Raw genomic sequence first — 57,225 nt, forward strand, 5'->3', positions numbered from 1 at the left:
TGAGCTCAAGTGACGCTAATGCTGGCCCGACTGCAATACCACCAAAAAATCCCGATAAGAAAGCTTTAAACTGCTCTTTTCTACTTTTACCGTAGGGAGAAGGTTTCTGCTTTATTAACTCTTTATGCGCCGTTGGGCGTGCACATTTGTCGCAAAACTGGATTGTCATTGATTTCATTATCCCCTAAATAGAGGCCCTCTTGAGGGCCAGAATGGTTAAATCAGAGTCGCCGCCGTTTGTTCACCCATTGCGATTAAAGTGTCGAGGATTTTCTCGCCATCCGCGCGTAAACCATTGTGCTCATATTCGTTCGTGATCCACGCTTTGGCGTTTGGCATGATAGCCAGAGTTTCGCGGCTAATATCCATCTCAACAAACATGTCATCGGCGTACACAGCGCAGCTTACCGGAACTTTGTTATTGGCGAGAACGTGTTGATCGTAAAGTGCTGGCCAGTCGGATTTTTCGGCCAAGATTTGTGCCGCTGACTGGAGTGGCTGCAAGTTTTTGTATTGGTCGAACATCCAAGGGAATACCATCTCACCCGTAAAGTAGAAAGGTTGGCCTTTTTGATAGTTAAACTCGTTGTGGCTTTGACGTACACGCTGAGCACTCCAGTTGGAGGCAAATCTCTGGCAGTATATCGATTCGTGCAAAATGGCATAAATAGGGTTGGTCTGAAATCCTTGCTCCATCAGCATGTGATTAAGAAATTCGTAACGCAGTTGAGGTTGACCTGCCACTTCTATTAACGCGTTCTCAAGGGCGTAGTAGGTTGGCAAGAAGGAGTCAGCGACACCAAAGTTAATGCCGATTTGTTGGAATTGCTCAACCGTAAAACGCTGACCATTTGGTAGAAACTCTTGATGGTCGATAAGGTGATCGGCAATTTGCTGACACAGTTGTTGCGCTTTAGGAAACTGCTGAAAGAAAGCTTTGTTCTTGTCGATGGTGCGTTTAAACGTGGCTTGATACACATCGTCTGGGCGGCGAGAAATAGAAGGTACGCCACCTGTGATGTAGCTGCGTGACAGGCTTTCGGGAAACAGGGATAAATAAGTCAGTGAGCAAAACCCGCCAAAGCTTTGACCGAGAATAGCCCATTGCTCAATAGCAAATTGCTGGCGAATAAACTCGGCGTCACGCACGATACTATCGGCGCGAAAGTGAGTTAAGTAGTCCGCTTGCTGCTGCGCTGATAAGTGTGCCAAGGTTTGGTGGTTGATCACTGAACTGTTGCCTGTGCCACGTTGATCAAGCAATAGTACGCGATACTGCTGCAGAGCGCGTTTGATCCAGCCGTTATGGCCGTTTTGTCGTGGCGAAGGGAAACCTGGTCCGCCTTGAAAATAGACCAACCAAGGTTTAGTGCTTTCCCCATCGCTGGTTAAACTCAGTGCACGAGCAAAAATGGAAAGGGTCCCTTTACTTGAGTCGGCATAATCGAGAGGAACATCAAAGTAGTGCGGTGTATAAGTGACACCCGCGTCGGTAAATGGTTGAGCGTGCATAGTGATTGTCTGTTGATATGGTATAAGTGGCACTATCTTAGCTTGTTGCCGAATCGAGACCAATCGCTGAGTCGCGTTCTACGTGATAGAAGGGGCGGAGACATAACAAACGGTGATCTTGATCGTCTTTGAGTGGTGAACCGTTGATGAATATGAATGAGATGAACATCTGCGGTTTGGTTCAACCACAACTCATTCGAAGAATTTGAACGAGAGGCTCTAATCTGCCCGCTCTTCTTTTTAGCCTGTTGACATAGAATCAATCCTATCGAGTATAGGAGGACAGGCTATGAGCGTGTTACGAAGTGTCAATCAAATCATCCAAGCCCATGCGACATCCGATGGTGATGGCGTAAAGATTAAACGGGTAGCCGGTTTTAATAATCACCAGTTCTCTCCCTTTTTGATGGTGGATGAGCTCAAGTCTGATCAGCGAGCGGATTATGTTGGCGGCTTTCCTCCGCACCCTCATCGTGGTATCGAAACGCTGACTTATATGCTGAAAGGGCATTTTGAACATCGTGATCATATGGGCAATGTTGGCGAACTCAGAGCCGGTGGTGCTCAGTGGATGGCGGCAGGACGCGGCGTGATCCATAGTGAAATGCCAATTATGCAAGACGGTGATTTGCATGGCTTTCAGATTTGGATCAATCAGCCAGCGCGCGACAAAATGAAGCCAGCTCAATATCACGATTTTCAGCCAGAAACGATTACTGTCGAGCAAAATGATCAATTGGGTGTGTTGCGCGTATTAGCTGGTAGCGTTATTGCTAATGGTGAGCCGGTTAGTGGCCCCTTAACCGAGACAGGTGTTGAGTTGAGTGTCTCAGATTGGCGCGCTGAGCAAGGCAATCAGTTAACACTGACCGTTCCGAATGACTTTAACATGATGGTTTTTAGCTATCATGGTGATGTAAAGATCGGCGAACAATGGGTAAGGCAAGGCGAACTAGCGCTGCTTAGCAAAGGCAACGCCGTGACCCTAAGTAATTTGGCACAAAGCGGCGCACTTATTTTTTCAGGTCAACCGATTGATGAACCCGTCGTGCATTACGGACCATTCGTGATGAACAGTATGAAAGAGATAGAAGAGACGATTCGAGATTACAACATGGGTGTGTTTGAAACCTATTAACCCGTTTTATTTGAGGTTGGCTTTTCAACCTCTCGTACACAAAAGCTAACTATTATCCACTGCCAGTTGTTTTTGTTTTGCCGCACCCTAGGGTGCGGCTTTTTTATTTGTGCAATATCGTTCAATACCTAAAGGAGAGGTTTGATTAAGGTTGAATAACAAACCAGGAGACACAGATGAGCAGTATAATTTGGGGCATGTTAGCCTTCGCGCTAGTTGGCGCTGCAACGCCAGGGCCGGTTAATTTAATCGCGACCACCACAGCGGTGCAAAGAGGCAGTGGAGAAGCGTTCAAGTTGGTGCTGGGGGCGTCATTGGCTTATGCGATGGTGGTGTTTCTATCCGGCAGTGTGATGCAATACTTGGTTAATTTGGTGCCTGTGCTGCATCAGGTCCTTCGTTGGCTCGGCAGTCTGTTTTTACTTTATTTGGCGTATCAAATTTTTACCGCACCAGTTAACGCTCTGTCATCACCGTCAGCGTTGACGTCTGGCTGGTGGGTCGGATCGCTGACTCAGTTACTCAACCCGAAAGCTTGGTTGGTCGCGATGTCTGGTGTTAGCCTCTATGTGCTTGGTCAAGCAGATCCGCAATGGTGGTTGTGGATTTTTACTTTGGTGTCCTTGGTCTGCTGTCTGATTGGTGTTGGTCTTTGGGCATTAACTGGCCGAGCGTTTGCCAGCTTCCTTTCTCAGCCGAACCGTTTACAACTTTTTAATCGTACCATGGCGATTGTCTTGGCTGCATCTGTTAGCATTATCTGGATTCAGTAGCACAAAGGGAGTTGTGCATGAAAAAAGACGCCAGCGCACATTTTAAACAAAGCACGGTGTTACCTTGGGTAGAGCTCAGAGTCGCCAATCAGAGTAATGCCTGTTACCAAGCTCACTCACATGACGAGTTTTCTTTTGGCATCATTGATAGTGGGCGCGCTGAATATCGTAACCGTCACACCAATCATCATATAGGTCAAGGCGATATCGTCACCATTAATCCGGCCGATGTCCATTCATGCAATCCAGAGAGAGGTACTTGGTCATACAGCATGTTATTTGTTGATAGTGGCCAGATGGGACAAATGCAACAAGAAGTGATGGAATGCAGTGACGGTGGGCATCGCCAAGACTATCTGCCATTTCGTGCTGCGTTGGATCGCAGTCCACTCGTTGGTCAGCGATACCGCGCGCTTTTTTATGATCTGCAAGCAGAAGTCGGTGCGCTAGAGGTTCAAACTCGGCTGTTTGATTTTATTGAGGCGGCGTTTGGCCAGCGAAGTGATGAAACCATAAAGGCACCTAGCCCACGGCTTAAACGTGTTCATGAGACGTTACTTGATGATGTGACGCGTGTTCATCAACTCGAACAGTTAGCGGCAGAAGCGCAAATGAGTCGATACCAGTTATTGCGTGCGTTTAAACACTATTATGGTTTGCCTCCTCACGCCTACCTGATGGATGAAAAAATTAAGCGCGCTAAAGTGATGCTAAAGTCTGGACATCAGATTGCCGATATCGCTCACACGTTGGGTTTTTCTGATCAAGCCCACTTCCAACGCCAGTTTAAAAAGAAAATTGCCGTGACGCCGAAGTATTATCAATCCCATTTTATCAAGCTTGGCGACGTGTAGCGACGTAGCTTTCAGCCACAAACTAAACCCTTCAGAGGTAAAAAAGCCAGTCGAAGGTCGACCGGCCTTGACTAATTTTAAAGCTTAGGCGCTCTGTTTGGCGTCTTGTTGATCACCAATAAAACCACCCGTTTGGTGCTGCCAAAGTTGGGCGTAGATACCACCTTGTTGCACTAGCTCTTGGTGAGTGCCTTGCTCAACGATGTCTCCTTTATCGAGCACGATGAGCCTATCCATCGCTGCGATAGTCGATAGGCGGTGTGCAATCGCAATCACGGTTTTTCCTTGCATCAATTCATTGAGGCTTTCTTGAATCGCGGCTTCTACTTCAGAATCGAGCGCTGAGGTTGCTTCATCGAGAATCAACAACGGCGCATCTTTGAGCAGGACTCGCGAGATCGCAATACGCTGACGTTGCCCGCCTGAGAGTTTTACACCGCGCTCACCGACCTGCGCATCGTAGCCAATGCCACCAAACGGATCGCTTAAGGTTTCAATAAACTCATGCGCGTGCGCTTGTTTGGTTGCGCGCAGCAGATCTTCCTCTGAGGCGTCAGGGTTGCCGTAAAGAATGTTGTCACGAATCGAGCGGTGGAGCAGTGAGGTATCTTGAGTCACCATGCCGATGTTACTGCGCAGTGAGTCTTGAGTGACGTCAGAGATAACTTGACCATCAATCTTGATTTTGCCGCTTTCAACATCGTGAAAACGCAGCAACAGATTGACCAAGGTAGACTTACCCGCGCCAGAGCGCCCGACTAAGCCGACCTTTTCTCCCGGTTTGATATTAAGATTTAACTTGTTGATGACCCCTTTACTCGCATCGCCATAATGGAAGCTAACATCTTCAAATTCGATGCTACCTTGGTTAACAACTAATGGTTTCGCATTGGGTTTATCTTCAATATCAACCGGTTTAGACAGTGTTTTCATGCCATCAACCACGGTACCCATATTTTCAAACAGCGCACCGACTTCCCACATGATCCACATCGACATGCCGTTGATACGTAGTGCAAGGGCAATCGCAATCGCAATCGAACCGATGCTGATGGAATTGTCCATCCACAAGTAGATAGAGAGGGCACCAATAGAGAACACTAAAATGTAGTTAGTGATTTCAACGGCAACATCAAACCCAGTCACTAAGCGCATTTGACGATAAACGGTGTCTAGAAAACCACTCATGCCTTCTTCGGCGTACTCGGTTTCGCGCTTGCTGTGAGAAAACAGCTTAACGGTGGCGATATTGGTGTAGCTGTCAACAATACGCCCGGTCATGGTTGAACGCGCGTCGGCTTGCTCTGAGGCAACGCTTTTCAACTTAGGCACAAAGTAAACTTGAATACAGACGTAACAAATTAGCCATACCATCATAGGGATCATCAAGCGCCAATCGGCCTGGGCTAACAGGACTACCATAGAGGTGAAATAGACGCTAACGTAAACAAATACGTCCATGGTTTTCATCACGGTCTCACGCACGGCCAGTGAGGTTTGCATCACTTTTGTCGCAACACGGCCAGCAAAGTCATCTTGGTAGAAATTCAAGCTCTGTTTGAGCAAGTAGCGGTGTGCTAACCAACGAATCGACATTGGGTAGTTACCGAGCAAGGTTTGATGAACCAGCAATGAGTAACAGATGGCCAAAATTGGCATCACGACCAGTAATAGCACCCCATAGAAAATCAAGTCACGATGATTTTCTTGCCAAAAGGTCTCTGGGTTACTGTTAGACAACCAGTCGACTAAGTTACCCATCGCCCCAAATAAAGAGACTTCGACCACGGCGACAATAGTCGCCATAATCGACATGATTAACAGTGGGATTTCGAAACCACGGGTATAGTAACGACAAAATGCAAAAATACCCGATGGCGGTTGGCCAGGGTCTTGCTCGGGGAAAGGCTGAGTAAAACCTTCAAACTTCTTAAACATATGTTTTTCCTAAACACGCAATGAGAATAGAGCGCCAGACAGGCGCATGCGTTCGTCCTTAATAGGAAGGGCTTTGATATGGTAACCCTTCGGCTTGGCAAATGTAACCGGTTTATTATTCCCTTCTATGCATAATATCCATTTCATTTGATTGTTAAATTTATCACTCAGTTAAATTAACTTAACTTACTTTATTTAACAGTTATATTTGCTGAAAGTGAGTGGCTTTAGGCGTCAACTTCAGTAAATGTTTATTTAACATTATGTCTACAATTGGCCTTATTGAGTGAGATTAATTGAGTTTGTCACAATGTTGAAACAGCAAACCATACTAGAAATTAAACGGTCTTCAGTGCAAAACGCTAACTGTGTGGTGATGGTGCCTCCTAAAGAGTTTGCCTTTAATGCTGAAACGGCCAAAGACAATGAATTTCAACACCAAATTAATGACACCACTGGCCACATCCGCCAACTAGCGATGCAAGAATTCAACACGATGGTGGGTGAATTACGCCAGGCGGGCGTGCAAGTGGTGGTGTTTGATTACCCTCAAGGTGAGATTGAAACGCCAGACGCTGTTTTCCCTAATAACTGGTTTAGTACTACGGCAGATGGTCGTCTATACACTTTTCCGATGGCATGTGAAAACCGCCAACAAGAAGTCAAAACCAGTGCATTAGTTGAGGCGCTAGAATTGGCTGGACGCCCTGTTTTAACGCAAGATAATTTGTTGTCTTACTTAGAGCAAGATGCGCATCTCGAAAGCACGGGGGTGATGGTCAAAGACCACCTCAACAAGACGGTTTACGCGGCGCTTTCTCAGCGTTGTGATAGAGAAGTGCTTGAAGATTACGCCGAGCGTATCGGCTATCAACGGGTGGTTTCTTTTCAAACCGCACTGCCTTCAGGCAAGCCGATTTACCATACCAATGTCATGATGGCGATTGGTGAAAATTTCTGCGTTATTTGTGATGAAGTGATCCCAGAGTTTGAACGTCGTTTTGTACTCAAATCATTAGCCAAAGATAAGCAGGTCATCTCAATTTCACTTGAGCAGATGAATCGGTTCTGTGGCAATATCTTGCAACTGGAGGCCGCTAATGGTGAGAAGGTAATTGCCATGTCTCAGTCAGCATTTGAAGCGTTTTCTCCTGCGCAGTTGGCTCAGTTAGCCAGTCACGGTAAATTGCTGCCATTTAACGTGCAGACTATCGAGAATATCGGTGGTGGCAGTGTGCGCTGTATGTTGGGCGAAGTGTTTCTGCCTAGCCACGCACAAAGCTTGTAAATCCATAGCTCAGCTTTAAATATCGTCAAAAATAAACCGCCCAAGCAAGAGGGCGGTTTTGTTGTTTAAGTTAGAATTTAACTTGGTAGTTCAATGTATAGGTGCGGCCACGGCCTTTGTAATCGTAAGCCGCTGCATCATAGTGAGCCGAGTAAACTATCTGAGCTCTTTGTCCCCAAATGGTGGTGTAATCCTTGTCGAAGAGGTTTTGAATACCAAAGCCTAAACTGCCGACAGGAAGTTGGTAGCTACCCACTAGGTCAAAGATGGTGTAACCATCAAGCTTGCTTTGCGCATCATCTTGGTAATCAAACATGGTTTGACTTTGTACTTTGACAGCCAGCTCGTTGTCATACCAACCTGCCCATGCATTTGCTTTTGAAGTACTCGCTTCGCCAGCCGTCATATCTTGCCAACCATTATCGCCCTTGATCTCTGAGACGACATAATGGCCTGAAGCGCCAAGTTGAATATTGTCATGCACCCAGTAAGATGCCATGGCTTCTAGTCCATAAACACGTTTCTTATCTTCTAGCTCTTCGATAAGTAGCGTCTTCTTGTTGTACTTAACTGATTTGTCAGAGAGCGAATAGTAAGCGGCAGTTTGCAAGTTAAAGCCCGCTTTATCTAATCGGTAACCTAGCTCTATGCTGTTGGTTTTAATACCAGACATCTTTGATTCGTTGACATTGATACTATCGTTCAGCTGCCAGTGATCACCCACTTGGGTGTAGTCACCTTGGCCATAGTATTTGGCGGGATCGGCGAGGTCGAAACCTTGTGAAAAGTTTGCCCAAATCTGCGAGTTGTTATCCAGGTGATAGATAGTACCCACATTGAATAGACCTACATTGTAGTCGGTCTCACCGCCCGGTACTGCATCGGCCGTGGTGCCATTACCTGCGGCAATTTTCTTTTGTTGCTGGTAACCGACAAAATCATCGATCTTGTTGATCATGTGTTGATAGCGGAATCCCCCTTCAATCGACCAATCCTCAGTAATGGCGTAATCGGCCTGCACAAAGCCTGCAATTGAACCGACGTCGACCCCTGGGTAGCGGCCAACTTGTGCGTAGGTGCGATTGATTAAATTCCCCGAGTTATTCGCGATGGTCGGATCATAAAGAGCTTGGTTACTGTCGAGTTTGTCTTGGTAGGCATCAATACCGTAAACCAAGTTAAGTTGCTCAAACTTTTTGGCTAACGCAACTTTCAGTGACAGGACATCGGTTTTTTGCTGACCAGAAGATTGATAGTAAGGGGTATAGGTTTGGTCTTCTTGGCGGTATGACGCTTCAGCGATAAGTTGGTGACCTACGAAGGCTTCATCCACATAAGAGGCGCTCAACATCATGCGTTCTGTGCCATGCTCGCGATCTGAGTCAAAGCCTTTTCTTACATCAACAAAATCACCGTTTTCGATATACAGGCCGTAAGGCGAATCTTGTTGACTATCATAGTACTGAGCCAGCAAGTTGAGCTGTTTGGTGTCAGAAATGTTCACGTTGGCGGTAGTCATGAAATCAAGGGTTTGGTTAAATTGCAGCGAACCTTGTGATATATCCGGTGTGACGATATCACCATTGGCATCAAAATAGCCTTGGGTTTCTGTGTAGATTACCGATGCGCGTGCGGTGACTTTGTCATTGCCGCCAGAGATCGATTGTCCCAGCTTGTAGTCAAAATCTTCACTTGAATTTAAACCAGAAGAGCCGCCGACATAAGACTCAAATTCAAGCTCTTGGCCGGTGGCTTTTTTAGTAATGATGTTGATGACACCACCGGAAGCGCCAGCACCATAGATAGAGGTGGCACCAGACAATACTTCGATTCGCTCAATATTAAATGGGTCGATAGAGTCCATGTAACGGCTGATCTGACGCGATGATTGCAGAGACACTCCATCAATCATCACCAACATTTTGCGTCCACGTAGGTTTTGACCGTAGTTGGTGCGTGCACCACTGCTGATGTCTAAAGAGGGAATCGAGGTCGCTAGGATTTCGCCTAATGTTTTGCCACCGCGATACTCTTGCTCGATTTGCTCCGAGTCGATGTACCAAACGGTGCCGGGAATGTCGCTGATCGCTTTCGGTGTGCGGCTAGAGACCACCACCATCTCTTCAAATGAGGTCGCTTCTTGGGCGGCAACGGGCGGGGTGAGTATTGCACTGGCGACAGCAATCGCCGTCGTAGACAGTAGCAAGTTTCCTTTCTTAACGTTCATTTTCTTCTCTATGTTTATAGTAGTAATGAGCCCACGACTGGCTGTTTACGAACCAGCTCGCTCGTTGGGCGGGTGGAAACGTCACCCACTCAATCACAGTGAGTGACAAAAAGGTATTTGGCTAAGCGACCAGTTGCTGTGCCTGCGTACTAGGCGAGAGCCAATCAATCATGCCCTGACCTGAATCCGTATCGAACAGGTTTTGGCCAGTTAAGCGATTGATGATGCGTGCGCTGCGCCAAGCCATTAAGCTCAGTTGAGGCTCAGCGATGCCGTGGCTGTGCATACCAGCATTAACCGCAAAGATTTTATTGCGCTGTTGGCCTTCCCATTTGATCTCAAAGTCAGGTGTCATTTGATATCGGTGTTGTTGATCAAGATCGAGCAGAGGCAAAATGGCGCTTAAGCATGCAGGGCTGGGCGCTTCAAACCCGGTCGCAAGAATGACGATGTCGGCCTGATGCGTCTCTAAACATTGGTCTAGTGCGTTGCTGGCGGTAAGTTTGAATGCGCCGCCGACAGCATTCATCTGAGTTAAGGTGCGATGTGGTAATAATTTGACCCACTTCTCTTCTTTGAGGACATCAAAGCGGTGATACAACTCTTGATAAATCGTGAGTAGTGCTTTTTGAGTAATACCGTCAGAAGTGAGTTTTTGCTGAGTAATCTCATTGCGCTTTACTTGCGAATCTAAATTAACGAAGGCATTGACATAATCAGGGGTGAAGAACTCGTTGGTAAACGCGGCTTCATCAAGTGGCTGATAGTTGGCACGACGTGAGAGCCAATCGAGGGATTTTGGCTTGCCCCATTTGTGTTGCAGCGCGTTGATGAAGATGTCTGCGCCGCTTTGACCACCGCCAACGATCATGATGCGTTTACCGCTAAAATCATGCTCACCAAGGCCAATTTGTGCAGCGTGGAAAACGCGTTGGCCTAAATGCGCTTTGGCACATTCAGGGATTGCGGGTACTTTGCCTGTGCCAATACAAAGGTTGTCGGCGAGGTAGCTACCTTGGTTGGTATGCAGTTTAAATGCATCGCCAGTGTACTCTATCTGTTCAACACGGGTTGAGAGCTGAACGTTTTCTAGTTGGTTAGCCGTCCAAGCAAGGTAATCCGAGAATTCGTGGCGGCTGATACATTGCAGCTCAGCAGACAAGAAACGATAAAATTTCTTGTTTTTAACCAAGTAAGAAAGAAACGAGTAGCGACTTTCCGGATCGACAGCGCTGACCAAATCTTTCAAGAACATGGTTTGCATATGGGTGTTATCCAGAAGCAAACCTGGATGCCAAGCAAAGTAGTCACGGCTTTCAAAAAAACGTGATGAAATCTGTGGCTTATCTGCAAGTAGTGCCGCGATACTGAGGTTAAATGGGCCGACGCCGACACCGGCGAGATCAAGTTTGACGTTGTTAGTGTGTTCCATAAGAACAATCCTTTTCTTGGTTTAATGACGGCTTAACTAAGCACTAAATTTATAGTTATGTTGTTAATTAGCGTTGATGGTTGTCGTCCATTGCTTTGAACAGCGGGTTATCGAGCATGTCATCCATATCGGGTAACATTCTCGATGCACTGGCGTCCGTGCTATGGCGCAACTTGGCTAAGTTAAGGCCGATGCGTAAAATTTTCGGTTTGAATAGGTCGAATTGCTCGAACCGGTGTTGATACTCACGATGAGAGGCCATGTAGGCTTTAAGCCGGTCGCCAAGCAAGCGATAAAATTGCTGCTCAGAGAAGCCTAGTTTGGCCACCCATGGTGAAATAAAGCGTAATGTGGTGACAAAGTGGCCAGTCTGTAAATCATGAATAATTAATGATTCATCGAGACGGACTGTGACCTTTTTGACACTATCATCCAAAGACGCTTGTTCAGGGTAATCTTTGCTGACCAAGCGCATATCGCCTTGAAAATCTTTGAGTAAAATGCGTTTAGGGGCGTTATTTTCTAGTATTAAGGTCACGTTTTGGCCATGGGCGATCAGTGAGACACCGTATTTACACAGCAGGTGGTAATAAGGGATCACCACGGCATCAAACAGTTTGCTCAGCCATGCTTCGATACTTAAACCGGAAGCGTCAATGTACTGCTCAATCAGCGAGTGGCCTTGGTTGTCACTCTCCATCAAGGCTGCCATTAAGATCGCGCATTCACCCGATTGTAATTTTGAGGCGGCAGATTCACGCCAAATGACACCGAGCAACTCGTGGTAACGATAAGGTGCGTTTTGTAACAGGGCATAGTCAGCTTGCGCAGCAAAGGCGGCGGCAGGCTCTTGCAAGACTTGCGCTTGTTTTTGTGCCAAGAGTGGATCTGACTTGAATACGTCATCAATCCAGTCAGAGGCGGTTGGACCGGCGAGAATATAACGACCTGGAATACCGCGATAGCACGAGGTATTCATGATGGTTAGCGGCAATTTGATGTCGTAGCTTTCAGGGCGCGTAACGTTGCTTAAGGTGCGTAATGACAGCTGAGGCAAGAAGCGATCGCCAAATTCACCTAAGTAAACCAGCTGTTTAACGGCCAGTTCACGCACAAACAGGATTGACAGCTTTTGGTTCCACTGCCAAGGATGAACGGGGATATAGCCATACTCGCTGATATCGACATTCAGTGCGGCTAATTGGCTGTCCATCTGCTTTCGTTCATCATCAGCAATGCAAGAGTTCAGCAGATCTTGCCAGCCAACGTGGTCATTAGTTGCACGTTGCAAAATAGACAAGTGCACCGCAACCCAGCCTAATTGAAAGGCATGTTGTGCTTCTGGGGCATACTTTGCCAAGTCATCGCTACCCCATCCTCGACGCCCTTTATTGAAGGCAAACTTAGGGTGACCGTCAAAGTAGCTTTGTTGCTGCTCGCAGGGTAAAAATGCCAGATCTCGCGCAGTCATCGCTTGTTTACGATGGATTAATTGACAGTCGCCAAGCAACGTGGCGTTAAGATCTTCAAGGTGTTCAGCCAAGGCTTCATCAGACATCGACAGCTGTGATTGAAGATCGCGCATCAATAATGCCGCTGAAACTGGTTGGTTAGGCTCACTGTCTGAGTTGCGTGTGATTGAGGTAGGCTCAATCATCACTTGCCCCCAGATGTTCTCACTGCCGGTAAAACAATACTGAGTGCCATTATCGAGTTTGAGTTGATAGCCTGAGCCGATGACATCAAAGCGAAACGCTTGTTCGTAAGCGAATTCACTGAGGATTTTGCCGACCATTTTTTGGTTGGCTAACGTCCAATAGTTGTGTAAGGCGAACGATTCCATTACCACTGCTCCGTAAAGAATGTTGCGCGATTTAGCATCAATAGCGCCGAGCGTTTATGAGGGAAATTAAACTCAAAACATTTTTGATAACCCAGTGGCAAGATGCGATTAAATAGACGGTCATTATCCGCCCGCGGCTCGAGCACAATGCGGTTAGTGCGCACATCATCGATAAACAGGTAGTGGCTAATCGCACGCATCCAAGCGTTAAAGAACTTAGGCCCTCTGAATGCTTGCTCGCCGACCAGTAGGTGGATACCACGATCGAAGTCTTGCACATCGTAATATGGGCTAAGTCGGTCTTCGGCAACCCAATAGGCTTCAACGTAACCAAAGGGTTGGCCGTCAAACTCACCAATTAATGGAATAATGTGCGGGTCTGCAAGGCGCTGTTCAATAAACTCGGCCAGTTTTTCTTCACTCCAAGCCTGCTCCCAAAAGTGGGCGACTCTCGGGTCGTTCATCCAGCGGGTAAAACGGGCCAGATCTTGCTCTAATTCAATCACGCGAAAGCTGACGTTAAGTTCGGCATCAAAATCATCCCTTTGATACACCTGGCCTTGTGGCATAGGCGGACGTAAAGGGTGATGGCGGTATTGGTTGTTGGATTGAACGAGCTGCTGTGGGAAGCCGCTTGACGTTGGGTGTTGATGCCAAACGAGCGGCAATTGGTAAAAAGCTTGGCGTGATACCTGTTGTTCGACCAAAGGGAGTAGCGTGCTTACCCACTGCAGAATTTCGCGATCGTGGCTGATCACTTTGAGCGCTTCAATTTGCTTAAATTGGCTCAGAAGTTGATCTATATCTCGCACCAATTGTGCGCCGATTTCAGAGCAGACTAAGTCACTAGCGTGTAGTGTCAGCTCAATCGTAGCTTGAGGTTGTTCGTGGTAGCTAAAGGTATTGAACTCAAGCATGAGTCACCTCCTTAACGCGAGCCAAAGGGTTGGCCAAATCAAAATAGATAACGGCAGGATCTGGGATAGAATTCTCGTTAAAGTTTTGTAGGTAGCAAAAGAAATTACCTTTGCAGCACAGCGCGTCACTCGAGAGCACATAGCGCAGGCAGAGATCATCTTTTACTCCGCTTTTCAGTAGTGCATCAAGGTGATCGTAGAGAATTTCAATTAATTCACTTTCCTCAACATCCAAGTGAGCGCAGATGGCGGAGATAACATTAAAAGTTGAGTTAATGATCAGGTAGTAGGCAAAGTAGCGGCGTACTTTGTCTTGGTTCCAGTAGTTCTCAAGCGCCTCTTTTTCATCACCGAGTTTATCGCCAAAGCGCTTAAAGGCGAGGTCGGTATAGCCGGTGCCCTGACAATCGCGGTAGTACATTCCGACCGGGAAGCCATGCTCTAACTGCATCACGATATTTTGCTGGTGGGCAAGAAAGACGATGCCCCAGTTGGCTTGTAAGTCAAACAGAGGCGCAACAGCATGACGGCAGTATGCATCAAACCAGCGTGTGGCGGCGTGGTGGGTAGGCAGCCCCTGTTGCTCGGCATAGTGTTTAATGCGTTCGGCCACTAAACTTGCGCCGCCATACGGATTTTGCTGGGTGAGCGTTGCTAGAACCACGGCTTCTTGAGCTGGTTTGTCCATCAGAGGATTGTCTCTAAATGCCACAAGACTCTCGTCGATAATCTCGCCGTGGCAATCTTTGAGACCGATAAACGCCGGCTCTTGCATTAGTTGAAAATCTTGACCATTACCCAGTTGTTGCGCCAGTTCAGGGTGTTGGAATAAATCGTTGAGTCTTGTGCCACGCAGCACTTCTTTAAACGATAGATTACGAATGGAGTTGGTCAGTTTAACGCTGAGCGAAAACTTAAGCATGTAAGGTAAGCTCGGCGCATATAACGAGCGAGTTGACGAGGTAGGGTACCAAGTGGCGCCCAGTTGGCCGAGGTTCTCAATTTGCTTAGTGGCGATATAACCTTTAATCGAGGCGTTATCTGCCATGACATGCCACTGCCATGGGTGAACGGGAAGCAATAACCTGTCTTGTTGCTGTGCGTTTTTTAGAGCATCAGCCAGAACGGCATCGTGTGCGACAAGGTCATGTAGGCGTTGAGTAAAACTGACTTCCGCCGAGCTACCTGTTGTCAGGATCTCTTGATTGACGCTAAGCCAGAACAGTTTGAATTGGCCGCCGAGTTCGGGTGAGTAACGCTTAGCGTCACTCAGGCTAAACTGTTCGCGGCTCTTTGGTGCTGGGTGGAACGAGTGACCAATCAACAAACCTTGCTCTGCGGTTTTGAAGTCAAGCGGTTGGCTAAATAGCTGTTGTTGATAAGGTGAATGCGCAATCGCTTGTGCGGTGTTGTCCAGACTCTCCAAAACTCGATTGGTAAAAATGGCTTTTTGCTCTTCGCTGATAATGCCAACCAGTGCTGGTTCGTTAACGATAGTGTCGACAAGTTGTTCTATCGTCAGCGCCGTCACTTCATCGCCGCTGAGTAGCAGGGCTGGGAGCTGATATTCATGGCTGCCCAAGGCTGAAAAATAGCGCAGAGGGATATGAAGTGTTTGTGAGTTTGACAGCGACAATTGATACGTATGCTGACCATCGTCACTGCGCAGTAATTGTACTGACTGACTTTCTCTGGCTAATGAGTTGAGAAAACAAGCGATGGACGCTTGGTTGGTGTCGATTTTATTGGTTGAGCTCTCGAGGTTAAGCCGATCGTTGTTACGATTCATTTTCTTTCTCGTTATGTTATTAATTAAACTGACAAGAGAATGCTAATTATTATCATTCGTATGATCAACTTGTTTTTGATGATTTAATAAAATTATTTTTACAAAGGGGAGAAATAATGTGGGTTAAGTATTGCCGTGTGGTTAACAGAAGGTGCTGCGAGGTCACCTTCTGTGGTATCAAATATCTATCGTCAACGTCTCATCAGATAAAGGAAATAGCCACCGCCGATGAGCGAAGCAAGCAGTCCGGCGGGGAATTGCCAAGGAAACCAGAGGTTGCGTCCGAGCCAGTCAGCTAACACCATGACTAGCGCGCCGAGTAGAGCCGCGCTAAGCATTTGCGTTCGCGGTTGATACTGATGCAGCGAGCGCGCCATATGGGGTGCCAGTAAGCCGATAAAACTCAATGGACCAATCACGATAGTGCAAAGGGTTGTCAGCGCCGCGACAAGCACGAGCAAGACAAGTCGCACACGAGTTGAGTTAAGGCCAAGGCTGTTCGCGGTTACTTCTCCCATTTCTATTATGCCAATCCAGCGCTGGAGTAAAAGTGCCACCAGTGCCACAACGCTGACACCAGTCGCAAGGAGATAGATGTCAGACTCGGCCACTAAATAGGTTGAACCCGACAACCAAGTCAGCAGAGCTGTGGCATTATCATCGCCCGAGCTCATGGCAATGCGTAACAATGCATCTAGTCCAGCACTGATGGCGATGCCAGTCAGCAGCAGTTGGCTTGGTGCAAAGTGGTGTTTACGACCCATAAACCACAATAAAGCGGTGACCGAAAGTGCGCCTAGTGTGCCAAAGAGCATCTGTTGCTCTCGCTCTACGGCAACACCTAATAAACTGCCAAGCACCAAGGCTAGTGCGGCGCCTGAGCTTAGCCCGAGGACTTCTGGGCTCGCCATCGGGTTGTTTGAGACTCGTTGAATGATGGTGCCAGCAAAGGCCAACCCAATTCCGGCGAATAAAGCGGTCATTACTCGTGGTGCGCGCAGTTCAAGTAGGCTTGGGTTGAAGCTTAAATTCCAGCCTGTTTGGCCCTGGCCTAAGAGTAACGCCAACACTGTCACTGCAATAAGTACCGTCATCATTAGTGGCAATACGACTTTTGCCTCTATGTTGATGTAGCGTTGGGGCGGTTCCTCGCGGGCGCGAAGCTGCGATTGTAATTGGCTGCGTTGCAGGAGCCATAACAGAAATGGGGCGCCGATTAATGCGGTCATTGCACCAGTTGGCAGTAGCGCGCCACCAACGCCAGAAAATGGCTGAATGGCTAAATCGACCATTAACAACATCATGGCACCAATAAGACCACTGACCATCAATTGAGCCGTTAGTTGCCTGATACCCAATAGCCTTGCGATTGCCGGGGCGACAATACCAATGAAACTAATCAAACCGACCTCGCTGACCACTGCCGCGGTGATGAATATCGCCAAGCCAAGACAAAGCAGCTTAATCTGTTTGATGTTGATGCCCAAAGAAGAGGCAACATTATCACCAAACTGCAGAGCAGACAGTGGACGCTGCAGCACCATCAGCAACAGTGTCGGCGCCGCAATTAGTGGCGCAAGAAGCTTAGCGCTGCTCCAGTCATTTTGATTAAGGGCGCCTGCTCCCCAAACAAAAATGCTGGTTAGCTTTTGTTCGTGCAGCATCAGTAACATGGTGTTCAACGAGCCGAAAAAAAGGCTCACCACCATACCGGCCAGAATCATATGTAAAGGCGCAAATCCGCGTTTTGCACTAAGCAGAAAAACCAGTGCCGTCGCCAAGCAGCCGCCCAAAAACGCAGGCACAAAACTCGGCATTGATAATCCGGCAGGCAGCATCAATAAGCCAAGCACCATGCCCAATTCAGCGCCAGCGGCAACACCGAGAGTGGTGGGTGACGCGATGGGATTTCGCAGCACAAACTGCATCACGCAACCGGCTATGGCTAATGCAAAACCACTTAGCAGAGCAACAGTGAGTCTAGGTAAATAGGTCAGGTAGGTAATCAAATGTTGGTAATTACCTTGGTCGAAGTGCCATAAGGTGTCCCAAATTAGCGTGATACCTTGTGAGTATGGGGCGGTGATGTGCAAAAGGGTGCCAACAAGACACGCCATGGCTACCAACAACAAAGCGGTAGTGGGAAACTTGATTGGGTGTGAGCGAAGGAGGTTAGTGCTACTCATGGTTGTGCGGTTAATGGCTGGGCTGTCGTTAGTAGCTGAGTAATATGATCGCTAAATCGCTGCGCGGCAATCAAACCGCCGAATGTCCAGATAGGCGGAAGTTCATAGACGGACTCACTGCGCGTAAATTGCATCGCTTGCCATAGCGCCGAGCTTTGCATAGATTGGCGCAACTGCGGTTGAACTGGGCCAAAAATAATCACACTGCTTTGCTGGTGTTCCGCGAGTTTTTCCACTGCCGTGGTGGTAAAGCCCCATAAATTGGTTGTTTCTTGCCAGTCATTACTCAAGCCCATTGCTGAGGCAGTGGCGTCAGCTAATGAACCTTGACTGTGAATGCGCAGTGTTTTGTCATTGATAAAGCGTGCAAAGAGCAAGTTTTTCTGTGCCTTATCATGAGCGCGAATTTTTTCACCGTTGGCGGCGAGCAAGGCATAGGTTTGCTTGATCACTTGCTCAGCTTGTGGGGTTTTATCGAGTAATACTGCCAAAGAGCGTGTCACTGACTCGGCAGCATTAAGTGGCTGCTTTTGTTCACTGTACAGGGTAAAAACCACCACTGGGGCAATGTTGCTGAGTTGTTGATACGCCGCCGCCATGTGTTTACTGATCAAAATAACATCGGGCTTTAGCTCGCTCAGCAGCTCTATATTAGGTTCACGTCGCGAACCCACGTTGATCACACTCGAATTGATCTTGGGTTCGACGACCCACTGATTATAGCCTTGTACGTCGGCTACGCCTTGAAGTTCGACACCTAAACTGAGTACCGTTTCGGTTAATGCCCAGTCGAGAGCAACGACTTTTTTCGGTGGACTATCAAATGAAGCAATGCCCATTTCATGTTCAATATCAAAAGCGTACGCCTTAAATGCCATGACTGAGACCAGTATGATAACAATGGTTTTCACAACAGATTCCTTCTACTTGTTGTTAAGGGATATAACTAATAGGTTGACCAGTATGTGGATGGGGAAAGAGCGCCAGTTCCATGCCGTAGATTTGCATTAAGGTATCGCGATTCATTAATTGGGCGGGTGAACCATTGGCAATGACGCGGCCTGAATGCAAGGCAACTAAGTGGTCGCTGAACTTTGCCGCCATATTGACGTCATGCAGTACCATAATCACGGTCAGATTTAAGCTCAAATTCAGCTCGCGTATGAGACTCAGTAGTTCATGTTGGTGGGCCACATCAAGCGCGGAGGTTGGCTCATCGAGTAACAACGTTTTGCTTTGCTGAGCGAGCAACATCGCAACCCAAGCACGCTGTCTTTCCCCTCCTGAAAGGGTCGCAACAAAGCGCTCGGCAAACGCACTTAAACCGACTTTAGCAATCGCGTCGTCAACAATGGCGTAGTCTTGCTTATCATAGCGGCCAAATGCCCCTTTCCACGGGTAACGGCCAAAACAGACTAATTCTCGCACGGTAACGCCATCAGTCAGCGGTGGATGCTGTGGTAAATAGGCGACTTGGTGAGCAAACTCAATATTGCTTAACACGGCAACTGGTTGATGGTTATACAGAACGTGACCATTTGTCGGTGAGTTTTGCCGGCTCAGTAGCTTGATTAAGGTTGATTTACCACAACCATTGTGACCGAGCAGTGTCGTGACTTTACCCGGTTCAAAAGTCAGATTGGTGGCAGAGAGAATCGTTTTATTTTCAATGCTAAATGAGGCGTCGACCAGTCGAAACATAATGCAATAGACAGTTGAGTTATTGGTTACAAGTCGTTAATGTTACCACAATAGAATGGCAATGATAATTGTTTTCATTATCAATAATTGTGTTAATAAAACCATCAGCAATGATGGCCTTTTCAGCTAAATGCGGCGACTCTCATTATGTCTCTTATAAAAAACCACTCCTTTCAACTTGGCATTATTGGCTCGGCGGCAGCGTTAATGGGTATTGGACAAAACGGTCTGTTAGTCTCGTTACCTTTTTTGGTCGAGCAATCAGCGTTTGATCTTCCGACTTGGTCTATCCTCATCGCGTTAGGTAGTTTTGTCTTCTTACCTTCGGCGCCATTTTGGGGCAGAGTGAGTGACCGACATGGTCCGAAACGTGTTGTCGTGCAGGCGCTGTGTGGTATGGCATTCAGTTTCGCATTGTTGGCGCTATTTGCGATGATGAGCCAAGGTGCTTCGGCATGGCTAGTCTGGTGTTTAGTTGGTCTAGTGGTCGCGCGTATCATTTATGGCGCAACGGTTTCGGGCATGGTGCCAGCCAGTCAACACTGGGCGATTTTACTCTGTGGTGAGCAACATCGCCTGCAAGCCATCACTTGCGTTAGCATTGGATTAAGCACTGGGCGTTTGGTTGGTCCGGTCCTCGCCATTGTCGCGCTTAAAGTCTCGCCGTTCGCCCCTTTGGTGGTCATGATTTTGCTACCCGTGATCGTTTTGTGCGCTGCGCTTTTCTTACCTTCCCCAACGCTGTTAAATCAACACTCTGGTGCGCCATCATCACTGCCCTGGTTACCAAGCAGAAAAATATGGCGTTTTTTATCGAGTGGGTTGTTGTTGTGTTGCGCAATCGCCTTGCTGCAATACAGCTTCTCACCTTTGATTGGGTCGTTGACCGCTTGGTCGACGAGTCAAATTAGTGATGCGATTGGTTTGTTACTCACTCTTAGCGCGGCTTGTACGTTCGCCACTCAAGTGGCCGTGATTAAGAAAAAGAAAATGAGTCCAGAGCAGATGTATCGTTTGGGATCTGCGCTATTTGTAAGCGGTTTAGCCCTGTTTCTTGTCCCTTATATTTGGCTATTTGCTGCGGCGATGATATTGACCGCGTGTGGTGCGGCTTTGTTGGTCCCGGCGTATACGTCTGCCGCGACCGCCCAACATGCCAATGCGCCCGGAGCCGTTGCGGGCTATATCTCGATGTCGCATACGCTAGGTTACGGATTTGCCTCACTGTTGGCTTTTACGGCGACACTTTCACCGAATTATCCAATTTATTTGTGTGTGTTATTTGCTGCGATGATCAGTTGGAGTGCCTTTTCATCACCCGGTAAAACCACAACCAATATTCAAGTGACGCGTTAAACTTTATTTTCCGGATGCCTTGGGCAGTTGCGACACAGCGCCCGACCTTGACATTTGTATACTAAACAACAGCTGGTTCTCACTAAGGTTAGGCTGTGGTTGTCTGCATTGTAGCTCAACGAGTTAATCAGTTTGGCTGGCAGACCGCATGCGTCAAGCCACCGCTGGCCTTGTTCAACAAGATATTGTTCAGAAAGGTGAGGGTAGTAGTGGCTTAGTTTAACTAAGCAGCCAAGAATACCGTCGGCAAACAGGTGGTTGGTAAAGCCGGGACGAATTCGAGTCCACTGACTCATTTCATCACGGAAATAGTCAAATAGCTCAACCAATTGCTTGCCAGCTTGTGTGATCAGCGTTTGCTCAGGGCCTTGTAGACGCGCTAGTGAAGTAAAATGAAACCCGCTCACAAAGTCCGTTTTTATGTTTTGCGTCATGCTTGATAGCGGCGGTAATCCTCGACAGGAGTATATGGCGACAAACGCCACATAGATCGGCTGCCAACACAATAAGGTCCAAGTGCGGGTTAACCAATAGGCTGAGCCCGCTTCAGGATGGGCCGATTGCAAATTGTTATATAAGGTTTGAATACACGCTGAGCTCGGCTGGCCGAGGCCAATCAACGACGCTGTTTGCAACTCGTTTGGCTCGATTTGACCCTCTAGATAAGGAGTCACCCGTCGTGAATGTTCAAATAGCGTTTCAAAAAATGCGTGCTCTGTCATGGCGAGAAGCTCTTAACATCTATTCGTGCCAGCAGCTTAATAAAATATCAGTCTTGTTGCAATTGGTTATCATTACCATCTTGGCGGGGTAATAAAAAAGCGACCTCAAATAGGTCGCTTGATCAAACTAGCCAGTGATTAGACGTCGTGACGCTCAGCATACTTTTCGAGCCCAAGAACTAAGCCTATCGCACACAACATACACACAATCGCTAAACCTAATTGTGAAGGCTGAGAGGTGATAGTTTCGAAATCAAATGGGGTTAAATTGTGTTCCACTAGAGGCACTTGTTCCCCTTTCGAGTTGATACGCCAACTGATGGTTTCTTTCCAAGGCCAAATTTTCGGTAATGTGCCTAACATCAAGCCAGTTAGAAATACTAATGTCAGATCGCGAAAGCGTTTCAGTAACCAAGATAGTACATGAGAAAAGCTCAGCAGGCCGATCACACAACCGCAGAGAAACAGTGCCAAAATGCTTATATCAAGCGACTTCACTGCGCCGAGCACAGGCGTATACATGCCGATTAGCAGTAAGATAAAACTGCCCGAGATACCAGGTAAAATCATGGCGCAAATAGCAATGCCTCCGGCTAATAGAACATTGAGACTGGTTGGTTCAAGTTGGAGCGGATTGAGAATCGTAATGCTATAAGCGAACGCGATACCCAGCAGCAGCATCACCGCGCGGTTAAAGCTTCTTTGTTCAATCTGCTTGAGCATGTGAAACACAGAGACAAGGATCAAACCAAAAAAGAATGACCACAACGGGATAGGGTGGGTCACGAGTAACCAAGAAATCAGCTTGGCCAGTGTCGCAATGCTGGTAAACACCCCACCAAAGAGCGCCAGTAAGAATCTACCGTTGATGTGATTGAATGCGGCTTTAAATCCTTCGCGCTTCCAGATGCCAATGACATTGGGGTTAATGCGACGAATACTTTCCAGCAAAGTATCATAAATACCGGTAATAAAGGCGATAGTACCGCCAGAAACACCAGGGACGACATCCGCCGCTCCCATGGCCATACCTTTAAGAAACGTAGAAAAATAGTTCATGATGACTGAGTCGTTAAAATAAGTGGGTTGAGTATATCGACTCTGAGTTTGAAAATGTATGAAAAATCAACGTTGATAAAACTGTTTATAAGAGTCTGGTTTAATATAATTTTGCGAAAATTTGCAAAATGCAATTTTCATATTGCATTTTGATACGGTTTTTTGACCTAATAATGCGGCACAAGACTAAGAAACCCTACTTTTTATAGTTGGCACGCAACCTGCATTAATTAGTTCGACCCTTCTTAAGCCGAGGGTCACCTAGCCAACTGACGTTGTTAGTGAATGTTATTTGTTCACACTATATATAAGCCAATCGCAATTTTGCGGCTGGCTATTTTTTTGTCTCTACAATGTAACGTCGTTGTAGCCTGAGTGTGTGAAAAACGCTAACGACACCTCTATTTCTCGACAATTTCGCGACTTTTTAATTCTATACTCGACATTTTGTCGTATTTTTATTAATAATGTCCGCTTTATTCTTCGCTGCCTGCCTGCCTGATTGAGGGCGCGGAGCACCTGTTGAAACGAACATCTCAAGGTTGTTTGTATAAGGACACATTTCAATAGAAAAACCAGTTTATGAGCAATGCTCAGTGGAGCTGTTGAGCTCTCAACTCATTAAGGACGATGAGTGCGTAACTAATAAGAGGTTATATGAATCAGATAATTTCAGTGGGACCGCTAGAATCGTTCTTAATTGCTATCAGCGTGTTGTTCTTAGGTCACTTCGTTAACTCAAAACTCCCGATTCTTAAAAAGTTCAATATTCCTGAACCGATCGTCGGCGGCCTTATTGTCGCGTTTATTATCACTCTTGTGCACTTCAATGGCATCGATCTCGAGTTTTCATTACCACTGCAAAAAATCTTTATGTTGATGTTTTTTGCTACGGTCGGTTTGGCAGCCAACTATACCCAGTTGGTGAAGGGTGGCGCCAAGGTTTTTATCTTCTTAGCGATTGCTTCCTTCTATATCATTATTCAAAACGGAGTCGGGGTGACGCTTGCCACTGCTCTCGGGCTCGATCCTCTGATGGGATTGATTGCGGGATCGATTACGTTGTCAGGTGGCCATGGTACAGGCGCGGCTTGGGCACAAACGTTTAATGAGAGTTTTGGCTTATCAAATACGCTCGAAATTGCGATGGCATCGGCCACCTTTGGCTTGATCATTGGTGGTATCATCGGTAGTCCTGTCGCGCAAAAATTGATCAACAATAATGGTTTCGAGTCTGAATACGGCACCGGGGTTAATACTCACCAACGTTTTCCTGAGCTTGTCACATATAACGAGTATGAGGAAGATAAGGTCACCGCGAAAAAGGTGATCGAAATACTGTTCATTCTTCTACTCTGTGTTACCGGCGCTAAGTATCTTGAAATGTGGGTGAATGGCTTCGAGATTAGCTGGTTAATGATCCCAGATTTTGTTTATGCGCTGTTTATCGGTGTGTTTATCACCAATATTCTTGAAGTGACCAAGGTGCACAAAGTGGACGCTGAGACGGTTGATATTCTTGGTACTGTATCTCTTGCGTTATTTCTTGCGATGGCGCTGATGAGTTTGAAACTCTGGAATATCTTCGATTTGGCGATTCCGTTCTTGGTCATTCTAGCCGTGCAATCAGTGGTGTTAGGCATATTTGCTTATTTCGTGACTTTTAAAGTGATGGGAGCAAATTATGATGCAGCGGTTATTGCCGGGGGCCATTGTGGTTTCGGTTTAGGAGCCACACCCACAGCGGTGATGAATATGGGCTCATTGGTCAATAAATTTGGCCCTTCTCCACAAGCCTTTATGGTGGTGCCGATTGTGGGGGCGTTCTTCATTGATATCGTTAACCTGATTATTCTTCAGGGGTATATCTCGTTTATCGGTTAACTCAAGCAAAACGCCCTACATTAGAGGGCGTTTGTTTTATCGATTCGATTATTTGCCAGTGAGGCTACCTGAGGGTAAGTTTGGTGCCGTTAAATTTAAGATGTCCTAACAAGACTTTGGCGTTGTTTTTGCCTAGATCGGTAAATGCGACGCCGTAGCGGGCATAATGCATCGAACGTTGTAAGTTACACACTTTGCCAAATAAAGGTTCGAACTGTGTGCCTTTTAATGTATTTAGCTGAACTTGCAACGCTATCTCCTCACCCACTTGGAACGGTCGGCTAAGTGGCGCTGTGATGAAACGACAGCCTCCTTTTGAGAGATCACGAATCTCACATTCAAGTCGATGACTCTCTGCCGTTACTTTTGCCGATAAGTTAATATCAAACCGAGGCTCTTTTCGCAGTTGGGTGACTTGCATCGTCTGGGGAACCGACAGTGCGACCATCGCAATCGGAGCTCTTAGAACGTGTTGTAATTGGCTGCGAAAGTGGATCACAGCGCCTTCACCGCGAGGAGAAATGGCTCGTATCGTTGCCCAAAAACCTTCTTGGAAAAAGAACTCAAGATCGTCTTCGGAAATTTTTGGTAACTCGGCTAAAACAACATTTTGCGAGTGAGTGCCAATAAATGAGGTTTTGCAGCGGAATGTCGTGCCAACAGGCGTCGAAATACCAATCGTGAGCTCTCCACCATGCTCAACCATTGCCAGTGCATCTGTGCTGTTGAGAACCGAGACACTGCGTTCACTTTGCTGTTGATCGTTTTTTGCTACCGCTCGGGTATTCATCTAGCCTCCGTTGCTCCCATCATGTTATTGTTTTGTCGATGGGTAAATAAGTGTGTCCGCATGGGATTATAAAAAACACCTCGGAGCTCTCCAATTTTATGTTTGGATTCGTTATTGTTCAAACATCAATTTACCTAATAAGTTTGACCTATCTATCATTTCTGGGAGTCAATATGTCTCATATGGTAATTCTTGACCAAGAAAATCATCAATTTCGTGTTCACTTACAAGATGAGCATTATGCGACTGTGACTTTTGTCGAGAAAGACAACGTCTATATAATTACCGCCACTAAGGTCCCAGAAGCACTCCAAGGCCGTGGATTTGGCAAGGTGATGATGGAAGCAATTTTGCCTGAAATCGAGCAACTTGGTATGAAAGTACAGCCTATTTGCAGTTATGTGGAGCACTATATGTCTCGTAACCCGCAGTGGTCACATCTACAAGTGTAAATGACATTGAATCGATATCAGCCCATTATTGAAGCACTCGGATTTACCACGCTTCACTCTAGTCAGCGGTTACAGGTATTGTGGGGCGGCTACGGTGAGCTAGTTCGGCTTTATGTCGACAGCACCAGTATTGTAGTAAAACATGTCCAGCTGCCCCAGCAACATACTCACCCTCGAGGTTGGAATACTCAACTTTCTCACCAACGTAAACTGAAATCCTATCAAGTAGAGCTGAGCTGGTATAACCATCAGGCCGAGCACACAAACGCGCGAGTGCCGAAAAAACTGCTCGTTCAGACGGATGGGCAAGATTATCTACTCGTGATGGAAGACCTTAAGTCGGTGGGTTATAGCGAGGTGGTGAGCACTGCCAAACGACAACACATTACCGCTTGTTTGCGTTGGCTCGCTCAATTTCATGCACAATACATTGGTGATCAAGGTAAAGATTTATGGCCTGTAGGATGTTATTGGCACCTTGCGACCCGGCCAGATGAATTTGATGCCCTGCAAGATATGCAGTTAAAGCAGCACGCACACACGATCGATCGTGTATTAACGCAAGCGCCATACCCAACCTTAGTTCATGGTGATGCTAAGCTGGCTAATTTCTGTTTTACACCAGATGGAAACCAAGCGGCGGCGGTCGATTTTCAATATGTCGGGCGCGGATGTGCGATGAAAGATGTTGCGCTGTTTATCAGTAGTGCCGTTGATCCTGAACTGTGCGCACAGATGGAAAGTGAGTTGCTCGACGAATATTTTGCGCATTTGCAACTTGCGCTCAGTGACACTCAGCCTCAACTCTGTGCACAAAGGGTAGAGCAGGCTTGGCGGCCATTATTTGCTATCGCTTGGGCCGATTTTCAACGCTTCGTTAAAGGGTGGAGTCCGGACCATTGGAAGATCAATACTTACACCGAAGCACTCACTGCTCAAGCGCTAGAAACACTTAAGGCGTACCGCTAAGTACGCCTTATCGTAACGAGATAGGTTGACTAAGCACTAGGCCTGAATCCTCGCCATGTAATAGGTGTTAATCAATTGACCATCACGAAATGATCCCCATTTGGCTTCGCCTTCGATTTCAAAACCAAACTTTTTGTAGCAGGCTATCGCTTTTTCGTTGTCGCTGTTCACTTCGATTTGGACTCGTTTAATTTGCAGCCAGTTATCGGCCAAATCGAGCACGGTCTCAATCAGTTTACTGGCCACTCCTCGACCATGAAAGTCATCATGGACACCCAAACCAAAGCTACCACAATGGGCGGTGCGAGGTCGTTGAGAATGTTCAAAGCCAATATTTCCCACTACTCGTCCATCTATCTCTGCAACATAGCTGTAAACGCCTTGAGGCATGCTTTCCAGTCGTTTCGTCCACATGGCTACTGAAGGCTTCGGCAGTTGCAGAGTTTCTCGTTGTGCTTGCGGTTGTGAGTAGATATCACACAATGCTGCAGCATCACTAACTTGAGTCGGACGTATTATTATTTCCATATTATTGCCTTAACTTAACGACTGATTGAACATTGATACACCATAACGACATTCGATTTTTTGTTAAAGCACTGTTTTAGATAATTATTATGTGATGAATATTAGGCAGGCGATCATTGCCTATCCATAATAGCTCATGAGTAAATAGCGCATCGGTAAAATGATTTGTGTGTTACGTCGCGGCGATTTACTCTAGTTATCTCACCAGATAAGGACATCGGTATGAATCATGCTGCGAGCTGGAAAACTCCGCAAAACTTTCTGTTAATTATTTCGATTGTGGTTCCGATAGCTTTTTCAAGTTGGATGGCCTTGTTGAATAACTTTGTGATCGAAAAAGCCAACTTTGATGGTTCTGATATTGGTTTGCTCCAGAGCGTACGCGAGATCCCTGGTTTTCTGGCTTTTAGCGCGGTGTTTTTGTTGTTGTTTATCCGTGAACAGCGATTTATGTTGCTGTCACTGGCGGCTTTGACACTCGGTACCGCAATCACCGGATTCTTTCCCAGTCTATTGGGCTTATTACTCACAACCTTGTTGATGTCGACCGGTTTTCATTACTTCGAAACGCTTAAACAGTCGCTTTCACTTCAATGGCTGTCAAAAGACGAAGCACCAGAAATGTTAGGTAAGATGATATCCGTGGGGGCGCTCGCATCGTTAGTGACCTACGCCGCGTTATGGTTTTGCCTTGAAGTACTCAGCTTAGAGTTTAAATGGGTCTATCTGATTTTTGGTGGCATTGGTTTGGTGCTCGTAAGTTGGATGATGCTCGCCTTTCCGCAGTTTCAAACTGATGTGCAGCAAAACAAAAAGCTCGTCCTGCGCAAGCGTTATTGGCTCTACTATGCGCTGACATTTATGAGTGGTGCACGGCGCCAAATCTTCACCGTCTTCGCCGGTTTTTTGATGGTGGAGAAGTTTGGTTACTCGGCGGCGGACGTTACTGTGCTGTTCTTAATCAACTACCTATTCAATTTTCTGTTTGCCAAACGGATCGGGCGATTTATCGGTCAGGTCGGTGAGCGCAAAGCTTTGATGTTTGAATACACAGGTTTGATTATTGTGTTTGCAGGCTATGCGGTGGTAGAAACGGCGCAATGGGCCGCGCTACTCTATGTGATTGACCATCTGTTTTTTGCTCTCGCACTGGCAATAAAGACCTATTTCCAAAAAATAGCCGATCCGGCAGATATGGCCTCGACTGCTGGGGTGGCATTTACTATCAACCACATCGCTGCAGTATTTATTCCCGTGACTTTCGGGTTGATTTGGCTGGTATCGCCTGCGGCAGTGTTTTACATTGGCGCAGGGATGGCATTGATTTCATTTCTATTGTCACTCAACATTCCCAAGTTGCCACAACAAGGTAACGAAGTTCGCATTCTCAATTGGAGTTAATCTGACGTGAAAATCGCAATTATTGGCTTAGGTGACATTGCACAAAAGGCCTACCTTCCGGTGATAACTCAACTGCCAGGGGTCGAACTGATTTTATCGACTCGCAATGCCCAAACTCTGGCGCACTTAGCGGAGAAATATCGTATTGCCAATACTTGCCAAGATTATCGACAGGTTATTGATTTTAAACCGGATGCTGTGATGATCCATGCGGCAACCTCTGTGCATTATCAGGTCGCGAGTTTTTTCCTAGCCCATGGAATTGCGACCTTTGTTGATAAGCCGCTGGCTGATAGTGCACAACAAGTGGAACGCTTGTATGAGCTTGCTCAACTGCACCATCAACCTCTTTATGTCGGCTTTAATCGTCGTCATATCCCACTCTATAACCAATATATTCCTGAACTGGCGCAAGGCCAGATTGGGCAACTGACCTCTCTTCGTTGGGAAAAGCATCGTCATAATCTTGCTGGTGAGATTCGTACATTTGTTTTTGATGATTTCATTCATCCGCTCGATAGTATTAATTTAGACGCGCGCGCCAGTCTTGATCAAGCTTACGTCACGCATCAGTTCGACGCTGGCAAATTGGCACGCCTCGATATTCAATGGCAGTCTGGTCAGACGTTGCTTCATGCCTCGATGAATCGCCAGTTTGGTATTACCACTGAGCGTATCAGTGCGACGTATAGCAATGCTGCGTATCAATTTGATTCTTTCCATCAGGGGGAAAGGTGGCAAGCGGGTGAACATTGCTCATTGGCACTGAAAGACTGGACGCCAATGCTGACTAGTAAAGGCTTTGAGCACATGATTCTTGATTGGTTAAAGGTGGTCGAGCGTGGCCAATTAGCGTCAGATGTTATTGCGCGTAATATCGTGACGCATCAACTAGCGGACCGTTTAGTTAAGCAACTTGAGGCGCAATCGGCGAGCTAAATGCTCTCGCTTAGCGCGTTTGGTCTATTGGCTAAATCGCTGTTGTAAATATTCGACAAAGGTTTTGATCTGTCCCGGAATGAACTTAGACTGGGCATATTGCGCGACAATATTGCCCTGATAGTTCCCACCCACATGCCAGTCTGGCAATATTTCAATCACTTGACCTGACTCGATATACGACTGAATAGCAAATTCGGGGAAAACCGATATGCCAGTATGACGAATCACGGCTTCACGGCGGATTTCGCTATGGTTAACGGTAAAAGAACCTTTGACATTGATTGAGACTTTTTTCAGGTTATTGGTGAAGTCCCATACTCGATCGCGTGGGTTCTCCCCCAAGCACAAACAGTTATGGCTGGCGATATCTTCTGGATGAATTGGCGTACCGTGTTGTTCGAGATATTCAGGGGTTGCGCACATAACCAAACGGCAATTGGCTAACGGTTTGGCAATCAATCCCTCGGTGGGTTTATCAGTGATATGGATAATAACATCGACTTCGTCACCAATGGGGTCAATGTAATGGTCAGCGACTTTTAACTGGAGGGCGACATGAGGGTAAAGCTCAATAAAGTCGAGCACCATTGGCATCAGGACTTGACGAGAGAGTGCTTTGGGCGCCGCGACCCTGAGCGCACCAGAGACCTCACTTTTATCAACTTGGGCGGCTGATACCGCAAGTTTTGCCGAATTCATCATATCGCTACATAAGGCGTAAACTTCTTGCCCTGTTGAGCTTAAACGCATCTTGCGTGTCGTCCGTTCAAGTAATTTTTCTTGCAAAGCATTTTCTAATCGCGTCACTGAACGACTAACGGAAGAGGGTGAGACACCAAGCTTTTGCGCTGTTCTAGAAAAACTCCCCGATTCAACCACATTAACGAAGATCGCCATCTCAGACAGTAATGGAATAAGCTTATTTGTGTCCATGGTGCAAAAATCCTTTGCGAAATGGCTATATTGTTTCACTTAAGTTACTTATGGATACTAAATAAGTCAATGAATGACAAGATGAGTGGAAAGGACGTCGTGAAAAAAATAAGAAGTATCGAAGATATTCAAGCGATCTCACCTGCAGTGAACCATGTATTGACACTTTTTAGTGGGGGATTAGACAGCAGTTACCTACTTGAAGTACTAAAAGAGATCGATGCGAAGGTTACCGCGTTAGTGGTTGATCTCGGCGATGGCATTGATCGCGAAAACCTAGAACTGATCACCAACCATTATGGCGTCGATTTGCAGATCATTGATGCACAGCAAGAATTTGTTGAGCACAGCATCGTCTCTGCGATTCAGGCCCAAGCGCTCTATTTGGGCGATTATCCGGTCAGTTCTTCATTATCTCGGCCAATTATCATCAGTAAAGCGATCGAAGTGGCGCAGCAACTCCAGTGCGATGCCATTATTCACACCGCTAATCAATCGCAAAACAGCCTTCGACGCCTTAATGGTGCGATTGAGGCAAGTGGCTATCAAGGTTACTTCGGCTCACCATATGAGTATTCCGCATTGAGCCGAGAAGATAAAGCAAACGCGTTGTTTCACTCTGGCCTGGTGGGATTTAAATCTCGTTCGGTCAGTGGCGATGCGAATCTTTGGTGCCGCGAGTTTGAGTCAGGTGTTCTTGATGACCCTGAAGGTTTTACACTTTCTGAGTCGCTGTTCTCGTGGTCGCAGTGGCAGCCACAGCAGCAACTCGATAAACATCAAATTAAAATAGGATTTCGTAAGGGGTATCCGGTAACGATTAATGATTTGCCGATAAACCTTAGGGAAATGATTGCTTTCATTAACAACCACGTTGGCGCGTATGAAATAGGTCGTTACATCGGTTTCGACCATTTAGATGACGATGAGAAAGTATTAGAGGTGCGCGAAGCACCCGCTGCTCTTATCCTCATGAAAGCATATAAGTTGCTGGAAACAGCAACGTTACCCACAGATGTACTCAAAGCTAAAGCTATGCAAAACGAAATGTGGACTCAAGAGGCCGTAGAAGGTCGTTGGGGAAGCACTCTACAGTGTGCAAGCTATGCGTTCATCGCTCACACTGCCGAGTCTATCTCTGGCAGTGTTCTCTTCAAACTATCGCGCGGAAACGCGTTGGCGACCGCTATTGTCGCTGATAAGGCTAAGTACTTGCGTGATAGAGACCGCTGGGAAGTGGACACGGCTAAGTTACGCAGTCAGCGCACCTTAGTGATCCCTTCACCTGCTGTCGACCGCAGTTGCAACTCGGAGGTAACGTCGAATGGATATCGTTAAGAGGCCCAGAGAACGACACGCCTCAGTGATTGCTAACTTGCTCAATCAAAATAGCTATGTGTTTGTCAGTGGCAAACAGATGACCAGCATGCTCGCGACCAATGTTGATGAAGTGGTGCGGTTTAAAAGCTGTTGGCATAACCTTGAGCGTGACCAGTATATGGCCGATGGAGGCACTTATCGCTATCGACGTTACGGCCAGTTTAATAAGGGCAAACATAGCCAGCAGTTGGTGATGCTACCTCATCAAGCTTACGTTCAGCCCGCGGCGGTTAATCCACTAAATGGCGATGTGGAACGCCATTTTGAACCTTTGACTGACCGATTCATCATGTCACCAATTTTGGAAAAACTATTGCTGATGATGAGTGATGTTTACGATGGGGCGCAAGGACAAGCAACCAACTGGAATATCCGTTTACATCCATATCGAATTATTACTGATGGCCATAGTGTCGGCAAGCCTACTCCAGAAGGGTTGCACCGCGATGGCGTTACTTATATTGCTTCATTGATGATTAACCGCACCAATATCACGGGTGGAGAAACGGTGATTACTGATGACAACAAAAACGTATTGGAGCGTCTGACCTTAGATAAGAGCTTCGATATTGTGATGGCCGATGACCTTGCCACCATGCATGAAGTGTCGCCGATCACGCCAGTTTGCTTAGATAAGTGCGCGTACAGGGATGTACTCGTGATCGCTTTTACAAAAATGGAGGAATAGGATGACAACGGCTGCGGGTCAATTAAAAAAAGGAAGTTTTAGGTTTCCGTTAACCGAATCACTATTGTTGTTAGTGGCGATATTCTGGGGTACCAGTTATGGTCTAACCAAAAGTGCACTGGTTTATACTAGCGTGCTGGTATTCATTTCGATTCGTTTCTCAATCACTTTTTTATGTATGCTACCTGTAGTGATTCGAGACTTTCGCCGAGGACTCAACAAAGACTGGAAGATTGCCATACCGACCGGCTTTATTCTATCGGCGATTTTTTTCTGCGAAGTGTTTGGGGTCTCGCAGACCTCTGCATCCAATGCGGCGTTTTTAATCAGCTTATCGGTTATCTTAACCGCTTTTGCCGAGTTGATTATTAACAAAAAGCGCGTCAGTAATACCTTGTGGTTACTGACCGTATGCAGTGTGGTTGGTGTTCTGCTGCTGACCAGTAATCAAAACATTGAATTATCTTTGAACAGCGGTGACTACTTTATTCTCGCCGCCGCCTTATTGCGCGCTTTAATGGTGACATTAACCAAGCGTTTTACTGAAGGGAAGGCGATCACCACGACCACACTGACCTCATTGCAATCTTTGGTGGTCGCGGTTGTTGCGATCAGCTGTGCTTTGATTTATTTGCCCGCGTCACAGATAGTGATTCCAACCAGTAGTGAGTTTTGGATGACGCTGGCCTATTTGGTGGTATTTTGCACACTGTTTGCGTTTTATGTTCAAAACTACGCCGTACGACGTACCTCACCCACGCGCGTGTCGTTGTTGATGGGCAGTGAACCACTGTTTGGCGCTTTGTTTGCCATGATCTGGTTACAAGAGTCGCTCGGTGTTATGCAGTTGATTGGTGGAGGACTGATTCTATTTAGTGTTGTTGTGACATCAACCAAAGAAAGCTAAGTGGTCAGCATTTTCAACCTCTCAAGGCTACTCAAACTGGGCGTTCCATATTAGAGTAGCAAGCAGAGTAACCTAAGGCGGGTGATGGATACCCGCCTTTTTGCTGTGAGGATGAAAATGACCAAGCCGTTAAATCAATCAATTGTTCCCATGTACCCGACCTTGCAAGCGCTGGACGTCAACGCGCTGGAGCCAGGTGAGCATAAGTTTTGGTTTGCCGTTGCGACCGATGCGATAGGCCATCCACAAGCCTTGCCTGTTCGAGTGTTTAAAGGCGTAACACCTGGTAAGCGGATTGTAATTACGGCGGGTGTCCATGGTGATGAGCAAAACGGTATTCTCACCGCGCAGCAAGTTGCGCGTGAGCTCGAAGGACAAACCATAAGTGGTTGTATCACTATCGTGCCAGCGGTTAACTTATCGGGTATCGCGCGCCATAGTCGCGACTTTCACTCTGCAGCGCCTGATAGCTCTTCGTCTAACCTAAATCGTTTGTTTCCTGGTAACCCCAATGGTGATGATGCCAGTCGCTACGCGCATAGCTTATGGGAGAACTTACTCAAGCCTAATGCCGATTTGGCGATTGATCTTCACTCACAGACCAGTGGCAGTGCGTACCCGCTTTACGCGTTTGCTGATTATCGACTTGCAGATGCCTTGCGTATGGCGAGGCTAATTAACCCAGATGTCATTCTTAACGATCCTGGCGATCCGGGCATTTTGGAAACCGTCTACAACCGAGCAGAGATTCCATCGATCACGATTGAAGTCGGAGTAGGGCGCTACACTGACCTGACCATGGTCGAGCGTGCCACACAAGGGGTACTCAATGTATTGCGCGCGTATGAATTGCTTGAAGGTCAGGTCACTGAGAATAACAATGCTTGCATTGAAGGAAGCCAGATTACCAGCGTTCGGGCCCCGCAAGGGGGCTTTGTTCTGTGTCATGTTGCGTTGCTAGAGCGAGTTGAGCAGGGGCAGAAACTTGCAACGCAATACAATAGTTTTGGTGATGAAATCTATAGCTACTTTGCGCCATCCAATGGCACGGTTATCAGTCACAACGTCGAATCGGTGCGCGCTCCAGGCTCTTTAGTGGTTAGATTGATCGCGTAATGTCAGCTGACGGTCAGTTCTGTTGCTATGGTGTTACTCTTGCTTATTGGCAACTTTGTTATGACATGGTTCTGACGAGGTACGCCTAAAATCGTTGTTTTTGAACATTGAATAAATAGTCGCAATGAAAACAAAAATAATGATTTTAAGTGCCTTAGCAGTGGCATTAACGGGTTGTAATGGCTCTGAGTCTGATCAACCTGCCATGACAAAAGTCTCTTTTAGCGTCTCTGACGCGCCGGTTGATAGCGCAAGTAATGTTGTTGTTGCATTCGATGCACTTGAATTGGTGCACGAAAATGGCACGCGCTACTATCTTGATGTCGTTGATAGTGAGCAAAATGAAGGCTATCAACAAGTTGATTTACTCGCCTTTCAAGGTTCTGACGCTAAGATGATTCTTTCTGACCAAGAAATTGCGGTTGGCAAGTATAAAGAGCTGATCATGCATACTCGTTCAGGCTTACCTCTGAGTTGGGTTAGTGATGTCAATAGTGGAGACTTTGAGCTGAAAGTGCCAAGCAACAAGTTGAAACTAGGAGGCTTTGAGACCAGTGAGCAAGCAGTGCAAGCTTTCACTATTGAGTTTGACTTAAGACGTGCGCTGGTTGAACGCAGTATTGGTTCAAATAAGGGCTATAACCTTAAGCCGCATGGGGTGACTATTGTTGATAACAGTGCCGCGGCTTCGCTAAAAGGTCAGGTTGACGTCGCACTATTTAGTGCTGGTGATTCTTGTGATGCTAATAGCGGAAACTTTGTCTACCTGTACCGCGGTCATGGTCACTCGAACGATAGTTTGATTGATAATGTTGATGTGGAATACAACGAGGTTCAGTTACCTGAGAACTACGTCGAGCCTTATGCGTCAACCGATGTCGATGACAATGGTCAATATGCGTTTAGCTATCTGCCTGCTGGCGACTATACAGCGGCATTCACCTGTAACGCGGTGGCTGATGACCCTGAGCAGTACAATCCTGAAATCATCATCGCCAATCCAGCCGATCAAGCCATCGAAGTGACTCTGCCAGCCACTCAAGAAGTGACTCTCGACTTTAAAGAGACGGTTTTGTAAGCTTTTTTATCTTAAAGTTAACTGTTTTAAGGCTGCATCTTGCAGCCTTTTTTACCGGTGAACTTAATAGGTCAATGAAGTAAAGTGCTGATAGTAAGACAAAACTATTTTTTGTTGTCGCTAACGCTATGGCTATCGAACCGTTACATCTCGCGCTTTTTTGGTCTATCCTGCTAAGAGTTGAGTTGGTTTAAGGTCAAAAAAGAATGATGCCTCAAGATGTCCAAGCGGAATTTCCCGCTAAATGCGAACAATGTGAATGTCACAAATCAAAAATGAGCGATTTTACCATGGCTTTTCAGCCGATTTGGGATTTAAAGCATGAGAAGTTATTTGGCTACGAGGCATTGGTTAGAGGGGTGAACAACGAGTCTGCTTATGATGTCCTTTCGCAAGTTAATGATGAGAATAAGTATTACTTTGATCAGCAATGTCGCGCTAAAGCGATCAAACTGGCTGCAGAGTTAGGCTTAGACTCAATTTTAAGTATTAACTTTTTGCCTAACGCCGTCTACGAACCCAAACGTTGCCTCGCGACGACTTTAAGGTTAGCTAAAAAGTACGATTTTCCTACTCAACGAATTATGTTTGAGTTTACTGAAGTCGAGAGAATGCGTGATACCGAGCATCTTAAAAACATTATTCAGTGTTACCGTGATTTAGGCTTTCTAACCGCAGTAGATGATTTTGGTGCGGGCTATTCCGGTCTGAGCTTATTGGCCGACTTTCAGCCCAACATTGCCAAACTAGACATGGCATTGATCCGTAATATCGATTCATCCAATAGCCGACAAGTGATCGTTAAAAACTGTGTTTCGATGTTCAAACAATTGGGTATTACCGTGTTAGCGGAAGGGATCGAAACAGTTGAAGAACTGGCGTTTTTAAAATCCCTTGATGTGGATTTAATTCAAGGCTATTTGGTGGCAAGACCTGGCTTTGAAACACTACCTCAACCCGATCTCGATAAACTGCTCTAGTCCAGATCCATTCAACCTTACTCATTTGATCGGTCGTCTCTCGTCACCAACGAGAGCTTAACGATACTCGCTCGATGAAGTTATTTGTTTTGCTTGGAAATTTATTGCACCGAGTCGATTTTTCATTCATATATAAGCTGACTCAACTATTCGCCATGCCAAGGACGCGTTATGAATGACTTTATTATTTCTCGATGGGATTTTTCATCGGGTACTGCACAACTTGAAGCCAATCAAGCACAGCGTATCACTGCAAAAAACTGGTACCACTGTCAGCGTGATCAACCGGGATTGCGCGAATGGCTCATGGAAAATCAAATCCCTGAGGGTATCGTTGATTCATTGTTGGCGGATGATACTCGCCCGCGCTTTGAAAGTTATGACGATGATAACTTTTTAATTATCTTGCGTGGTATTAACCTCAATCAGGGGTCAGAGCCTGACGATATGCTGAGTCTGCGTATACTCTGGTACAAGGGCGCACTGATTTCGACTCGTAAAGTGCCGTCGCGCGCGGTTTCAACGCTTATTAATCGATTGGAACAGGGCAAGGGGCCCAACAGCCTTGATGCGGTGTTAATGTCGATGATCAATGGTATTAACCGCCTTATTGCTGATTTTCTGACCCCGATAGAAGACAAGATCAACGAACTTGAAGGCGAGGAGCAGGCCAGCCTTAATACGCTCAATCAGCTCCACTTTCGTTTGCTTAAATTACGCCGTTACCTCAAGCCGCAGCGTTATGTGTTTGAAGATTTGATCAGTGCCGATCTCGTGATGTTAACCAATCAGAAAACCCAAGTGAAAAATGGTTTGGACCTGATTTTGCGTATAAATGAATCCATCGAGTTCTATATGGATCAGATCAATCACCAATTGGCGAACTTGGCTCAAAAGCAAAGTGAAATCATGAATCGAAATACCTACCTTTTTTCGATTATTGCTGGCATCTTCCTTCCCGCCAGTTTCTTTACTGGATTGCTTGGGGTTAATATCGGTGGGATGCCGGGTGTTGATAGCCCGATGGCATTTACCCTATTTTGTATTGCTTTAGTTATCGTCAGTGTAATTGAAGTGGTGATACTGAGAAAGTTGAGGTTTATTTAGTGGATGAGTTTTTCCCGCTGACTTTGGTAAGCAAGCAAGCGTTGTTAGCTTGCTTATTAATTGTCGGCTATCTGGTGCTGCGACGTATAGGGCAGCGTGGGATTACTAGGTTAGCCAGTAATAAGCGCGTATCGCTTGAAAGGACAAAGTTTGTCACTAAGGCCTTCAACTTGATGGCGTTTATTTTATTTGTTTCGTTTTTTACCATTATTCTTGACCTAGGCTTTGGCGATATTTCTCTATTTCTGTCGTCGATATTCGCTGTGCTCGGTGTGGCGCTGTTTGCCCAATGGTCTATTTTAAGTAACCTGACCGCCAGCATATTGATCTTTTTTGTCTTTCCTTATCGTATTGGCGATACGGTTAAGGTGGCCGAAAAGGATGAAGATATCAGTGGCGTGATCATCGATATCACCATGTTCCATGTGATTTTGCGTCATGCCAATGGCAACATCATTACATACCCGAATAGTCTGATTTTGCAAAAAGGCGTGACTAAAGTTGTGCCGAAAAACTTACCAAACTCGGCCGCCGAAGAGTAGCCACTTGGCTGGTTAAACTACTGAGTAAAGAGATCGTCATGAAATTGAGCTTTAATTTTGAAGATGCTGGGCAAATTTTTGTCGGCGCTTTTGCGCTGGCGGTACCGATCTCTTTTTCGGAAGAAGCGTGGCGACTGGGAGAGACGCTGCCAACCAGTAACTTATTAATGTTAATGACCTTGTCACTGACATTTTTGACTTTGTTTACTTATGAGAGTGTCTTTCAACGCGATATTCAACACCGCAAAGGCGTGTTTGTTCTGCGGATTGTCTCGGCTTATGTCATGGCGGCGTTTGTGGTGGCGTTGGTATTAGTGTGTATCGACAAACTTCCCTTGGTTGATGATCCCGTGACATCGTTAAAGCGAGTGATTGTCATCGCCATGCCCGCGTCTATGGGCGCGATAGTGGTTGATAGCTTCGATAAAGAGTAATCCTCTAGTCAAGGTTAATTCATCTCACCAAATTGTTTGCGATATTGCTGCGGCGATACTCCGACCAAACGGCGAAAGTGATGGCGAAGTGTCGTTGCGTTGTCAAAACCTGATATGGCGGCTAATTGCTCGATTGAGTGCGCTTGTTGTTCCAATAATCCTTTCGCCCTTTCTATGCGCTGCTGAATCAACCACTCTTTCGGCGAGAGGTTAAAGCTGGCGCGAAATTTACGATCAAAGGTGCGTCGTGACATATTGGCCTCCCGGGCCAATTCATCGACATTAATGTTTCTATCGAGATGACTATTCGCCCAATCTATCGCCTGAGCAAATTGGTTTGGCACGGCGAGTAATGGTGTATCAACAAATTGTGCTTGCCCCCCAAGGCGGTGCGATGACACAACCAGTCTTTTGGCGACCTGATTGGCAACATGATAACCAAAGTCTTGCCTGATCACGGCCAACCCAAGGTCAAGGGCGGCGGCGCTACCTGCCGAGCAGCCAATATTGCCATCAAACACGTACAACACATCAGGTTGGTAATCAACTTGCGGAAACTGTTGGCAAAAGCGTTGCTGATACATCCAGTGGGTAGTGGCTTTTCTACCGTTTAGTAACCCAAGCGTACCAAGCAAAAAAGAACCTGAACACAAAGTGAGCACTCGCTTACCCGAATCCACAAATTGCCTAACCTGCTGGCTAATTGCGGCTGGGGTCGGGTAGTCCCATGTCGGCCAACCTGGAATCACTAACGTGTCATACGCTTCAAGGCTAGAGATACTCGTTACGTTGAGCGAGATATTCCCTGTCGTGTTGATCTCACCTTGTTCTAGGCTAACGACGTCGGTTTGATACCAGGTGGTAAATTCCGGGCGTGGCAGCGCAAACAGTTCAATCGCGCACGACATTTCAAATAAGGTCAGGTGAGAGTGAGCGAGAATCGCAACGTTATGCATCTTAAGATCCTAAGATAAAGTGATGTTGGCTTAAAGTTAACGATAACTGTCTTTTAAGCCAATGTCACCTCGTCTGATTTGCGTGCATGATAATGATTCATTACCACTCAGGGAGAGGAGCATTATTATGACAAGCGCAGTATCACGAATCACAGCAGCCCCCAGCCAGCAGGCATTGGCGCACTTTGAATCATTATTGAAGTTTGAGACAGACTGCTGGGATGTGCACCACGCGTTAACCAACCACAGCCAAGACTTTATTCTGGTTGATGTCCGAGGCGCTGCGTTGTACGACGCTGGGCACATTCAGGGCGCTATCAATATTCCTCATGCACGACTTAACCACAAGCAGCTCGAGTCTTACCCGAGTGACACGCTATTTGTTGTTTATTGTGCCGGGCCGCATTGTAACGCCACCGAGAAAGCGGCGATTCGCTTAGCTAAGTTAGGCCGTCCAGTTAAGAAGATGATCGGTGGTGTGACTGGGTGGCAAGATGAAGGATTTGTACTGATCTCGTAAGGGTATCAACAGCACTATGCGTCTTATACATAGCACTATTGTAAAAATGTCATTTGAGTCATCGAGTGCCAGTCTCTACACTTCGCGCTCTTTAAAAACCGCTGAGAGGATCCATCATGTTTTCTCAATCACTTTTCGCTCAGCTAAGCAGAATGACGCTATTGCTGGTTCTGTCATTAATTGTTGTGCATCACTCGCCAAGATTGCTGACGTTGTTAGCACAGCAAGCCATAGACAGTGGTTGTCACCAGACCACCCACAGTGAAGCCAATCATTCTCACCATCATCATTAGGGTAAAGCGATGAGTATTTTTCGATTTCCACCGATCGTTTGGCTCGGTATTGCCATTCTGATTGTCTGTCTTGGTATCAGACAATCATTTGGTATTTTTATGATGCCAATCTCGGACTATTTTCACACAGGACGTGAATTCTTTAGCTTCGCGATTGCGCTGCAAAACCTATTGTTTGGCGTTTTTCAACCCTTTGTTGGTATGGCGGCCGATCGTTTTGGGTCAAAGCGAATTATTATCCTTGGCGCCATCAGTTATGGTTTAGGTCTATATTTGACCTCACTTGCCATGGCGCCGAGTGTTCTTTATCTCACTCTGGGGGTTCTCGTTGGCCTTGGTTTGAGTGCAACCAGTTACGTTATTGTGCTCGGAGCGGTCGCTAAAGTCGTGCCTGCAGAGCATGCTGCTAAAGCATTTGGTCTTACCACGGCGGCGGGCTCGTTTGGTATGTTTGCCATGATCCCGGGCGCGCACACCTTGCTCAGTGAGTTTGGCTGGCAAGGGGCGCTGCAAGTGTTTGCGCTGTTGTGCACGACTATGATTGTGTTTGCGCTGTTTATGCGTACCAGTCAATCGTCTCACAATCCAACCATGCAAAGTCATGCAGAGCAGCAACAAACACTACGACAAGCGCTGACACAAGCGTTTGCCCACAAAGGTTACTGGTTAATTCACTTAGGTTTCTTTGTCTGCGGCTTTCACGTGATGTTTATAGCGACGCATTTGCCAAGCTATTTGGCTGATAAGCAGTTACCCGCCTCGACAGCAGCAATGGCGTTGGCGTACGTGGGCATTTTTAATATCTTTGGCTCGTATTTTTGGGGAGTAATGGGCGATAAATTTAATAAGCGCCATACGATGTCCGCGCTCTATTTGATGCGCACTTTGGTTATAGCGGCGTTTGTGACCCTGCCTGTGACAGAACATACTGCGGCGATATTTGGCGCCGCGATTGGGTTTTGTTGGTTAGGCACGGTGCCGCTAACGTCGGGCTTAGTACGTCAGATCTTCGGTGCGAAATATTTATCGACTTTATACGGCTTGGTGTTTTTTACCCATCAGGTGGGCAGTTTCTTAGGCGCTTGGGCAGGTGGCCGAATCTATGACTACTACGGTTCTTATGAGCCAATTTGGTGGTCAACTGTGGTGTTGGCGTTTGCCGCGGCCTTGATTCATTTACCGATCAATGACCAACCTGTGCGTCAATTAGAAACGGCGTAATTAACCTTGTTCAACTAAACTCTATACGCTTGTCGTTACGTATAAACTCAGCGAGGCAACCTAGGCCTCGCTGATTGTTTTACAGGAGAGAAAATGTTGCAGCAAACGATCGGGCTTTATTGGTTCAGTCATGACCTAAGAGTTGAAGACAACAATTTGCTGGCGCTCGCCGCAAAAGAAGTGGATGCGTTGATTTGCGTCTATTGCCCCGCTGCGATTAGCCCTTTTTTGGCGCAATTTTCACAGCAAACTCAGTTTGGCACTGAGAAACAGCGATTTATTGATCAGTCATTACACGATCTTGCTTTCCAGCTATCTCAATTCGACCAACAGCTAATAATCTTAAACGAGGACCCTTTTGATGCTCTGCATGAGCTTGTCAGCTCCGCGAAGGTCACTCATCTCTATTGCAATCGACATAGTGGTTACAATGAGCAGCGTTGCGTACAAGCTTTGCAGCAAACTTTCCCGTTACTCAAAGTCAGGCAAGAAAATGTCAGCAGCCTGTTCCACGCAGAGCAACTGCCTTTTGACCTCGACCAATTACCGAATACATTCACGCAGTTTCGCAAGCGCGTTGAGTCGCTTGAGTTACCTGCTTGTGCCAGCGTGAGTTCACTGCCGCAAGCGATTGAGCTTCCTTTTGCAAGTCTAGCTCCAGTTAAATACTCGACCAACGAGCAATGGTTGATTGGCGGGTCAACAGCGGGACTTGAGCATTGCCGAGACTATTTTGCAACTCACAATGCAAGTCAGTACAAACTAACTCGCAACGGTTTGGAGGGCAAAGATTACTCGACCAAATTCTCTGCTTGGCTTGCGCTCGGGTGTGTATCACCAAGGCAGATAATGCGTCAGCTCTTAAGTTATCAAGCTCAGAATGGCGCTAATGACTCGACCTATTGGATCTATTTTGAGCTGCTGTGGCGAGAGTTTTTTTATTGGTACGCGATAAAACAGGGGCAACGACTGTTTGTTCACTCGGGTTTAAAAACAGCGGCAGTAAGCAAGCATTTTAATCAGACACGCTTTGACGCTTGGGTTCAAGGCCGAACTGGGTATGCCATTGTTGATGCCTGTATGCGCCAGCTTAGCCAAACCGGATATATGTCAAACCGTGGCCGCCAATTGGTCGCCAGCTGCTTTATTCATGAGCTCGGATTAGACTGGCGTTATGGTGCGGCTTACTTTGAAACTCAGTTGATTGATTACGATGTCGCGTCCAATTGGGGCAATTGGCAATATTTGGCGGGAGTCGGTGCCGATACTAATCCAAATCGTCAATTTAATCTCGAAAAACAAACCGCGATGTATGATCCACACGGGGTATTTATTGCCCGCTGGCTTGAGACCAACAATCATGGAGTGACACCATAGTGCAATTTAATACCATTCGACTGATTTTGGGCGATCAGCTTAATAGTAACCATTCATGGTTTGCTCAGGTCGATGATTCAGTGCTTTATCTTATTGCAGAGCTTGATCAAGAGGCGCACTACACTCGCCATCATATCCAGAAAATATGCGCTTTCTTTGCCGCGATGGAGACGTTTTCCTATCAGTTGCAAGAGCAAGGCCATCAGGTGCTGCATTTGACCTTAGATGAAACTAAGCCGTTCGACTCGCTCAGTGACTTGATTGGTCATTATGTCGCGACAACGGGCGCGAGTAAGTTTGAGTACCAAAGACCCGATGAATACCGCCTCTCTATACAGTTAGAGGCGCTCAAGCTAGAACAATGTGCATCGCAGCGTGTTGAAACGGAGCATTTCTTATTGCCTTACCCAGAGATTTGCGAGCATTTCAATAAAGGCAAACATGTGATGATGGAGCATTTTTATCGCAAGATGCGTAAGCGCTTTGATATTTTAATGGATCAGGGAAAGCCAGTGGGCGGAAAGTGGAATTATGATGCCAACAATCGAAATAAGCTCAAACCAACCGATATTGAGCAACTTCCTGAACCGCTGATGTTTTCTGTGCCTATCGACGCAATACTTGAGCGCATCGAACGCCACAAAATTAGTACCTTAGGCAAAATAGGACCAACGTTACTTTGGCCCGTTAACCGCAATCAAAGTTTGTCACTGTTGGCGCATTTTTGTCAGGTTTGCTTGCCTCTGTTTGGTCGTTTTCAAGATGCGATGACCACGCAGCATTCGGCGAAGTGGAGCTTATACCACAGTCGGCTGTCATTCTCGCTCAACAGTAAAATGTTAAGCCCGCTTGAGGTGGTTGAGGCGGCGTTGTCGGCTTATGGCAAAAACCCTGACATTGATATCGCTCAGGTAGAAGGTTTTATCCGTCAAATCATCGGTTGGCGTGAATATGTTCGTGGTGTCTATTGGATCAACATGCCAGAGTATGCGCATAAAAATCATCTTAAGGCACAAAACCACCTCCCTGACTACTTCTGGAATGGCAAAACCAAAATGGCCTGTCTGAGTCAAGCGATAGGTCAATCGTTGGATTATGCGTACGCGCATCATATACAGCGCTTAATGGTAACGGGGAATTTCTGTTTAATCAGCGAAATTGAACCGAGTCAGGTCGATGCTTGGTATCTAGGTATCTATATTGATGCGATTGAGTGGGTGGAAATGCCCAACACTCGTGGAATGGCGCTATTTGCCGATGGCGGTGTGGTCGGTACCAAGCCTTATGCGGCCAGTGGTGCGTATATCAATCGTATGAGTGACTACTGCAAGAGCTGTCATTATCAGATTAAGAGTAAAAGTGGTGAGCGTTCTTGTCCGATGAACAGCTTGTATTGGCGATTTATGGTCAAACATCGTGATACGTTAGCCTCCAACCCTCGTATCGGTGTGATTTATCGTTCTTGGGATAACATGGACTCTGACGCACAACAAGCGGTGTTAGAGACGGCGCAAGGCTATCTGAATAACTTAAATCACTTATAGATAAATTGGTTATATGGTGGATAATCGCGGTTGATTAGATGTTCAATTGGACTATGATAGGTGTTCATTTTCCTTTGAATTAAAGGGTTTATATGCTCGCCGAGTGGATAACACCAGAGGCAATGATTGCCGCGTTGCTGATTTTTTTTGGCTCTTTTGTTCAAACCGCGATTGGTTTTGGTTTGGCCATTGTTGCCGCGCCGCTGTTGTTTTTGATCTCGCCGGACTATGTGCCTGCGCCTATCTGTTTAGTGGCGTTATTTATTTCAATACTTAACGCGTTGAAGCATCGTGATAGTGTTGAAATCGGTGGCTTGAAGATGGCATTGATTGGCCGAGTGCCAGGCTCGATAGCTGGTGGCGTGCTATTGGTGATGGTATCGACCGATTTACTTGCCTTGTGGCTTGGATTTCTCGTGCTGCTTGCCGTGGTAGTGAGTTTATTGCCGTTTCGTATTGAGCCTACACCAACAAGAATGGGCATAGCTGGCTTTTTCTCGGGCTTTTTTGGTACCAGTTCGGCGATTGGAGGCCCACCAATGGCACTGTTGCTGCAACATCAAGAAGCCAACCAGCTGCGAGGTAATCTGTCGGCTTTTTTTGTCTTTAGTTCGATTATCTCGCTTATTATCCAAGTTCCTGCCGGTTTTCTGACCTTGCACCACTTATGGATCTCTGTGCCACTCATCCCGGCTGCATGGCTTGGTTATATGTTAGCGCGAGCAACGACACAAACCTTGCCCAAACAACAAATTCGTATCGGTGCTCTGTTGCTATGTTCAATCAGTGGCGGTACTGCGGTATGGCAAGGAATGAGCTAGGCGTTTGGCAATCGCCCCAATATCAATCGGTTTATAGTTAATTAGCGAGGAAAAACGCAGTGCTAAGAGTATTAGGTAATATTATTTGGTTCCTATGTGGCGGCATTATTATGGGGCTGATGTGGTGGTTTTTCGGGCTGCTGGCCTTTATTAGTATCATTGGTATTCCATGGGGACGTGCGTGTTTTGTGATGGGAAACTTTTCGTTTTTCCCATTCGGTCAAGAAGCGGTCAGTCGCAACGAATTAACCAACGAATTAGATATAGGGACCAGTCCACTCGGAACGATTGGTAACATTATTTGGTTTTTACTCGCAGGAATTTGGCTTGCGATTGGTCATATTATGTCGGCGGTGGCGTGTTTTATCACCATTATCGGTATTCCTTTCGCGTTGCAGCACCTGAAACTTGCGCTGATTTCATTAGCGCCAATTGGTAAAACGGTGGTGCCGAAAGAGCAAGCGGCGATGGCGCGTTACGGTAAACGTTAATCGATGCCACAGAGAAAAAGCCTATCGGTTATCCCGATAGGCCTTTTTTGTTAGAGCTCTTCACCATAAATATCGAATGAGAAGTACTTGGCGGCGATTTTGTCGTAGGTTCCATTGGCGCGAATGGTCTTGATTGCCTGATTAAACTTTTCGGCCAGTTCTTGGTCTTTTTGACGCAGAGCCAGCGCGGTTCCCTCGCCAATATAGGCTTTGTCTGTTACCGCTTTACCCACAAACTCAAAACCTTGGCCGATTGGCTTGTCTAAAAACGCCAGTGCTAGCTGATCGGAGTTACCAAAAGTGGCATCCAAACGCCCGTTTGCCATATCGATGAAGACTTCATCTTGGCCTGAGTAGCGTTTGATGGTGGCCACTGAGCCAAATTTGTCGCTGACATAACGATCGTGAATTGTCCCGCTTTGTACGCCGATCACTTTGTCTTTCAGCCCTGCGACACTGATTTCGATTGCGTTGTCTGCATTGGCGACAAAGCGCGCAGGAGTTTGATAATACTTATCCGTAAAGAGAACGCGTTTTTTGCGCTCTTCAGTAATTCGCATCGATGCCATTATCACATCTGATTTACGGGCTAACAGGCTTGGAATTAGCGAGTCCCAACCTTGCGAAACCCAAGTACATTCCAATTTTGCTTGTTGGCACAAAGCATCGGCAATTTCGATATCGAAGCCGACTGGATTACCGCTTGAGTCCATATAGTTGAACGGTGGATAGGTAAAATCAGACGCTAAACGTACTTCTTTGGCCAGTAACGGGGTAGAGAATAGTGCAGCGGCGCAAGCGAAAGCGCTAAGCATTTTGTTCATGTTTAATTTCCTTATTATTTTCAATCGATATTGTCCGTTGATGAGGGTAGTTGCAAATGGTTTCCGCAACGTCTCGCATACTGTTTTTTGAGCCAATCGTGATTCTGACGCAATGTTTGAGGCTAGGCTCATGCGCTTGGTTGCGCGTCACTATGCCCTGCTCTAATAGGAATTCAAATAGGTCGACCTCGCACTGAGTTCGAATCAGAACAAAGTTGGTTGCCGATGGATAGATGGTTTCAATCCAGTCGAGGTGTTGAATCTGTTCGATGAACTGCTGTCTGGTGGCAACGAGTTCGTGGGTATGTTGGGTGACTTTATCTATTCCCTGAGGGCTTAATGCTTGTAATACGATCTCGGCGGAGCTGTCTGGCATTGGGTATGGCGGGATAAGCTTAGCAACAAAATCCATGACAGAGGACTGGGCGATGACAAAACCACATCGTACGGCCGCGAGGCCAAAGGCTTTTGATAAGGTACGAATGACGACGAGGTTGGGGTAATGTGCGACTAAGTCGACCACGCTTTGCTCAAGTTCAAACTCAATATAGGCTTCATCGACAACCACAAGGGCGCTGTTTTGTGTTTGCTCCAAGACAGAAATAATCTTATCTCGATTGAGCAATTGTCCGGTGGGATTGTTCGGCGAGCAAAGAAAAATGAGATTAGCTTGTTGTGCCGCTGCAACCACCTGATCAACATCAAGTTCAAAATCGGGAGCGAGCAGTGGGCAGTCAATCACATCGATAGCCAGCGATTCGGCGCAGAATTCATACATCGCATAAGTAGGGCTGCAAATGGCAATGGAGTCTTTACCTGGCTGACAAAAGGTTCGGACTAGTAAGTCAATAGCCTCATCGGCGCCACGCACTGCCAGCGTTGGTTGTTCACAATGGCAGTATGCTTGATAAGCTTTAGCGATCTCATAAGGTAAAAAATCGGGGTAGCGATGGAGTGGGGTTTGACGAGCTTGATACTGTATTGGCGTTTCAAGTTCATTGGCATTTAACCATAACCTTCCTGAGCCACCGATACGCCGCGCCGATTGGTATGGTATTAACTTTTTTATGTTCTCTGGAGCGAGTTTTTCAGCAAGTGACATCGTGTAAGTTATCCTATAGTGAATATTTAGTCGTACAAAAGTTGTTAAAGTAACTAAATTCCCTTTCTAGATAACAATCTAGTCAATAATTGTTTTCGGTTGAATCGAAATAAAGGCATACTAGCCATGCAAAAAAATCATGGATGATAAAAATGAACAGCCGACTCCCTTCAACAAAAAATTTGCAAGCCTTTCTCGCGACAGCTCAGTATCTCAATTTTACTCATGCCGCTGAGACGCTCAATATGACGCAAGGAGCGATCAGTCGTCAGATACAAGCGTTAGAAAGTTTAATCGGCGTCGCCTTATTTTATCGACAGGCTCGTGGATTAGCGTTGACGCCGGAGGGCGCGAAGTTTGTACCGTTTGCTGAGGACATTATTCATCGTTTACAGACGGCCATCAGAGAAGTTGCAGACAGTGCTAACCGGATTAAGCTCAATGCACCAAGCTGTATTACGTCATGGCTGTTGACACGTATCGCCAACTTTCAACAAGCCTACCCTGATGTCAATGTGGAGTTAACGTCGACGACTAAACACCAAGCGGTGCCAAACTTTGACAGCTTTGACCTTATCATTACGTATGGTAAGCCGATACGCAGCAAAGCCGTTGAACAGCTGGTTCTGTTTGACGAAGTGCTGGCGCCAGTATGCTCTCCCGAACTATGGCAAAGCATCGCTCTACATGGCGATCATGGTGAGCTTGATGAGTTAGCAACGTTAAAGCGCTGTACTTGGCTGCATGCCAATACAGAACAATCGGATTGGTCGTTGTGGTTAGCATCGTGTGGCTACAAAAACGTGCTCGGTAAGGGTAACCAAACCTTTGCAACCCTAGATCAAGCGATGAATGCTGCTCAACAAGGTTTTGGTCTCGCCATCGGTGATATCACGCTGGCCGCGCAAGACTTACAATCAAAGCGATTAGTCCGTCCATTTGCCTTCAGTGTTCGCTCTGGTCATAGTTATCATCTGCTAAACCCCAAGCATGAAGAGACGCCAAGAGTGAGCGAGTTGATCCACTGGTTGGTGAAAGAGAGTGATAAGGCACAAGCGTTGGGTTAATAAGCCTTAATACCAAAGGCTTTTAAACGCCCGGGCAGAATGTCATCGAGTTTGTCGATTTCATGAGGAAAAACCTCAATGAGATCAAAATTGTGTTGTGCGTATATCGCACGGACACTCGCTTGTTCTTGTTGGCTCATTTCACCGTTATCTTTACCCCAATATTGCAAATAGACTTTGCCTGTCGGGAGATAAAAGTCACTCAACACATCTGCTTCAATCGGTAGCTGCCTATCGTAAGCATGAATCACCCCGTTCATATGCAACCAGTTGTCCATCTTGAGTTCACCTAGCGAGCGGACGTAGTGTCCATCGAGAGTACGGTGTTTGGCTTCAAACTTCTGTCTAAAGCTTGAAAGGGATTTGTCGGTCGCATGGGCCTGTGCATCTTGACCGGAAAACTCAATGACAGACTGTTTAAGGCGTTTGTTACGGATAATGGAGTCGTGCCAGACCACAAAGTGTTGACCGCTCTCTTTGTCTTGGCGCTGAGAACCGCCAACGGCCAATCCAGATGAAGTGATATGCCAGCCATTGTCTTTTTTGGCGATCCAACCGAGTTCTTGTAGTAACTGGTTAATCTTTTTAGCGTTTAACGTGAATCGCTGGCCGATTTGAGTCGCGCTGAACGTTTTGCCGCTGGTGGCGGTCAGATCGATCAATAAATTTTGTGGCCAGACAATAAACGGACCAAATTTTTTATGCTCTAAGTACTCGCCACCAAACTTGCGGCCAAGTTCGGTTAGCACCCAAGTCTCGTCAGCGCGGTTGATATAACCGGCGGTTTTAAGGTCGTGAAACAGCTGCTTTGCCTCAATATTGCGCAGTTTGGCTAGCGCAGAGGTTGAGATCTTGTCAGACATGCCTTTCTCCTAAGGGATTTTTCAATTGTTGGTGCTAAACCACAAAAATCATGTAGATAGTGCCAATTATTGGCAACGAGAGCCAGTGGTAATGGCTCAGCTTAGGCATGAAAAGTGACGCTGACCAAGGTATTTGGTCAGCGTTGTCAACGGTCATGTGTTTATGGGTGAGTTTTCGCGCCTTGGGTAAAGAAAATGGCCATTGAGGTGGGTGCAATTAAGACTTGCTTGTGATCAATACTCTGGTGCAGATCATGCGAGTCGGTGTTGCAGATCATGATCCAGTTGTCAGCGGTTTCTGGTAGGGTAAAACGCGCTGGAGCATTGGTTTGGTTGATGCAATAAAACAGCTCATTACCAGCCTCGCCAATGCCTAAGTGTAACGCGACTGAGCTAAGTTGGTTCCAATCATCATGCTCCATAAAGCTGCCATCGATCCGACGCCAATAGATACGATTGTGATTGCGCTGCTTGCCGCTGAACGCGCGAATAAAGGGCAACATATACTCTTGACGCGCCTTGACCAATTCCGCAAGCCAGGCTCTAAAGCGCAGTTTGTTGTCACTAAGTTGCCAATTTAGCCAACTGATCTCGTTGTCTTGGCAATAGGCATTGTTGTTGCCTTTTTGAGTGTGAGAAAGCACATCCGCGGTCAGAATATGAGGGATACCAAAGGCGAAGAGTAGACTCGCCATAAAGTTGCGCTTCTGTTTTTCGCGCTTTTCAACAATCAAAGGGTTTTCGCTATGGCCTTCGACGCCATAGTTATCTGAGCGATTATCGCCGTGGCCGTCACGGTTTTGCTCTCCGTTTGCTTCATTATGTTTATGCTTGTATGACACAAGGTCTTGCATGCAGAAGCCATCATGATAGGTAATGTAATTGACGGTCAGTTTGTATGGCCAGTTAGCTGCGCTGTAGAGATCGCGTGAGCCCATAATACGTGTAGCGAACTCTTTCAGGTAGCCGTGATCACCTCGCCAAAAACTGCGGGTAATATCGCGCAGGCGATCGTTGCATTCATTCCAACCCAGTGGGAAGTTACCTACTTGGTAGCCATTTGGACCAATATCCCAAGGTTCGGCAATCAATTTAACTTGCTTGAGGATCGGGTCTTGACCGACGGCTTTAAAGAACCCAGCATCTGGGCTGAAGTGCTCACCTTGACGGCCCAGTGTCGCCGCCAAGTCGAAACGAAAACCATCGATTTGATATTCGCTTACCCAATAACGTAGAGTGTCCATCACAAGGTTAAGCGCAGGTTGATACGTAACATCAACGGTGTTGCCACACCCTGTGTAGTTAGCGAAATGCTCTCCTTGCTTAATGTAGTAATGCTTGTCTAACGCTTTTAAATTGAATACAGGTCCATCAGCCCCGCCCTCAGCAGTATGGTTATAGACCACGTCCAAAATCACCTCAATGCCGTTGCGATGCAGCTCGCGAATCGCTGTCTTGAGTTCAAGTACGGCGTCTTTTTCAGCATAACGTGGGTCGGGAACCATAAATAAGTAGGGATTGTAGCCCCAGTAGTTGACCTTATTCATCTTGAGTAAGTGTGGTTCGTGCATACAGGCAGCAATAGGCAGAAGTTGCAGGGTATTGATGTTCTGCTGTTTATAGAATGCCAACATGTCAGAGCTGATCAGCCCGAGGTAACGACCTTGATGACTAGGGCTAACACTTGGGTTGAGTTTAGTTAATCCTTTTACATGGGTTTCGAATAATACCATCTCGTCACGTGGGCGGTTTGGCGGCGTTACCCCTTGCCAATCGAAAGCATCGTCAACGACGACACACTTAGCAAGTTGGAAACTTTTATCGCTACTAAAAGGAACTTGATAATGCAGAGGTTTGTCTATCGCTTTAGCGTAAGGATCAGAAATAAAATGGGCTTTGTTTTTTACCTCGATAATATAACCGTAGCGTTGGCCCACTGTTATACCGGCAATGTGAGTAAATTTGATGCCCGCGTACTCACTGTCTAACGGGTAGGTTTTGAACTCGCCGCTTTTTTCAAACAGGGCGAGCTTAATATCTTCTGCGTCAGGAGCATAAATTGAAAAATTGCATCCTTGGCTATCGGTTGTCGCCCCTAAGGGGTATGGACGTGAACACTGCATCGTAATTACTTATTGTTTTTGTTTCTTAGTGAAATATTAGTAAATAGTTTTGTGTAGATCAGGTCAAGCTCCTTTATAAAAAAAACTGTTGTAATTTAATTTCATTATTTGTGTTTTTTATCGATAAACAGTGAGCGATCTGACATTCTGTGGTGACAATCTTTTCCGAATCGATTCATCTCCTCCTTACTTTTGTGATTCAACCCTTAAAAACGCCGTAGGGTATGATTTCTACTCCTTTCTCATCCCCCTTAACTATTTCTCATCTGGAGGATTTTGTCTGTCTACTCCCCAGTTAATCTTGCAGCAGTTGAAACAAACAGGGACAAGGGCAAGAGCCTAGATCCCATCTTACCTCTCTTTTATTTTGAGTCTGTTTCTGCCTTTTACAGAGTTAAGCACTAAGAGAGTAAAAGAATAATAATCCCTAAATGGAGTTAATAATGAAAAAAGTAAGTGTAATTGCTGCTGCAGTGGCGACGACTTTATCTGCTGGTGCATTCGCAGCTGACGTGGATTTCCATGGCTATGCGCGTGGTGGTGTAGGTCTGAGCGGTGAAGGTTCTCATGTAACTTATGAAAAGAACAAAGTAGGCCGTTTAGGTAACGAAGACGACCTATATGCAGAACTTGGCCTAAATGCTGAGTTGTACAGTCAAGGTGATGTTACTTTCAATCTAGAAACATTGGTTGCATACGGTCAAGCGGGTAACAATAACTGGGAAGGCAATGCCAATGCACTTCGCGTTATGAACGTACAAGCTAAAGGTTTGTTTGAATCAGACAAAGAAGCGGTACTTTGGGCTGGTCAACGTTACTACCAACGTAAAGATATCCACATCACTGACTTTTACTTCCTAGACACTTCTGGTGGTGCTGGTGGTGGTATCGAAAACCTATCACTGGGCGAAAACGTAAAAGCGTCATTCGCACTTATGCACGATGATGGTTCTCAAGGTGCTGAGACAGTATCTGGATACACATTCGATGCGCGTTTCGCTGGTATCAAGCTAACAGACAACACAAACCTTGAGTTGGCACTAGCTTATGATTTTGCCAATGAAGCTGAAGGTCAAACTGTTGCTGCTGATGACGGTGTACTAGCGACGGCCGTCTTTGGTACAGGTTTATCAAATGGTTTCAACCAGACTGTGCTTCAGTACGGTACGGCTTCATACGGTAAGCAAATGGCAACCTACGGTGGCGGTGGTTGGTATAACCGTTCTGGCGGCAACAATGATGCAGACGGCTTCCGTATCATCAACTGGGGTGTCACAGGTCTAGGTGATGCTTGGGAACTGGGTCACGTCGTAATGTACGCTCAAGCGTCTGATACAGACAGTGGTGATATCACAGCTTACAATGCGGTTGTTCGCCCTATGTACAAATGGGATGAGCACATGAAAACAGTTTTTGAAGTAGGTTACTTTGCTGATGAAACAAAGAACAGTGGTACAACGACAGATGCTGCTGGCTCTAAGTTAACCGTAGCGCAAGCATGGTCTGCTGGCTCAAGCTTCTGGGCGCGTCCTGAAATTCGCGTTTACGGTTCATACTTTATGGATCATGAAGCAGATAGCTTTGCCAACAATACTGATGACTCTGAGTTCAGTGTTGGTATCCAAATGGAAGCTTGGTGGTAATATAGTTTCTTAATTTTATAAGTCCATAAATTAAAGCCGGCTTATACTGAGTCGGCTTTTTTCGTCAAAAGTTGAGGTTTACATGAAACATTTAGTTCTAGGCTGCGCAATCAGTATGGCTCTGTTGGGGTGTGCCACGACAGAAACGGTTGTGTTTGATGCGAACAATGTTTCGCAAGTTGCAGAGTCATATTCTCAAATTCAATGGATCGATGTCGAGCCAACCAAGCGAGTTAACTTCTCAATTGATGAAAGAAACCAGACATACGAATTTGCTGCTGGTATGAGCCCTATTGCGGCTTTTGATATTAATACTCAAGGCAAAGAACTCGAACTAGAGATCATTAGCCACTTTAAAAAGAGTGTTTTTTATCCTAATGCTTTGTTACTAAACGAAAATAACCAAGTTTTAAAAACATTTGGCACAGAAGACTTTGAGTATAAACATGCCTATGGATTAGATGGCGATCGCCTGACCACAGAGATCACAATTCAACCAGTTGGTCAGCAACGTGTCAAATTATTAGTCTATACGACTCCTGAGTTGGTTGAAGGCGAGTCTGAAGTTTTACATCCGGTAAAACTGGATGCAATTGCCCGTGGGAACTACCCGCCAGATGTTCCGAACCCGGTCATTCCTCACGCTCAATATGGTGAGCTGAGTATTGTCGCAAAAGTCGATAGCGCGATTGTTGTTCAAGACCCTGTAATGGTTTCGAGCACCGATACGGCGCAGCAAAAGTTTAAAGATGAGCTGGCAACGCAAGAGAAACCAGACCTACAAACGACAACGGTTATTGCGACCGAACTCGCGACGAATGACATCTCGAGCATTCTTTCGGTCGAGCAGCAACAGTTCTATCTTTCTAGCATTGAAAATGCGGTTAAAGTTGGAATGTTAGACAAGGCATTAGCCTTACTTGAAGAGGCCAAAGCACTTAATGTTGAGGGCGCTCAGCAAGTCTTTATTAAAGCCGTGAACAGTCGATAGTCACGACATCATTGAATTTATTAAGCCCTCGCATTGTCGAGGGCTTTTTGATTATTTGCTGCTAGTGCACATTTAGCTCGTCGATTTAAATAACCTATGCTGGGATCAAGACTGAAAAAATGCCTTTCTATCATTTAATTACTAGTGACTTCGATTAAAATAGCCGCTGTTTGATTAATCAGTCAGGGATGATGGCATGTATAGTGTGAAAGTCGGTGAGCAAGTGCTTCAACCAAGTAAAATTTTATGTGTTGGGCGAAACTACCTTGAGCATATTCAAGAGCTCAATAACGCCATTCCCGATCAGATGGTGGTTTTTTCTAAGCCGCCGACATCAATATCGACAACGTTGCACTCCTTCCATCAAGAGCCTCTTCACTATGAAGGAGAGATCTGTTTCGTGGTTGAAAAAGGGGCTCTTGCTGCGGTTGGCCTCGGTTTAGATTTGACTAAGCGCGAGCTTCAGTCGCGCCTCAAACAAAAAGGGCTTCCCTGGGAGCGGGCGAAAGCGTTTGATGGTTCTGCCGTGTTTAGCCGTTTTGTGCCGTTGAAAGGGATTGACGTTGATTCGCTTGAAATTGAGCTATTCATTAACTGTGTGCGGGTCCAGAAAGGATCAGTCAAACAGATGATGTATTCACCTAGCACCATATTACAAGAGCTTGCTGGCTATACTACCTTGTGTGATGGGGACATTATTATGACGGGGACGCCTCAGGGCGTGGGGGAAGTTCACCCCGGCGATCTGTTTTTAGCGCGCCTAAAGTCGAATGACACCACCTTGATAGAAATAGAGTGGGTCGCGCAATAAAGCCCTTTACTTTAACCTTGGGGCAAGGATTAACCTCTTATTGATTGCTCAATAGGAGGTTTTTTATGGGATGTTGTAACCGGGCCCCCAAAGAAGGCACCAACAGCTTGGCTACGCTTATCAAAAGCACATTAGTGATTGGTTTAGCCTTGTTTATCATTGTCGCGCTGTTTGGTTAAAGCAGTTTCAGCGCTAAAAAGAGGACCATACTCACAATGGTAGTCAGTAGTACATTGTTAGTTTTCCAGGCCAATAGTGCTGCAATAATGGCAGCGACCAGATAAGGGTTAGAGCTTGAAAGCGATAGCTCCTGTTCTGGCATAAATACGATCGGAGCCCAAATCGCGGTCAGCACAGCAGGGCTTGAATAAGTCAGCAGCCTGTGTGCTTGTGAGTTGAGCTTAAGTGGCAAACGTGGCTCTAGAAACAGATAACGACTTAGAAAAACCAACACAGTCATAGCAACAATAGAGAGCAAGATCATGCTTTTCCTCCACGCAGTGTCTCGGTGAGATAACCCGCTACCATACCTGCGACACTGGCGATCATTAGCCCTGATTCTATTTGTAGCGCATAGCACCAAACCGAAAGTATCAGTGAAACTAACACTGCCACCAAGACTGGCGAAGATTTGATGTTAGGGACAACGATGGCGATAAAGGTTGCAGCCACAGCAAACTCTAAGCCAAGTTCATTGATGGCGGGTATGTGTGTGCCTGCGATAATGCCAGCCAAAGTGGCGAGATTCCAGCATAGATAGAAACTCAAACCTGCTCCCAGTGCGTACCAGCGATCAAACTGTTTCTCGGATTGTTGGCCACAAATCGCGAACAGCTCATCGGTGAGCAAAAAGCCCAACCCCAAGCGCCATTTAAGCGGGAGTGGCTTGATTTTCTCTCGCATTGAGACGCTATAGAGTAGATGACGAGACGTAATAAAAAATATTGCCAACAGCATAGTGGCAAGTGTTGCGCCTGCTTTGAACATCCCAGTGGCCACCAGTTGGGCTGAACCTGCGAACAAAATAGCAGAGAGCGCTTGGCTTTCTAAAACCGTTAAACCGGACTCAATGGCAAAAGAACCCGCTAGCAGTCCCCAAGGAATTACGGCAATACTTAATGGCACCATGGCGATAGCACCTTGGCAAAATAGTTTACTGCGGTTTAAGCGTGAATCGGTATTGATAGTCATTGTATCCATAGACGTTTGTGATTATTGATCGTGAGTAACGCTACTTAGCTATGCGATGAGTGCTAGCCATTGTCGGTCATTGTTTTATCTTTGTCGGAGATTCGGGATAGCTTACCGCTTGTGTGATTTTTTGTACAAAATTGCGTTTTTTAACGATTTCTATATTTGCGATTAAATTGGTTAATTACACTGAATTTTCCGGTAGTGACTGTTGTGATTAAGATGGAAAGTGGCATTTTATTGGTATAAAATCTCGCACTTTATTGTCTAACTAAAATTATAAAATGATTGATATTACTGTGCTGCCGATATATCTAACGGCTGTTGTTGCACTGTTATTGCTACCAGGCCCAGATATGCTGCTTATTGCCAGCTCTAGTATGAGTTACGGCAAAAAGGTGGGAATTTTCGCAAGTTTAGGTAATGCCACCTCGGGAATCATCTTGACGTTGTTGGCCGCTTTGGGCGTTTCTGCTTTGATTGCGATGAGCCCAATTGCGCTCAAAGTTCTTCATTTCCTC

54 protein-coding genes (2 of these 54 running past the window's edge) are annotated in these 57,225 nt (G+C 46.3%); 31 read left to right on the forward strand and 23 right to left on the reverse strand.

Annotation, left to right across the window (positions count from 1 at the left end; translation table 11 throughout):
* On the reverse strand, window positions 1–169 hold the 5' portion of the coding sequence (locus ViNHUV68_RS16035) for a hypothetical protein (RefSeq protein WP_038173475.1). The gene continues 71 nt to the left of window position 1, outside the view; 169 of the gene's 240 nt are visible here — the first part of the coding sequence; its start codon is at window positions 167–169; its stop codon lies beyond the left edge, outside the window.
* Window positions 170–216: 47 nt separating this feature from the next.
* Window positions 217–1,512, reverse strand: coding sequence for an alpha/beta fold hydrolase (locus ViNHUV68_RS16040; RefSeq protein ID WP_391091539.1), 1,296 nt, complete (start codon window positions 1,510–1,512; stop codon window positions 217–219).
* A gap of 289 nt (window positions 1,513–1,801) precedes the next feature.
* Here ViNHUV68_RS16040 and ViNHUV68_RS16045 point away from each other — a divergent pair, with 289 nt between their 5' ends.
* From ViNHUV68_RS16045 to ViNHUV68_RS16055, 3 genes are all read left to right on the forward strand, one after another.
* Window positions 1,802–2,650 (forward strand): pirin family protein, encoded by an 849-nt coding sequence (locus ViNHUV68_RS16045; RefSeq protein WP_391091541.1) that lies wholly within the window; start codon window positions 1,802–1,804, stop codon window positions 2,648–2,650.
* 176 nt (window positions 2,651–2,826) lie between these two features.
* Complete coding sequence (locus tag ViNHUV68_RS16050; RefSeq protein ID WP_391091543.1) at window positions 2,827–3,423, forward strand: LysE family transporter; 597 nt, start codon at window positions 2,827–2,829, stop codon at window positions 3,421–3,423.
* 17 nt (window positions 3,424–3,440) lie between these two features.
* On the forward strand, window positions 3,441–4,277 hold the full coding sequence (locus tag ViNHUV68_RS16055) for a helix-turn-helix domain-containing protein (RefSeq protein ID WP_391091545.1): 837 nt from the start codon (window positions 3,441–3,443) through the stop codon (window positions 4,275–4,277).
* 84 nt (window positions 4,278–4,361) lie between these two features.
* On the opposite strand, the gene ViNHUV68_RS16060 is transcribed toward ViNHUV68_RS16055, so the two are convergent.
* Complete coding sequence (locus ViNHUV68_RS16060) at window positions 4,362–6,215, reverse strand: ABC transporter ATP-binding protein (protein WP_038173483.1); 1,854 nt, start codon at window positions 6,213–6,215, stop codon at window positions 4,362–4,364.
* A gap of 310 nt (window positions 6,216–6,525) precedes the next feature.
* Here ViNHUV68_RS16060 and ViNHUV68_RS16065 point away from each other — a divergent pair, with 310 nt between their 5' ends.
* On the forward strand, window positions 6,526–7,503 hold the full coding sequence (locus ViNHUV68_RS16065) for an arginine deiminase-related protein (RefSeq protein WP_391091547.1): 978 nt from the start codon (window positions 6,526–6,528) through the stop codon (window positions 7,501–7,503).
* A 70-nt stretch (window positions 7,504–7,573) separates the two neighbouring features.
* On the opposite strand, the gene ViNHUV68_RS16070 is transcribed toward ViNHUV68_RS16065, so the two are convergent.
* The 8 genes from ViNHUV68_RS16070 to ViNHUV68_RS16105 form a co-directional block, all read right to left on the reverse strand.
* Entirely contained in the window at window positions 7,574–9,730 is a 2,157-nt protein-coding gene (locus ViNHUV68_RS16070) for a TonB-dependent receptor (RefSeq protein WP_038173486.1), read from the reverse strand.
* Between the two features lie 121 nt (window positions 9,731–9,851).
* Window positions 9,852–11,162 carry a lysine N(6)-hydroxylase/L-ornithine N(5)-oxygenase family protein gene (locus tag ViNHUV68_RS16075; protein ID WP_038173488.1) on the reverse strand — a complete coding sequence of 437 codons (1,311 nt, stop codon included), beginning with the start codon at window positions 11,160–11,162 and terminating at the stop codon, window positions 9,852–9,854.
* 67 nt (window positions 11,163–11,229) lie between these two features.
* Complete coding sequence (locus ViNHUV68_RS16080; RefSeq protein WP_391091549.1) at window positions 11,230–13,005, reverse strand: IucA/IucC family protein; 1,776 nt, start codon at window positions 13,003–13,005, stop codon at window positions 11,230–11,232.
* The gene (locus ViNHUV68_RS16085) at window positions 13,005–13,922 is read right to left on the reverse strand and encodes a GNAT family N-acetyltransferase (protein ID WP_391091551.1); all 918 of its coding nucleotides are present in this window, start codon (window positions 13,920–13,922) and stop codon (window positions 13,005–13,007) included. Before ViNHUV68_RS16085 ends, ViNHUV68_RS16080 begins: the two co-directional genes overlap by 1 nt.
* The gene (locus tag ViNHUV68_RS16090) at window positions 13,915–15,711 is read right to left on the reverse strand and encodes an IucA/IucC family protein (RefSeq protein ID WP_391091553.1); all 1,797 of its coding nucleotides are present in this window, start codon (window positions 15,709–15,711) and stop codon (window positions 13,915–13,917) included. Before ViNHUV68_RS16090 ends, ViNHUV68_RS16085 begins: the two co-directional genes overlap by 8 nt.
* A gap of 191 nt (window positions 15,712–15,902) precedes the next feature.
* Entirely contained in the window at window positions 15,903–17,828 is a 1,926-nt protein-coding gene (fhuB, locus tag ViNHUV68_RS16095; RefSeq protein WP_391091852.1) for a Fe(3+)-hydroxamate ABC transporter permease FhuB, read from the reverse strand.
* A 65-nt stretch (window positions 17,829–17,893) separates the two neighbouring features.
* Window positions 17,894–18,808 carry an ABC transporter substrate-binding protein gene (locus ViNHUV68_RS16100; protein ID WP_391091555.1) on the reverse strand — a complete coding sequence of 305 codons (915 nt, stop codon included), beginning with the start codon at window positions 18,806–18,808 and terminating at the stop codon, window positions 17,894–17,896.
* A 22-nt stretch (window positions 18,809–18,830) separates the two neighbouring features.
* Window positions 18,831–19,598, reverse strand: a complete 768-nt coding sequence (locus tag ViNHUV68_RS16105) for an ATP-binding cassette domain-containing protein (protein WP_391091557.1) — start codon at window positions 19,596–19,598, stop codon at window positions 18,831–18,833.
* A 147-nt stretch (window positions 19,599–19,745) separates the two neighbouring features.
* Between ViNHUV68_RS16105 and ViNHUV68_RS16110 the strand changes: the two genes are divergently transcribed.
* Window positions 19,746–20,954 (forward strand): MFS transporter, encoded by a 1,209-nt coding sequence (locus tag ViNHUV68_RS16110; protein WP_391091559.1) that lies wholly within the window; start codon window positions 19,746–19,748, stop codon window positions 20,952–20,954.
* Here ViNHUV68_RS16110 and ViNHUV68_RS16115 read toward each other — a convergent pair.
* Together ViNHUV68_RS16115 and ViNHUV68_RS16120 are read right to left on the reverse strand one after the other, a co-directional pair.
* Window positions 20,951–21,676: a siderophore ferric iron reductase gene (locus ViNHUV68_RS16115; RefSeq protein WP_038173498.1), complete on the reverse strand. Its 726-nt coding sequence runs from the start codon at window positions 21,674–21,676 to the stop codon at window positions 20,951–20,953. The genes ViNHUV68_RS16110 and ViNHUV68_RS16115 overlap by 4 nt on opposite strands.
* 138 nt (window positions 21,677–21,814) lie before the next feature.
* Window positions 21,815–22,735 (reverse strand): undecaprenyl phosphate translocase family protein, encoded by a 921-nt coding sequence (locus ViNHUV68_RS16120; protein ID WP_391091561.1) that lies wholly within the window; start codon window positions 22,733–22,735, stop codon window positions 21,815–21,817.
* Window positions 22,736–23,392: 657 nt separating this feature from the next.
* Here ViNHUV68_RS16120 and gltS point away from each other — a divergent pair.
* On the forward strand, window positions 23,393–24,619 hold the full coding sequence (gene gltS / locus ViNHUV68_RS16125) for a sodium/glutamate symporter (RefSeq protein ID WP_038173501.1): 1,227 nt from the start codon (window positions 23,393–23,395) through the stop codon (window positions 24,617–24,619).
* Window positions 24,620–24,683: 64 nt separating this feature from the next.
* On the opposite strand, the gene ViNHUV68_RS16130 is transcribed toward gltS, so the two are convergent.
* Window positions 24,684–25,409, reverse strand: a complete 726-nt coding sequence (locus ViNHUV68_RS16130; RefSeq protein WP_038173503.1) for a flagellar brake protein — start codon at window positions 25,407–25,409, stop codon at window positions 24,684–24,686.
* A gap of 173 nt (window positions 25,410–25,582) precedes the next feature.
* Between ViNHUV68_RS16130 and ViNHUV68_RS16135 the strand changes: the two genes are divergently transcribed.
* Both ViNHUV68_RS16135 and ViNHUV68_RS16140 read left to right on the forward strand, forming a co-directional pair.
* On the forward strand, window positions 25,583–25,861 hold the full coding sequence (locus tag ViNHUV68_RS16135; protein WP_391091563.1) for an N-acetyltransferase: 279 nt from the start codon (window positions 25,583–25,585) through the stop codon (window positions 25,859–25,861).
* On the forward strand, window positions 25,862–26,830 hold the full coding sequence (locus tag ViNHUV68_RS16140) for a phosphotransferase (protein ID WP_391091565.1): 969 nt from the start codon (window positions 25,862–25,864) through the stop codon (window positions 26,828–26,830).
* Between the two features lie 36 nt (window positions 26,831–26,866).
* Here ViNHUV68_RS16140 and ViNHUV68_RS16145 read toward each other — a convergent pair whose 3' ends face one another.
* Window positions 26,867–27,358, reverse strand: coding sequence for a GNAT family N-acetyltransferase (locus tag ViNHUV68_RS16145; RefSeq protein ID WP_391091567.1), 492 nt, complete (start codon window positions 27,356–27,358; stop codon window positions 26,867–26,869).
* A 222-nt stretch (window positions 27,359–27,580) separates the two neighbouring features.
* Between ViNHUV68_RS16145 and ViNHUV68_RS16150 the strand changes: the two genes are divergently transcribed.
* Window positions 27,581–28,759 carry an MFS transporter gene (locus ViNHUV68_RS16150; protein WP_038173508.1) on the forward strand — a complete coding sequence of 393 codons (1,179 nt, stop codon included), beginning with the start codon at window positions 27,581–27,583 and terminating at the stop codon, window positions 28,757–28,759.
* A gap of 6 nt (window positions 28,760–28,765) precedes the next feature.
* Window positions 28,766–29,698: a Gfo/Idh/MocA family oxidoreductase gene (locus ViNHUV68_RS16155; protein ID WP_391091569.1), complete on the forward strand. Its 933-nt coding sequence runs from the start codon at window positions 28,766–28,768 to the stop codon at window positions 29,696–29,698.
* 24 nt (window positions 29,699–29,722) lie between these two features.
* Here the strand turns inward: ViNHUV68_RS16155 and ViNHUV68_RS16160 are convergent, their stop codons facing one another.
* Entirely contained in the window at window positions 29,723–30,634 is a 912-nt protein-coding gene (locus tag ViNHUV68_RS16160) for a LysR family transcriptional regulator (protein WP_038173510.1), read from the reverse strand.
* 99 nt (window positions 30,635–30,733) lie between these two features.
* Between ViNHUV68_RS16160 and ViNHUV68_RS16165 the strand changes: the two genes are divergently transcribed.
* The 9 genes from ViNHUV68_RS16165 (at window position 30,734) to ViNHUV68_RS16205 (ending at window position 38,866) form a co-directional block, all read left to right on the forward strand.
* Window positions 30,734–31,972: an argininosuccinate synthase-related protein gene (locus tag ViNHUV68_RS16165; protein ID WP_391091571.1), complete on the forward strand. Its 1,239-nt coding sequence runs from the start codon at window positions 30,734–30,736 to the stop codon at window positions 31,970–31,972.
* The gene (locus tag ViNHUV68_RS16170) at window positions 31,959–32,702 is read left to right on the forward strand and encodes a 2OG-Fe dioxygenase family protein (RefSeq protein WP_391091573.1); all 744 of its coding nucleotides are present in this window, start codon (window positions 31,959–31,961) and stop codon (window positions 32,700–32,702) included. The genes ViNHUV68_RS16165 and ViNHUV68_RS16170 overlap by 14 nt, the downstream gene beginning before the upstream one ends.
* A 1-nt stretch (window position 32,703) precedes the next feature.
* The gene (locus tag ViNHUV68_RS16175; RefSeq protein WP_038173512.1) at window positions 32,704–33,609 is read left to right on the forward strand and encodes a DMT family transporter; all 906 of its coding nucleotides are present in this window, start codon (window positions 32,704–32,706) and stop codon (window positions 33,607–33,609) included.
* A 117-nt stretch (window positions 33,610–33,726) separates the two neighbouring features.
* Window positions 33,727–34,725: a succinylglutamate desuccinylase/aspartoacylase family protein gene (locus ViNHUV68_RS16180; RefSeq protein ID WP_391091575.1), complete on the forward strand. Its 999-nt coding sequence runs from the start codon at window positions 33,727–33,729 to the stop codon at window positions 34,723–34,725.
* Between the two features lie 124 nt (window positions 34,726–34,849).
* A complete protein-coding gene (locus tag ViNHUV68_RS16185) occupies window positions 34,850–35,803 on the forward strand; it encodes a DUF4382 domain-containing protein (protein ID WP_038173514.1) in 954 nt (317 codons plus the stop codon).
* A 209-nt stretch (window positions 35,804–36,012) separates the two neighbouring features.
* Window positions 36,013–36,783: an EAL domain-containing protein gene (locus ViNHUV68_RS16190; RefSeq protein ID WP_038173590.1), complete on the forward strand. Its 771-nt coding sequence runs from the start codon at window positions 36,013–36,015 to the stop codon at window positions 36,781–36,783.
* A gap of 171 nt (window positions 36,784–36,954) precedes the next feature.
* Window positions 36,955–37,890, forward strand: coding sequence for a CorA family divalent cation transporter (locus tag ViNHUV68_RS16195; protein WP_038173515.1), 936 nt, complete (start codon window positions 36,955–36,957; stop codon window positions 37,888–37,890).
* A complete protein-coding gene (locus ViNHUV68_RS16200; protein ID WP_038173516.1) occupies window positions 37,890–38,432 on the forward strand; it encodes a mechanosensitive ion channel family protein in 543 nt (180 codons plus the stop codon). Before ViNHUV68_RS16195 ends, ViNHUV68_RS16200 begins: the two co-directional genes overlap by 1 nt.
* 38 nt (window positions 38,433–38,470) lie before the next feature.
* A complete protein-coding gene (locus ViNHUV68_RS16205; protein WP_038173517.1) occupies window positions 38,471–38,866 on the forward strand; it encodes a DUF2391 family protein in 396 nt (131 codons plus the stop codon).
* A gap of 14 nt (window positions 38,867–38,880) precedes the next feature.
* Here the strand turns inward: ViNHUV68_RS16205 and ViNHUV68_RS16210 are convergent, their stop codons facing one another.
* Window positions 38,881–39,822 (reverse strand): helix-turn-helix domain-containing protein, encoded by a 942-nt coding sequence (locus ViNHUV68_RS16210; RefSeq protein WP_391091578.1) that lies wholly within the window; start codon window positions 39,820–39,822, stop codon window positions 38,881–38,883.
* 127 nt (window positions 39,823–39,949) lie between these two features.
* Between ViNHUV68_RS16210 and ViNHUV68_RS16215 the strand changes: the two genes are divergently transcribed.
* The 7 genes from ViNHUV68_RS16215 to ViNHUV68_RS16245 all read left to right on the forward strand — a co-directional run bounded on the left by ViNHUV68_RS16215 (window position 39,950) and on the right by ViNHUV68_RS16245 (window position 46,089).
* Complete coding sequence (locus tag ViNHUV68_RS16215; RefSeq protein ID WP_038173519.1) at window positions 39,950–40,342, forward strand: rhodanese-like domain-containing protein; 393 nt, start codon at window positions 39,950–39,952, stop codon at window positions 40,340–40,342.
* A 116-nt stretch (window positions 40,343–40,458) separates the two neighbouring features.
* Window positions 40,459–40,635 carry a hypothetical protein gene (locus ViNHUV68_RS16220; RefSeq protein ID WP_169739002.1) on the forward strand — a complete coding sequence of 59 codons (177 nt, stop codon included), beginning with the start codon at window positions 40,459–40,461 and terminating at the stop codon, window positions 40,633–40,635.
* Window positions 40,636–40,644: 9 nt separating this feature from the next.
* Window positions 40,645–41,856, forward strand: coding sequence for an MFS transporter (locus tag ViNHUV68_RS16225; protein ID WP_391091581.1), 1,212 nt, complete (start codon window positions 40,645–40,647; stop codon window positions 41,854–41,856).
* Between the two features lie 93 nt (window positions 41,857–41,949).
* Window positions 41,950–43,233 (forward strand): DASH family cryptochrome, encoded by a 1,284-nt coding sequence (locus tag ViNHUV68_RS16230; protein WP_391091583.1) that lies wholly within the window; start codon window positions 41,950–41,952, stop codon window positions 43,231–43,233.
* Window positions 43,233–44,777 (forward strand): cryptochrome/photolyase family protein, encoded by a 1,545-nt coding sequence (locus ViNHUV68_RS16235; protein WP_391091585.1) that lies wholly within the window; start codon window positions 43,233–43,235, stop codon window positions 44,775–44,777. Before ViNHUV68_RS16230 ends, ViNHUV68_RS16235 begins: the two co-directional genes overlap by 1 nt.
* 92 nt (window positions 44,778–44,869) lie before the next feature.
* A complete protein-coding gene (locus tag ViNHUV68_RS16240; RefSeq protein ID WP_391091587.1) occupies window positions 44,870–45,598 on the forward strand; it encodes a TSUP family transporter in 729 nt (242 codons plus the stop codon).
* Between the two features lie 110 nt (window positions 45,599–45,708).
* The gene (locus ViNHUV68_RS16245) at window positions 45,709–46,089 is read left to right on the forward strand and encodes a YccF domain-containing protein (RefSeq protein WP_391091853.1); all 381 of its coding nucleotides are present in this window, start codon (window positions 45,709–45,711) and stop codon (window positions 46,087–46,089) included.
* Window positions 46,090–46,139: 50 nt separating this feature from the next.
* On the opposite strand, the gene ViNHUV68_RS16250 is transcribed toward ViNHUV68_RS16245, so the two are convergent.
* Together ViNHUV68_RS16250 and hisC are read right to left on the reverse strand one after the other, a co-directional pair.
* Window positions 46,140–46,913, reverse strand: coding sequence for a transporter substrate-binding domain-containing protein (locus tag ViNHUV68_RS16250; RefSeq protein ID WP_391091588.1), 774 nt, complete (start codon window positions 46,911–46,913; stop codon window positions 46,140–46,142).
* The gene (gene hisC, locus ViNHUV68_RS16255) at window positions 46,897–48,015 is read right to left on the reverse strand and encodes a histidinol-phosphate transaminase (RefSeq protein ID WP_038173528.1); all 1,119 of its coding nucleotides are present in this window, start codon (window positions 48,013–48,015) and stop codon (window positions 46,897–46,899) included. The genes ViNHUV68_RS16250 and hisC overlap by 17 nt, the downstream gene beginning before the upstream one ends.
* Window positions 48,016–48,167: 152 nt before the next feature.
* On the opposite strand from hisC, the gene ViNHUV68_RS16260 reads away from it, so the two are divergent.
* Entirely contained in the window at window positions 48,168–49,082 is a 915-nt protein-coding gene (locus ViNHUV68_RS16260; protein ID WP_391091591.1) for a LysR substrate-binding domain-containing protein, read from the forward strand.
* Here ViNHUV68_RS16260 and ViNHUV68_RS16265 read toward each other — a convergent pair.
* Window positions 49,079–49,945, reverse strand: coding sequence for a glycerol kinase (locus ViNHUV68_RS16265; RefSeq protein WP_391091593.1), 867 nt, complete (start codon window positions 49,943–49,945; stop codon window positions 49,079–49,081). The genes ViNHUV68_RS16260 and ViNHUV68_RS16265 overlap by 4 nt on opposite strands.
* A 161-nt stretch (window positions 49,946–50,106) precedes the next feature.
* Window positions 50,107–52,068, reverse strand: coding sequence for a glycogen debranching protein GlgX (gene glgX, locus ViNHUV68_RS16270; RefSeq protein ID WP_391091594.1), 1,962 nt, complete (start codon window positions 52,066–52,068; stop codon window positions 50,107–50,109).
* A gap of 443 nt (window positions 52,069–52,511) precedes the next feature.
* Here glgX and lamB point away from each other — a divergent pair, with 443 nt between their 5' ends.
* The 3 genes from lamB (at window position 52,512) to ViNHUV68_RS16285 (ending at window position 55,513) form a co-directional block, all read left to right on the forward strand.
* Window positions 52,512–53,711 carry a maltoporin LamB gene (gene lamB, locus ViNHUV68_RS16275; protein ID WP_391091596.1) on the forward strand — a complete coding sequence of 400 codons (1,200 nt, stop codon included), beginning with the start codon at window positions 52,512–52,514 and terminating at the stop codon, window positions 53,709–53,711.
* Window positions 53,712–53,793: 82 nt separating this feature from the next.
* Window positions 53,794–54,702, forward strand: a complete 909-nt coding sequence (locus tag ViNHUV68_RS16280) for a MalM family protein (RefSeq protein ID WP_391091598.1) — start codon at window positions 53,794–53,796, stop codon at window positions 54,700–54,702.
* Between the two features lie 196 nt (window positions 54,703–54,898).
* Entirely contained in the window at window positions 54,899–55,513 is a 615-nt protein-coding gene (locus ViNHUV68_RS16285) for a fumarylacetoacetate hydrolase family protein (protein WP_038173538.1), read from the forward strand.
* A 175-nt stretch (window positions 55,514–55,688) separates the two neighbouring features.
* Here the strand turns inward: ViNHUV68_RS16285 and ViNHUV68_RS16290 are convergent, their stop codons facing one another.
* Together ViNHUV68_RS16290 and ViNHUV68_RS16295 are read right to left on the reverse strand one after the other, a co-directional pair.
* A complete protein-coding gene (locus ViNHUV68_RS16290; RefSeq protein WP_038173539.1) occupies window positions 55,689–55,997 on the reverse strand; it encodes an AzlD domain-containing protein in 309 nt (102 codons plus the stop codon).
* Window positions 55,994–56,713, reverse strand: a complete 720-nt coding sequence (locus tag ViNHUV68_RS16295) for an AzlC family ABC transporter permease (protein ID WP_038173540.1) — start codon at window positions 56,711–56,713, stop codon at window positions 55,994–55,996. The genes ViNHUV68_RS16290 and ViNHUV68_RS16295 overlap by 4 nt, the downstream gene beginning before the upstream one ends.
* 275 nt (window positions 56,714–56,988) lie before the next feature.
* Between ViNHUV68_RS16295 and ViNHUV68_RS16300 the strand changes: the two genes are divergently transcribed.
* On the forward strand, window positions 56,989–57,225 hold the 5' portion of the coding sequence (locus tag ViNHUV68_RS16300; protein WP_038173541.1) for a LysE family translocator. Its footprint extends 396 nt past the window's final position; 237 of the gene's 633 nt are visible here — the first part of the coding sequence; its start codon is at window positions 56,989–56,991; its stop codon lies off the right edge, out of view.

Origin of the sequence: Vibrio sp. NH-UV-68, assembly GCF_042940635.1 — a bacterium.
Classification (GTDB): domain Bacteria; phylum Pseudomonadota; class Gammaproteobacteria; order Enterobacterales; family Vibrionaceae; genus Vibrio; species Vibrio pacinii.

Excerpts from the sequence above, each read along its gene's own strand:
- ViNHUV68_RS16040 (WP_391091539.1), bottom strand. The coding sequence starts at position 1,512 with ATGCACGCTCAACCATTTACCGACGCGGGTGTCACTTATACACCGCAC.
- ViNHUV68_RS16045 (WP_391091541.1), top strand. The coding sequence starts at position 1,802 with ATGAGCGTGTTACGAAGTGTCAATCAAATCATCCAAGCCCATGCGACA.
- ViNHUV68_RS16050 (WP_391091543.1), top strand. The coding sequence starts at position 2,827 with ATGAGCAGTATAATTTGGGGCATGTTAGCCTTCGCGCTAGTTGGCGCT.
- ViNHUV68_RS16055 (WP_391091545.1), top strand. The coding sequence starts at position 3,441 with ATGAAAAAAGACGCCAGCGCACATTTTAAACAAAGCACGGTGTTACCT.
- ViNHUV68_RS16060 (WP_038173483.1), bottom strand. The coding sequence starts at position 6,215 with ATGTTTAAGAAGTTTGAAGGTTTTACTCAGCCTTTCCCCGAGCAAGAC.
- ViNHUV68_RS16065 (WP_391091547.1), top strand. The coding sequence starts at position 6,526 with ATGTTGAAACAGCAAACCATACTAGAAATTAAACGGTCTTCAGTGCAA.
- ViNHUV68_RS16070 (WP_038173486.1), bottom strand. The coding sequence starts at position 9,730 with ATGAACGTTAAGAAAGGAAACTTGCTACTGTCTACGACGGCGATTGCT.
- ViNHUV68_RS16075 (WP_038173488.1), bottom strand. The coding sequence starts at position 11,162 with ATGGAACACACTAACAACGTCAAACTTGATCTCGCCGGTGTCGGCGTC.
- ViNHUV68_RS16080 (WP_391091549.1), bottom strand. The coding sequence starts at position 13,005 with ATGGAATCGTTCGCCTTACACAACTATTGGACGTTAGCCAACCAAAAA.
- ViNHUV68_RS16085 (WP_391091551.1), bottom strand. The coding sequence starts at position 13,922 with ATGCTTGAGTTCAATACCTTTAGCTACCACGAACAACCTCAAGCTACG.
- ViNHUV68_RS16090 (WP_391091553.1), bottom strand. The coding sequence starts at position 15,711 with ATGAATCGTAACAACGATCGGCTTAACCTCGAGAGCTCAACCAATAAA.
- fhuB (WP_391091852.1), bottom strand. The coding sequence starts at position 17,828 with ATGGCGTGTCTTGTTGGCACCCTTTTGCACATCACCGCCCCATACTCA.
- ViNHUV68_RS16105 (WP_391091557.1), bottom strand. The coding sequence starts at position 19,598 with ATGTTTCGACTGGTCGACGCCTCATTTAGCATTGAAAATAAAACGATT.
- ViNHUV68_RS16110 (WP_391091559.1), top strand. The coding sequence starts at position 19,746 with ATGTCTCTTATAAAAAACCACTCCTTTCAACTTGGCATTATTGGCTCG.
- ViNHUV68_RS16115 (WP_038173498.1), bottom strand. The coding sequence starts at position 21,676 with ATGACAGAGCACGCATTTTTTGAAACGCTATTTGAACATTCACGACGG.
- ViNHUV68_RS16120 (WP_391091561.1), bottom strand. The coding sequence starts at position 22,735 with ATGAACTATTTTTCTACGTTTCTTAAAGGTATGGCCATGGGAGCGGCG.
- gltS (WP_038173501.1), top strand. The coding sequence starts at position 23,393 with ATGAATCAGATAATTTCAGTGGGACCGCTAGAATCGTTCTTAATTGCT.
- ViNHUV68_RS16130 (WP_038173503.1), bottom strand. The coding sequence starts at position 25,409 with ATGAATACCCGAGCGGTAGCAAAAAACGATCAACAGCAAAGTGAACGC.
- ViNHUV68_RS16135 (WP_391091563.1), top strand. The coding sequence starts at position 25,583 with ATGTCTCATATGGTAATTCTTGACCAAGAAAATCATCAATTTCGTGTT.
- ViNHUV68_RS16140 (WP_391091565.1), top strand. The coding sequence starts at position 25,862 with ATGACATTGAATCGATATCAGCCCATTATTGAAGCACTCGGATTTACC.
- ViNHUV68_RS16145 (WP_391091567.1), bottom strand. The coding sequence starts at position 27,358 with ATGGAAATAATAATACGTCCGACTCAAGTTAGTGATGCTGCAGCATTG.
- ViNHUV68_RS16150 (WP_038173508.1), top strand. The coding sequence starts at position 27,581 with ATGAATCATGCTGCGAGCTGGAAAACTCCGCAAAACTTTCTGTTAATT.
- ViNHUV68_RS16160 (WP_038173510.1), bottom strand. The coding sequence starts at position 30,634 with ATGGACACAAATAAGCTTATTCCATTACTGTCTGAGATGGCGATCTTC.
- ViNHUV68_RS16170 (WP_391091573.1), top strand. The coding sequence starts at position 31,959 with ATGGATATCGTTAAGAGGCCCAGAGAACGACACGCCTCAGTGATTGCT.
- ViNHUV68_RS16175 (WP_038173512.1), top strand. The coding sequence starts at position 32,704 with ATGACAACGGCTGCGGGTCAATTAAAAAAAGGAAGTTTTAGGTTTCCG.
- ViNHUV68_RS16180 (WP_391091575.1), top strand. The coding sequence starts at position 33,727 with ATGACCAAGCCGTTAAATCAATCAATTGTTCCCATGTACCCGACCTTG.
- ViNHUV68_RS16185 (WP_038173514.1), top strand. The coding sequence starts at position 34,850 with ATGAAAACAAAAATAATGATTTTAAGTGCCTTAGCAGTGGCATTAACG.
- ViNHUV68_RS16190 (WP_038173590.1), top strand. The coding sequence starts at position 36,013 with ATGCCTCAAGATGTCCAAGCGGAATTTCCCGCTAAATGCGAACAATGT.
- ViNHUV68_RS16195 (WP_038173515.1), top strand. The coding sequence starts at position 36,955 with ATGAATGACTTTATTATTTCTCGATGGGATTTTTCATCGGGTACTGCA.
- ViNHUV68_RS16205 (WP_038173517.1), top strand. The coding sequence starts at position 38,471 with ATGAAATTGAGCTTTAATTTTGAAGATGCTGGGCAAATTTTTGTCGGC.
- ViNHUV68_RS16210 (WP_391091578.1), bottom strand. The coding sequence starts at position 39,822 with ATGCATAACGTTGCGATTCTCGCTCACTCTCACCTGACCTTATTTGAA.
- ViNHUV68_RS16215 (WP_038173519.1), top strand. The coding sequence starts at position 39,950 with ATGACAAGCGCAGTATCACGAATCACAGCAGCCCCCAGCCAGCAGGCA.
- ViNHUV68_RS16220 (WP_169739002.1), top strand. The coding sequence starts at position 40,459 with ATGTTTTCTCAATCACTTTTCGCTCAGCTAAGCAGAATGACGCTATTG.
- ViNHUV68_RS16225 (WP_391091581.1), top strand. The coding sequence starts at position 40,645 with ATGAGTATTTTTCGATTTCCACCGATCGTTTGGCTCGGTATTGCCATT.
- ViNHUV68_RS16230 (WP_391091583.1), top strand. The coding sequence starts at position 41,950 with ATGTTGCAGCAAACGATCGGGCTTTATTGGTTCAGTCATGACCTAAGA.
- ViNHUV68_RS16240 (WP_391091587.1), top strand. The coding sequence starts at position 44,870 with ATGCTCGCCGAGTGGATAACACCAGAGGCAATGATTGCCGCGTTGCTG.
- ViNHUV68_RS16245 (WP_391091853.1), top strand. The coding sequence starts at position 45,709 with ATGGGGCTGATGTGGTGGTTTTTCGGGCTGCTGGCCTTTATTAGTATC.
- ViNHUV68_RS16250 (WP_391091588.1), bottom strand. The coding sequence starts at position 46,913 with ATGAACAAAATGCTTAGCGCTTTCGCTTGCGCCGCTGCACTATTCTCT.
- hisC (WP_038173528.1), bottom strand. The coding sequence starts at position 48,015 with ATGTCACTTGCTGAAAAACTCGCTCCAGAGAACATAAAAAAGTTAATA.
- ViNHUV68_RS16260 (WP_391091591.1), top strand. The coding sequence starts at position 48,168 with ATGAACAGCCGACTCCCTTCAACAAAAAATTTGCAAGCCTTTCTCGCG.
- ViNHUV68_RS16265 (WP_391091593.1), bottom strand. The coding sequence starts at position 49,945 with ATGTCTGACAAGATCTCAACCTCTGCGCTAGCCAAACTGCGCAATATT.
- glgX (WP_391091594.1), bottom strand. The coding sequence starts at position 52,068 with ATGCAGTGTTCACGTCCATACCCCTTAGGGGCGACAACCGATAGCCAA.
- lamB (WP_391091596.1), top strand. The coding sequence starts at position 52,512 with ATGAAAAAAGTAAGTGTAATTGCTGCTGCAGTGGCGACGACTTTATCT.
- ViNHUV68_RS16280 (WP_391091598.1), top strand. The coding sequence starts at position 53,794 with ATGAAACATTTAGTTCTAGGCTGCGCAATCAGTATGGCTCTGTTGGGG.
- ViNHUV68_RS16285 (WP_038173538.1), top strand. The coding sequence starts at position 54,899 with ATGTATAGTGTGAAAGTCGGTGAGCAAGTGCTTCAACCAAGTAAAATT.
- ViNHUV68_RS16290 (WP_038173539.1), bottom strand. The coding sequence starts at position 55,997 with ATGATCTTGCTCTCTATTGTTGCTATGACTGTGTTGGTTTTTCTAAGT.
- ViNHUV68_RS16295 (WP_038173540.1), bottom strand. The coding sequence starts at position 56,713 with ATGGATACAATGACTATCAATACCGATTCACGCTTAAACCGCAGTAAA.